This is a genomic window from Actibacterium atlanticum (genome assembly GCF_000671395.1).
Classification (GTDB): Bacteria; Pseudomonadota; Alphaproteobacteria; order Rhodobacterales; family Rhodobacteraceae; genus Actibacterium_D; species Actibacterium_D atlanticum.
The window spans coordinates 1-56,349 of record NZ_AQQY01000005.1 but is presented as its reverse complement, the minus strand read 5'-3'; the positions used below and the strand labels follow the sequence as shown (position 1 = coordinate 56,349).

At 58.3% G+C, this 56,349-nt stretch carries 53 protein-coding genes, 1 tRNA gene and 1 riboswitch (1 of these 55 only partly in view); of the genes, 28 read left to right on the top strand and 26 right to left on the bottom strand.

Annotation, left to right across the window (positions count from 1 at the left end):
- Both ATO10_RS08850 and ATO10_RS08845 read left to right on the top strand, forming a co-directional pair.
- A protein-coding gene (locus ATO10_RS08850; RefSeq protein ID WP_035250630.1) for a DnaJ family domain-containing protein crosses the window boundary here: on the top strand, positions 1 to 249 show its 3' portion. It extends 78 nt beyond the left edge of the window; the window shows 249 of its 327 coding nt (coding positions 79–327); its start codon lies beyond the left edge, outside the window; it ends in the stop codon at positions 247 to 249.
- A 101-nt stretch (positions 250 to 350) separates the two neighbouring features.
- Positions 351 to 1,046, top strand: a complete 696-nt coding sequence (locus ATO10_RS08845; RefSeq protein ID WP_035250628.1) for a hypothetical protein — start codon at positions 351 to 353, stop codon at positions 1,044 to 1,046.
- Between the two features lie 8 nt (positions 1,047 to 1,054).
- Here the strand turns inward: ATO10_RS08845 and ATO10_RS08840 are convergent, their stop codons facing one another.
- From ATO10_RS08840 to ATO10_RS08830, 3 genes are all read right to left on the bottom strand, one after another.
- Positions 1,055 to 1,375: an antibiotic biosynthesis monooxygenase family protein gene (locus ATO10_RS08840; protein WP_035250624.1), complete on the bottom strand. Its 321-nt coding sequence runs from the start codon at positions 1,373 to 1,375 to the stop codon at positions 1,055 to 1,057.
- A 42-nt stretch (positions 1,376 to 1,417) separates the two neighbouring features.
- A complete protein-coding gene (locus tag ATO10_RS08835) occupies positions 1,418 to 1,825 on the bottom strand; it encodes a universal stress protein (RefSeq protein ID WP_035250622.1) in 408 nt (135 codons plus the stop codon).
- Positions 1,826 to 1,893: 68 nt separating this feature from the next.
- Entirely contained in the window at positions 1,894 to 2,496 is a 603-nt protein-coding gene (locus ATO10_RS08830) for a rhodanese-like domain-containing protein (RefSeq protein WP_035250621.1), read from the bottom strand.
- A 37-nt stretch (positions 2,497 to 2,533) separates the two neighbouring features.
- Between ATO10_RS08830 and ATO10_RS08825 the strand changes: the two genes are divergently transcribed.
- Positions 2,534 to 3,031 carry a HugZ family pyridoxamine 5'-phosphate oxidase gene (locus tag ATO10_RS08825; protein ID WP_035251019.1) on the top strand — a complete coding sequence of 166 codons (498 nt, stop codon included), beginning with the start codon at positions 2,534 to 2,536 and terminating at the stop codon, positions 3,029 to 3,031.
- On the opposite strand, the gene ATO10_RS08820 is transcribed toward ATO10_RS08825, so the two are convergent.
- From ATO10_RS08820 to ATO10_RS08810, 3 genes are all read right to left on the bottom strand, one after another.
- Entirely contained in the window at positions 3,028 to 5,322 is a 2,295-nt protein-coding gene (locus tag ATO10_RS08820) for a glycosyl hydrolase family 28-related protein (RefSeq protein ID WP_035250618.1), read from the bottom strand. The two genes, ATO10_RS08825 and ATO10_RS08820, sit on opposite strands and share 4 nt — an antisense overlap.
- Positions 5,323 to 5,473: 151 nt before the next feature.
- Positions 5,474 to 5,875, bottom strand: coding sequence for a DUF4864 domain-containing protein (locus ATO10_RS08815; RefSeq protein WP_035250616.1), 402 nt, complete (start codon positions 5,873 to 5,875; stop codon positions 5,474 to 5,476).
- Between the two features lie 42 nt (positions 5,876 to 5,917).
- Positions 5,918 to 7,564 carry a lysine--tRNA ligase gene (locus ATO10_RS08810; RefSeq protein ID WP_035250613.1) on the bottom strand — a complete coding sequence of 549 codons (1,647 nt, stop codon included), beginning with the start codon at positions 7,562 to 7,564 and terminating at the stop codon, positions 5,918 to 5,920.
- Between the two features lie 117 nt (positions 7,565 to 7,681).
- Here ATO10_RS08810 and ATO10_RS08805 point away from each other — a divergent pair, with 117 nt between their 5' ends.
- Entirely contained in the window at positions 7,682 to 8,104 is a 423-nt protein-coding gene (locus ATO10_RS08805) for a tellurite resistance TerB family protein (protein ID WP_035250610.1), read from the top strand.
- A 159-nt stretch (positions 8,105 to 8,263) separates the two neighbouring features.
- Complete coding sequence (locus ATO10_RS08800; protein WP_155886732.1) at positions 8,264 to 8,944, top strand: hypothetical protein; 681 nt, start codon at positions 8,264 to 8,266, stop codon at positions 8,942 to 8,944.
- On the opposite strand, the gene dacB is transcribed toward ATO10_RS08800, so the two are convergent.
- Both dacB and ATO10_RS08790 read right to left on the bottom strand, forming a co-directional pair.
- The gene (gene dacB / locus ATO10_RS08795) at positions 8,932 to 10,344 is read right to left on the bottom strand and encodes a D-alanyl-D-alanine carboxypeptidase/D-alanyl-D-alanine endopeptidase (protein WP_337588303.1); all 1,413 of its coding nucleotides are present in this window, start codon (positions 10,342 to 10,344) and stop codon (positions 8,932 to 8,934) included. The two genes, ATO10_RS08800 and dacB, sit on opposite strands and share 13 nt — an antisense overlap.
- A gap of 160 nt (positions 10,345 to 10,504) precedes the next feature.
- Positions 10,505 to 11,107: a nicotinate-nucleotide adenylyltransferase gene (locus ATO10_RS08790; protein ID WP_035250601.1), complete on the bottom strand. Its 603-nt coding sequence runs from the start codon at positions 11,105 to 11,107 to the stop codon at positions 10,505 to 10,507.
- Between the two features lie 168 nt (positions 11,108 to 11,275).
- Here ATO10_RS08790 and ATO10_RS08785 point away from each other — a divergent pair, with 168 nt between their 5' ends.
- From ATO10_RS08785 to ATO10_RS08770, 4 genes are all read left to right on the top strand, one after another.
- The gene (locus ATO10_RS08785; protein ID WP_035250598.1) at positions 11,276 to 11,797 is read left to right on the top strand and encodes a DUF2059 domain-containing protein; all 522 of its coding nucleotides are present in this window, start codon (positions 11,276 to 11,278) and stop codon (positions 11,795 to 11,797) included.
- Between the two features lie 170 nt (positions 11,798 to 11,967).
- Entirely contained in the window at positions 11,968 to 13,635 is a 1,668-nt protein-coding gene (gene ettA, locus ATO10_RS08780; protein WP_035250595.1) for an energy-dependent translational throttle protein EttA, read from the top strand.
- A gap of 87 nt (positions 13,636 to 13,722) precedes the next feature.
- On the top strand, positions 13,723 to 14,148 hold the full coding sequence (locus ATO10_RS08775; RefSeq protein ID WP_202898652.1) for a hypothetical protein: 426 nt from the start codon (positions 13,723 to 13,725) through the stop codon (positions 14,146 to 14,148).
- Between the two features lie 548 nt (positions 14,149 to 14,696).
- Positions 14,697 to 14,903, top strand: a complete 207-nt coding sequence (locus ATO10_RS08770; protein WP_035250590.1) for a cold-shock protein — start codon at positions 14,697 to 14,699, stop codon at positions 14,901 to 14,903.
- 44 nt (positions 14,904 to 14,947) lie between these two features.
- Here ATO10_RS08770 and trxC read toward each other — a convergent pair whose 3' ends face one another.
- The 4 genes from trxC to gcvT form a co-directional block, all read right to left on the bottom strand.
- Positions 14,948 to 15,394 carry a thioredoxin TrxC gene (gene trxC, locus ATO10_RS08765; RefSeq protein ID WP_035250588.1) on the bottom strand — a complete coding sequence of 149 codons (447 nt, stop codon included), beginning with the start codon at positions 15,392 to 15,394 and terminating at the stop codon, positions 14,948 to 14,950.
- 73 nt (positions 15,395 to 15,467) lie between these two features.
- A complete protein-coding gene (gene gcvP / locus ATO10_RS08760) occupies positions 15,468 to 18,317 on the bottom strand; it encodes an aminomethyl-transferring glycine dehydrogenase (RefSeq protein WP_035250586.1) in 2,850 nt (949 codons plus the stop codon).
- An 11-nt stretch (positions 18,318 to 18,328) separates the two neighbouring features.
- Positions 18,329 to 18,688: a glycine cleavage system protein GcvH gene (gene gcvH, locus ATO10_RS08755; protein ID WP_035251018.1), complete on the bottom strand. Its 360-nt coding sequence runs from the start codon at positions 18,686 to 18,688 to the stop codon at positions 18,329 to 18,331.
- A gap of 12 nt (positions 18,689 to 18,700) precedes the next feature.
- Positions 18,701 to 19,822 carry a glycine cleavage system aminomethyltransferase GcvT gene (gene gcvT, locus ATO10_RS08750; RefSeq protein ID WP_035250572.1) on the bottom strand — a complete coding sequence of 374 codons (1,122 nt, stop codon included), beginning with the start codon at positions 19,820 to 19,822 and terminating at the stop codon, positions 18,701 to 18,703.
- Between the two features lie 134 nt (positions 19,823 to 19,956).
- A riboswitch (glycine riboswitch) is annotated at positions 19,957 to 20,046 on the bottom strand.
- Positions 20,047 to 20,116: 70 nt separating this feature from the next.
- Between gcvT and ATO10_RS08745 the strand changes: the two genes are divergently transcribed.
- On the top strand, positions 20,117 to 20,686 hold the full coding sequence (locus tag ATO10_RS08745; RefSeq protein ID WP_051598050.1) for a gamma-glutamylcyclotransferase family protein: 570 nt from the start codon (positions 20,117 to 20,119) through the stop codon (positions 20,684 to 20,686).
- Here the strand turns inward: ATO10_RS08745 and xylB are convergent.
- The 4 genes from xylB to gltX all read right to left on the bottom strand — a co-directional run bounded on the left by xylB (position 20,670) and on the right by gltX (position 26,568).
- On the bottom strand, positions 20,670 to 22,121 hold the full coding sequence (xylB, locus tag ATO10_RS08740; RefSeq protein WP_035250558.1) for a xylulokinase: 1,452 nt from the start codon (positions 22,119 to 22,121) through the stop codon (positions 20,670 to 20,672). The genes ATO10_RS08745 and xylB overlap by 17 nt on opposite strands.
- Entirely contained in the window at positions 22,118 to 23,626 is a 1,509-nt protein-coding gene (locus ATO10_RS16390; protein WP_162174089.1) for a class I adenylate-forming enzyme family protein, read from the bottom strand. Before ATO10_RS16390 ends, xylB begins: the two co-directional genes overlap by 4 nt.
- Positions 23,627 to 23,750: 124 nt before the next feature.
- Positions 23,751 to 25,136, bottom strand: coding sequence for an MATE family efflux transporter (locus ATO10_RS08730; RefSeq protein WP_035250556.1), 1,386 nt, complete (start codon positions 25,134 to 25,136; stop codon positions 23,751 to 23,753).
- Positions 25,137 to 25,248: 112 nt separating this feature from the next.
- Positions 25,249 to 26,568 carry a glutamate--tRNA ligase gene (gene gltX, locus ATO10_RS08725; RefSeq protein ID WP_035250554.1) on the bottom strand — a complete coding sequence of 440 codons (1,320 nt, stop codon included), beginning with the start codon at positions 26,566 to 26,568 and terminating at the stop codon, positions 25,249 to 25,251.
- A 159-nt stretch (positions 26,569 to 26,727) separates the two neighbouring features.
- On the opposite strand from gltX, the gene ATO10_RS08720 reads away from it, so the two are divergent.
- The gene (locus tag ATO10_RS08720; protein ID WP_035250552.1) at positions 26,728 to 27,651 is read left to right on the top strand and encodes an MBL fold metallo-hydrolase; all 924 of its coding nucleotides are present in this window, start codon (positions 26,728 to 26,730) and stop codon (positions 27,649 to 27,651) included.
- Between the two features lie 54 nt (positions 27,652 to 27,705).
- Entirely contained in the window at positions 27,706 to 28,656 is a 951-nt protein-coding gene (locus ATO10_RS08715) for a 1-phosphofructokinase family hexose kinase (protein ID WP_035250549.1), read from the top strand.
- On the opposite strand, the gene ATO10_RS08710 is transcribed toward ATO10_RS08715, so the two are convergent.
- Entirely contained in the window at positions 28,653 to 29,081 is a 429-nt protein-coding gene (locus ATO10_RS08710) for a DUF1801 domain-containing protein (RefSeq protein WP_035250546.1), read from the bottom strand. The two genes, ATO10_RS08715 and ATO10_RS08710, sit on opposite strands and share 4 nt — an antisense overlap.
- A 148-nt stretch (positions 29,082 to 29,229) precedes the next feature.
- On the opposite strand from ATO10_RS08710, the gene ATO10_RS08705 reads away from it, so the two are divergent.
- Positions 29,230 to 30,717: a diguanylate cyclase gene (locus tag ATO10_RS08705; protein WP_035250544.1), complete on the top strand. Its 1,488-nt coding sequence runs from the start codon at positions 29,230 to 29,232 to the stop codon at positions 30,715 to 30,717.
- On the opposite strand, the gene ATO10_RS08700 is transcribed toward ATO10_RS08705, so the two are convergent.
- A complete protein-coding gene (locus ATO10_RS08700; RefSeq protein ID WP_035250541.1) occupies positions 30,714 to 32,372 on the bottom strand; it encodes an NAD+ synthase in 1,659 nt (552 codons plus the stop codon). The genes ATO10_RS08705 and ATO10_RS08700 overlap by 4 nt on opposite strands.
- A gap of 167 nt (positions 32,373 to 32,539) precedes the next feature.
- On the opposite strand from ATO10_RS08700, the gene ATO10_RS08695 reads away from it, so the two are divergent.
- Entirely contained in the window at positions 32,540 to 33,964 is a 1,425-nt protein-coding gene (locus ATO10_RS08695; protein ID WP_035251012.1) for an MORN repeat-containing protein, read from the top strand.
- A gap of 3 nt (positions 33,965 to 33,967) precedes the next feature.
- Here the strand turns inward: ATO10_RS08695 and ATO10_RS08690 are convergent, their stop codons facing one another.
- On the bottom strand, positions 33,968 to 34,720 hold the full coding sequence (locus tag ATO10_RS08690) for an SDR family NAD(P)-dependent oxidoreductase (RefSeq protein WP_337588302.1): 753 nt from the start codon (positions 34,718 to 34,720) through the stop codon (positions 33,968 to 33,970).
- Between the two features lie 176 nt (positions 34,721 to 34,896).
- On the opposite strand from ATO10_RS08690, the gene ATO10_RS08685 reads away from it, so the two are divergent.
- The 7 genes from ATO10_RS08685 (at position 34,897) to ATO10_RS08655 (ending at position 43,326) form a co-directional block, all read left to right on the top strand.
- Positions 34,897 to 36,441, top strand: a complete 1,545-nt coding sequence (locus ATO10_RS08685; protein ID WP_035250538.1) for a 2-isopropylmalate synthase — start codon at positions 34,897 to 34,899, stop codon at positions 36,439 to 36,441.
- Positions 36,442 to 36,785: 344 nt separating this feature from the next.
- Positions 36,786 to 37,823 carry a rod shape-determining protein gene (locus tag ATO10_RS08680; RefSeq protein WP_035250536.1) on the top strand — a complete coding sequence of 346 codons (1,038 nt, stop codon included), beginning with the start codon at positions 36,786 to 36,788 and terminating at the stop codon, positions 37,821 to 37,823.
- A 35-nt stretch (positions 37,824 to 37,858) separates the two neighbouring features.
- Positions 37,859 to 38,776, top strand: coding sequence for a rod shape-determining protein MreC (gene mreC / locus ATO10_RS08675; RefSeq protein WP_051598048.1), 918 nt, complete (start codon positions 37,859 to 37,861; stop codon positions 38,774 to 38,776).
- Positions 38,773 to 39,312, top strand: a complete 540-nt coding sequence (locus ATO10_RS08670; RefSeq protein WP_035250535.1) for a hypothetical protein — start codon at positions 38,773 to 38,775, stop codon at positions 39,310 to 39,312. The genes mreC and ATO10_RS08670 overlap by 4 nt, the downstream gene beginning before the upstream one ends.
- Positions 39,309 to 41,255 (top strand): penicillin-binding protein 2, encoded by a 1,947-nt coding sequence (gene mrdA, locus ATO10_RS08665; RefSeq protein ID WP_035250534.1) that lies wholly within the window; start codon positions 39,309 to 39,311, stop codon positions 41,253 to 41,255. The genes ATO10_RS08670 and mrdA overlap by 4 nt, the downstream gene beginning before the upstream one ends.
- Positions 41,252 to 42,397, top strand: a complete 1,146-nt coding sequence (rodA, locus tag ATO10_RS08660) for a rod shape-determining protein RodA (RefSeq protein ID WP_035250531.1) — start codon at positions 41,252 to 41,254, stop codon at positions 42,395 to 42,397. Before mrdA ends, rodA begins: the two co-directional genes overlap by 4 nt.
- Complete coding sequence (locus ATO10_RS08655; RefSeq protein ID WP_035250528.1) at positions 42,394 to 43,326, top strand: 2-hydroxyacid dehydrogenase; 933 nt, start codon at positions 42,394 to 42,396, stop codon at positions 43,324 to 43,326. Before rodA ends, ATO10_RS08655 begins: the two co-directional genes overlap by 4 nt.
- Before the next feature lie 3 nt (positions 43,327 to 43,329).
- Here ATO10_RS08655 and ATO10_RS08650 read toward each other — a convergent pair whose 3' ends face one another.
- Together ATO10_RS08650 and ATO10_RS08645 are read right to left on the bottom strand one after the other, a co-directional pair.
- A complete protein-coding gene (locus ATO10_RS08650) occupies positions 43,330 to 44,130 on the bottom strand; it encodes an SseB family protein (RefSeq protein ID WP_035250526.1) in 801 nt (266 codons plus the stop codon).
- Positions 44,123 to 44,728, bottom strand: coding sequence for a uracil-DNA glycosylase family protein (locus ATO10_RS08645; RefSeq protein WP_035250523.1), 606 nt, complete (start codon positions 44,726 to 44,728; stop codon positions 44,123 to 44,125). The genes ATO10_RS08650 and ATO10_RS08645 overlap by 8 nt, the downstream gene beginning before the upstream one ends.
- 76 nt (positions 44,729 to 44,804) lie before the next feature.
- On the opposite strand from ATO10_RS08645, the gene ATO10_RS08640 reads away from it, so the two are divergent.
- From ATO10_RS08640 to ATO10_RS08615, 6 genes are all read left to right on the top strand, one after another.
- The gene (locus tag ATO10_RS08640; RefSeq protein ID WP_035250520.1) at positions 44,805 to 45,143 is read left to right on the top strand and encodes an ArsR/SmtB family transcription factor; all 339 of its coding nucleotides are present in this window, start codon (positions 44,805 to 44,807) and stop codon (positions 45,141 to 45,143) included.
- On the top strand, positions 45,136 to 46,182 hold the full coding sequence (locus tag ATO10_RS08635) for a permease (RefSeq protein ID WP_035251006.1): 1,047 nt from the start codon (positions 45,136 to 45,138) through the stop codon (positions 46,180 to 46,182). Before ATO10_RS08640 ends, ATO10_RS08635 begins: the two co-directional genes overlap by 8 nt.
- A gap of 70 nt (positions 46,183 to 46,252) precedes the next feature.
- On the top strand, positions 46,253 to 47,539 hold the full coding sequence (locus tag ATO10_RS08630; protein WP_035250518.1) for a Na+/H+ antiporter NhaA: 1,287 nt from the start codon (positions 46,253 to 46,255) through the stop codon (positions 47,537 to 47,539).
- Between the two features lie 189 nt (positions 47,540 to 47,728).
- Complete coding sequence (locus ATO10_RS08625; RefSeq protein WP_035250516.1) at positions 47,729 to 48,388, top strand: ABC transporter ATP-binding protein; 660 nt, start codon at positions 47,729 to 47,731, stop codon at positions 48,386 to 48,388.
- Positions 48,366 to 49,985 (top strand): KpsE/RkpR family capsule polysaccharide export protein, encoded by a 1,620-nt coding sequence (locus tag ATO10_RS08620; RefSeq protein WP_035250513.1) that lies wholly within the window; start codon positions 48,366 to 48,368, stop codon positions 49,983 to 49,985. The genes ATO10_RS08625 and ATO10_RS08620 overlap by 23 nt, the downstream gene beginning before the upstream one ends.
- An 83-nt stretch (positions 49,986 to 50,068) precedes the next feature.
- Positions 50,069 to 50,143, top strand: a tRNA-Gln gene (locus ATO10_RS08615).
- Between the two features lie 120 nt (positions 50,144 to 50,263).
- On the opposite strand, the gene ATO10_RS08610 is transcribed toward ATO10_RS08615, so the two are convergent.
- The 3 genes from ATO10_RS08610 to ATO10_RS08600 form a co-directional block, all read right to left on the bottom strand.
- A complete protein-coding gene (locus ATO10_RS08610; protein WP_035250510.1) occupies positions 50,264 to 51,892 on the bottom strand; it encodes an AMP-binding protein in 1,629 nt (542 codons plus the stop codon).
- 118 nt (positions 51,893 to 52,010) lie between these two features.
- Complete coding sequence (locus ATO10_RS08605) at positions 52,011 to 52,724, bottom strand: response regulator transcription factor (RefSeq protein WP_035250506.1); 714 nt, start codon at positions 52,722 to 52,724, stop codon at positions 52,011 to 52,013.
- A complete protein-coding gene (locus ATO10_RS08600; RefSeq protein ID WP_051598047.1) occupies positions 52,721 to 54,688 on the bottom strand; it encodes a PAS-domain containing protein in 1,968 nt (655 codons plus the stop codon). The genes ATO10_RS08605 and ATO10_RS08600 overlap by 4 nt, the downstream gene beginning before the upstream one ends.
- Positions 54,689 to 54,860: 172 nt before the next feature.
- Here ATO10_RS08600 and ATO10_RS08595 point away from each other — a divergent pair, with 172 nt between their 5' ends.
- Entirely contained in the window at positions 54,861 to 55,748 is an 888-nt protein-coding gene (locus ATO10_RS08595; protein WP_035250504.1) for a 3-hydroxybutyryl-CoA dehydrogenase, read from the top strand.
- Between the two features lie 55 nt (positions 55,749 to 55,803).
- Here the strand turns inward: ATO10_RS08595 and ATO10_RS08590 are convergent, their stop codons facing one another.
- Both ATO10_RS08590 and ATO10_RS16720 read right to left on the bottom strand, forming a co-directional pair.
- Positions 55,804 to 56,256: a MaoC family dehydratase gene (locus ATO10_RS08590; RefSeq protein ID WP_035250501.1), complete on the bottom strand. Its 453-nt coding sequence runs from the start codon at positions 56,254 to 56,256 to the stop codon at positions 55,804 to 55,806.
- Between the two features lie 15 nt (positions 56,257 to 56,271).
- A partial coding sequence (locus ATO10_RS16720) for a 4Fe-4S dicluster domain-containing protein (RefSeq protein WP_155886743.1) occupies positions 56,272 to 56,349 on the bottom strand: 78 nt, incomplete at its 5' end.

The window sequence follows — 56,349 nt, the reverse complement described above, 5'->3', positions numbered from 1 at the left end:
GGGAAGCCTTTGCCCGCTGCAGGGCATGGCGATTTCGCCGAAGAGGCCGGGTTTCGGATTATGGCCGAGGCGGGGGCGCTCCCCAAAGAGGTGGAGCTGCGCAAGGCGTTGAAAGCGCAGGCGCAAAAGCTGCAATCCTTGACCGACCCGAAAAAGCGCAAAGCCGCGATGGCCGAATTCGCCGAACTTCAGCAACTGCTGAATGTTCAGGAAGAAGCGCGACGTAAATATTATTCAAGCCGCGACTGATCACAGACTGACACAAAAACTGCGGATTTTCCCGACGAGTTAACAAAGCTTAACCGCCCATTAACCAACCCTGCGGATGCTGGCCCTAACAAGGGGTGCCAATGCGGTGGCTGTATCTGATAGCGATGATCTGGCTTTGGCCCGCCACGGCGCTGGCGGGGGCCTGGCCGCGCGGGGAGGGCAACATTTTTGTCTATACCTCCATCGTCGCCGACCCGGTTCAGGCCGTCAGCTATCTGGAGCTAGGTCTACCGCCCCCTTTTGAATGGTCGATCTATGCTGAATACGGTCTGAACGACCGCTGGACGTTGGGCTTTGACGGCCTGCAAATTGCCGAGCAATACAACGGTTCCAGCACCGCAATCGTGTTTGCCACCCGCAGTATTGGCACGTTTGAACGCCAGAAATTCGCCGGGTCCGTCGGGCTGGGCTGGCACCGCGAAACCGACACCGGGGCGCAAAGCTATACCGCCCGCTTGGGTGCGCATTGGGGCTTGGGTTTTGAACGTGCATGGATGGCCGCAGACATATGGGGCATCGCCGCGCTGAGCGATGGCGCGCAATCCGGGTGGAAGGCCGATTTCACCTATGGTCGCCGCTTTGGCAAGCGCTTCAGTGTGACGGGGCAGGTCCAGACCGGCCAGTCAGGCAGCGCGGACCCATATGTCAAACTCGTTCCCAAAGCAGGGATGTCCTTTGGCGAAAACGGTCGCCTGTTGCTTGAGCTGGGTTACGTGCATGGCGTCGCAAATGACTCCAGCCGCAAAGCACTGCTGGGTTTTTCGCATAATTTCTGATCCGCGGGTCAGTCGTAGACTTCCATCACCTCGTACATCACGGGTGTGAAGCTCTTGCACAGATCGTTGATCTTGCGGTTGCGGGCCCGCATTTCATCACTGCGCAACATTGCCTGAAAATCCTCGCGGCTCTCCCATTGCGAGTAATTGGCGATACGGGTCTGCGCGTCATTTACATGCAGACCCGCCCCCAGAAAACCCGGCTGTTTCGAAACGAAGGCGTCATAGGCGCTGCGCAATTCGTCAAGCAGATCGTGGCAGGTTCCCGGGGTCACCTCGAAAGTGGTGATCACGGTTTGACAGGTGGCATTCTTGGCAATTGTCGGCATCTTTTCCTCCCTTGTGCCGGCTTGGCTCGAACGTGTCTGCCCTCACCTTACCACATGAACGGCGCAGGGGGCGTGGCGCACCACGCGCGCGGCAGTCGACCCCAGAAAGTAGTCCTGCAAACCCGGGCGATGCGACGCAATCACGATGCAGTCCACGTCGTGTTCTTGCGCATAATCCATGATGGTACGCCCAGCATGGCCGGTCACGATCTCGGCGCGCACATTCCCAACGCCCCCCAGTTCGGCGTTAAGCTCTGTCTGCGCAGATTCCCGTAAGCGTTCTGGCTGATCTTCGGGCAGGTACTGCGCCACATAGGGCGACAGTGCCTCGACCACATGCAGCGCAATCACCTCTGCGCCGTCGTCTTTCAGCAACTGAGCAATGTTCAACGCCTTGGCCGTATGCGGTCCGTGATCCAAAGCGATGGGTACGAGTATCTTCTTGTACATGGCAACTCCTCCTATCCTTAGGACCAACTTGCCATAGCAGAACGGTCGTCGCTTTGACGCAGGTCAGATTACTCCCACCCGCCCGGAAGAACCGTGTTCAACCCTAAAACCTGCCACGCTTGCATGCCGCCGCGGTAGTAGAAGATCCGTTCTACAGGATAGCCTGCCGATACCATATGGCGGATGGCCGTCGGGCTTTGGCCACACCAAGGACCATTGCAAAACAAGGCCACCTTGCTGGCATTGCTGCAATCCCATCCATCAAAGTCGGCCTCGCAGCCCAAAACGTCCAGCTGATCCAAGACCACCGAATAGGGCAGATTGATTGCCCCGGGTATCGTGCCATTCTGAAACCAATCCGAGGTCCGGCTGTCCAGTACGATGACCTCGGGGTCTTGCAACATGTCCAGCAGTTCAAGTTCGGCGATCGTTGCAACCCCCGCAACAGGCGTCATCGGCTGGATACAAAAAGGCGGGCACGGCCGAGAGGTGCGCGCCCATTCCCCGGACACATGATGCTCGGTGTCCTGTTCACGCTGAATTGTGACAGGCCCGTGTTCGGTCTGGACCTCGACATTCGGGAGCTCCTTGGCGATATTCACACCAAGCTCTTGAGTCTGGCCCGGCAGCGCAAAGGCGGCCCAGACCATGACAATGGCGATATATTTCATGTTCTCCTCCTGCCTTCAGGAAAAACCGCGAAACCCGATGACGCAAGAAAAATCCCCGATCCGCCCCACCAATGACGAAGCCCGCGCGCTGGCTCAAAGCCTGATGCATAGGGCGTCCTTTGGGGCACTTGCAGTCAAAGACCCGGCCACCGGCACGCCCTATGTGGCGCGTGTCGCCGTCGGCCAGTGCCCCGATGGCAAGATGCTGACACTTGTCTCAGACCTGTCCCATCACACCCGCGCGCTGCGCGCGTCGCCAGACTGCTCCCTGCTGATTGGAGAGCCCGAAGAAAAGGGTGACCCGCTGACATATCCGCGGATCACCCTGATGGCCAAAGCCCATTTCATCGACCGCGACGCCCCCGAACGAAAGGTGCTACGCGATCACTATCTTCTGACCCATCCCAAGGCGAAGCTCTATGTCGACTTCGGCGACTTCAACTTCGTCCGGTTCGAGGTCGCAGGTGCCCATCTGAACGGCGGGTTTGGCAAAGCATTTGTCCTAACCCCCGACGATCTGCGCCTGCTGTCTTAACGCTGGTTGTCCATTCGTACAGTCAGTTGAACTCGGCCCTGACTGGCTTCGGACCAATGCAGGTGGACCTCGTTACTTTCTGTGCCTTTTTCGACTTGCGCATATGGCATATCCCAGACCGTGCCGCCGCTGCTATTCTGGATACGGTTTTCCGTCGTAAGCCCAACCACGTTGCGCGCCCAAGACCCAAACGGCATCCACTCAGCAAAGGAGCACACCCATGTGCTGGAGGGCGAGTTTTCGTTGAACTCCAGCGTGATGGGGCTGGCGGTGTACTGGCCAATCCCGTTGAACGTATTGCTGTCAAACTGGATATTCCGGGCGCGGCCCCAATCCAGCTCGGCATAGGTTGTATCCATCTTTTCAACACGCTCGATGGTACTGTCGATGACTTTGAACGAGTTCCCCGTAACCGTCAGACCGTGAATATAGTGGTTCGGCCCGACCGGGCGCACGATGAGAAACCGGAAGGAACTGGCAACATCGGTAGCAAAGAAAATGTTGCCAACGATCTTCAGTGCGCCAAATGAAAGCTCGGCGTTGTGCTCCGGGTCCGAGTCATGCTCGTTGGTCCAGTCAATTGAACAGTTGTCGATGTAGTTGCCGACAATCGTTGTCTTGCAGTTCGGCTTGGTCAGAACCAGCCCCGCCAATCGGATGCCGTCAGATTCGTCATCCCCCTGGAAGAAGTGATTGCCCGAAATGATATGCCCGGTACCCCCCATGATCCCGAACTGCCCGGGGCGCGCAGCGCGGTTGTCGCGCACCTTCACATCATTTGCATTGACGTTAAAGCAGATCGAAATACGATCCTGCGCCGGGATGGTTTGCTCACCGGACAGAAACTGGCAGCGGTCGATCAGCATCCCCTGACAGCCTCGCCCATGCGAAGTGATCCCGCGATGTTTGGGTTCGGTAAAGAAACAATCCCGCACGTGGAAAATCAGGCCCGACGGGGGCAGCAGGATACAGCTTGCCTCCTTACGACCATGCAGCTCCACATTGTCCAGCACGAACCGGCCCAAATAGTCAAAACCGCTAAAGTCCAAAAGGTATTTGAACCGCGTGAAAGTATAGGTTTGGGTGCCCACCGCATCGAACAACGGCGCGCTCAGGGTGATCGTACCCGCGCCCACGTTCTTTTCTTTAACGTAAACTTCGCGCCCCACGCCAAGCCCTTCAACCAGCGACCCAACGGCGATGTTGGCGACATTGGTCACATTGGTCAGCGTCGTGTTCTGCGAGGTTGAATAGGTCGCCTGAGACGTCACCACATCGGGGTCCCAATTGTTGGAACTTTCCGCCAGGATCAAGCCGTTGCGGATCAAACGGCGCGTGTTGAAGTTGTCAACGCCGGCCATGGCATGCACATCAATCGGCTCATTGATCTCAATGCGACGTCCTTTCATGTCCAGGCTTTCGTGGCTGGAAGAGTTGAACAACACCGCCACCGCGCGGCGGAACCCCTCTAATTCGTCACCAAAGGCATCGATATAGGTCGGAAGGTCATAGTTCTGCTGCAACGTCAGACGGTTGCCCCCCGGCATCGAAACCGTCCCCACGAACCGTACCGCGGCCTCAAGCGTAACGTTGCTGTTCAGCCGATAGCTGCCCTCGGGCACCAGCAAGGAAACACCGGCAGCTACAGCCGCCGCATCTGCTGCTTCAAACGCCGCGCTGTCATCCGTGGTGCCATCGCCAACGGCACCAAAGTCGACCACATCTATCCAGTCGATCATATCCCGCAGGAAGAACGAGGTCACATCCTCGATGATCAGGTCGTCAACCCGCACAACGCCGCCATTGGCGCCCGTCATGTCCAGGCCGATATGTGCGTAAACGGGTTCGGTGCCCCAAGGCATATCCACGCCCCCGCGTGCCCCAGACCCGATGATCGCGGTCACCTCGACCACTTCGCCATATGCGGTCAGCGTGGTTGAAGGACCGGTATCAACCAGCCCGGTGACCTCGTTTTCGCTACCGTCCCCCGCCCAAGCGGCTATGCGAACGTCGGGCAAGTTGCCGCTGATCGCTTTGACACGCGCGGTGACCTGCAAATAGCAGCCGGGCAAAATCGGTGTTTGCCCCATATAACGCAGTTTTTGTGTACTGTCGGTCTTGGCCAGTTCCAGACAGCCGCCGAAATCCTGATCCGCAGTAACCAATGCGGCGTTGCCCGCCCCATCATAGGTGGCGGAACCGGGCGTGCCGTCCTCGCTCGACCACACATCCAAACCCGCCGTGAACGCCGGCGGCATCAGCACCAGACCATCCGTGATTGCCTTGTTCATCCTAACCCCTTTCGATGCGCAGACCGCGCCCGTCGCCACGCACCGCCAAGGCGCGCAGCCGTCCAATCGTCTGTCTCTCGCGTAAGAAATCTTCGGCGATCCTATGTCGCCGACACCGGAGGAAGAATTACAGGGCTGGGGTTAACGGGGCTTAAGCCCCCCGTTCGGTGTCCGTAAGCAACTGGACTCCATTGATGCGCCAGCCCTGCGGAAGGCGCACCAGATCATAGGCCAGCAGATGCAACCGTCCCTGCGGGTCGGTAATCATCACCCGCTGGCGCAGCCCCCCGGGAATTGGGGTAACCTCCAGAAATTGCAGATCCTGTGCGAACCACACCATCGGGTACCCGTTGCGCACCATCTCGCCAAAGTTGGTGGGGTTGCCAAACAGCCCCTGGATCATCGGCGAAGCAAAAACGAAAGCCGCCTCGGCATCTTGCGATGCAAAGGCGGCTATCTGGTCGGTGATGATCTGTTGCGGCGCGCTGAGGTCAGCCTCCTGAGCGACAGTGGGGCCAGCCATTATAAGCGCGGGTAGTAACAGGTATCTCATCGCATCCTCCCTGCCTCAAAGTTAGGGCGGACAGGCGATGCGTCAAACGGTCAATTCTCCGGCCAGCCCCTGTTCGATCAGCTTGATGGTTTCATCCACACCGTAAAGCGCCGCGAAACTGCCAAAACGCGGACCTTGGCTGGCGCCCAACAGTACCTCGTACAGCGCCTTGAACCACTCGCGCAGGTTGCCAAAGCCGTGGTTTTTGCCGACGGCAAACACGATGGACTGCAGAAACTCATCACTGCCGAAATCAACTTCGGGCAGCGGGTCGTCATTGCCCATCTCGGCATTCTTCTTGGCGATCTGCGCCAACGCCACCTCGGCCGAGCCAAAAGCCGCCGCCAGATCTTGCATTGCCGCGCGTTCCTGATCGGTGGGCGCGCGATACTGTTTGTTGGGCTTCACAAAGTCATTGTAATAGCGCACGGCAAACCCGGCGGCCTGATCCAGGTTTGGATGCGTCGCCGCGTCGGCCTCAGGCGCATAGCGCTTGATGAAGCCCCACATGGCGTCCTTGTCCTCGGCATGGGCTACCGACGCAAGGTTCAGCAACATCGCAAACGGCACCACCATATCCGATGCCGGCACATCACCGCCGTGGATATGGAACACAGGGTTGTTGACCTTTGCCTTGGCATCCTGCGTCGGATAGGCGCGCAGTTGCTGGTGGTATTCATCCACCGCCTTGGGGATCACATCAAAATGCATCCGCTTGGCGGTGCGGGGCTTTTGATACATGAAATATGAAAGGCTCTCGGCGCTGGCATAGGTCAGCCACTCGTCGATCGAAATGCCGTTGCCAGAGGATTTTGAGATCTTCTGCCCCTTGTCATCCAGAAACAGCTCGAACGTATAATTCAACGGGCGCGGACCACCCAGCAGCTCGCAAATACGGCCATAGATCGCGGCGTTGGTCGAGTGGTCCTTGCCGAACATCTCAAAGTCCACGCCCAGCGCCGCCCAGCGCGCACCAAAATCCGGCTTCCACTGGAACTTCACATTGCCGCCGGTCACCGGCAGAGTCCACTCGCGCCCGTCTTCGTCGTCAAAGGTAACAGTGCCGTCCTTGGCATTGACCTCTTTCATCGGCACATACAGAACCCGTCCGGTTTCGGGATGGATCGGCAGGAAGATCGAATAGGTCTGCGCCCGTTCCTCGCGCAGCGACTTCAGCATCACAGCCATGATCGCGTCGTAGTTTTCAACCGCGCGCAGCAGCACCTCATCGAACTGACCCGATTTGTAAAACTCGGTCGCCGAGTAGAATTCGTACTCAAACCCGAAGGTATCCAGGAACCGGCGCAGCATCGCGTTGTTATGCGCGCCAAAACTGTCATGCGTTCCAAACGGGTCGGGCACGCTGGTCAGCGGCTTTTGCAGATGCTCGGCCAAAGCTTCCTGATTGGGCACATTGCCCGGCACCTTGCGCATCCCGTCCAGATCGTCTGAGAAACAGATCAACCGTGTGGGGATATCGCTGATCACCTCAAAGGCGCGACGCACCATCGTTGTCCGGGCGACCTCACCAAAAGTGCCGATATGCGGCAGACCCGACGGCCCATAGCCGGTTTCAAACAGCACATAGCCCTTTTCCGGCGGGTTCTTCTCATAGCGTTTCGCCAGCTTTCGCGCCTCTTCAAAGGGCCAGGCTTTAGAGCTAAGAGCGGCTTCGCGCAGATCAGACATGTGTGTTCACCAGAATCCATCGGTCAGGCCCTATGCCCAACCGGCACCGCTACCTATTGTGCCCATGCCCGCAGGTCAATATTCTGCATCAGTAACCCGTTTCCAGAAAGGCCGAACATGAGCGAAATCCCCACGTCCCTGACCCCGCAGGACGCCCTAGTGGCCATCATGATCGCCGTCTCGGCCTCGGATGAAAATATCCGAACCTCGGAATTGGTCTCGATCCAACGCATCGTGAACCACCTGCCGGTCTTCGGGGACTATGACGATGACCGCATCAGCACCGTGGCCTCCACTGTTTTTGATCTGTTCGAAGAGGTCGACGGGTTGGACGCACTGTTTGGTCTGGTGCGCGACGCCCTGCCCGAAAAGCTTTATGAAACGGCCTATGCGCTGGCCTGCGATGTGGCCGCCGCCGATGGTCAGCTGGAAGAAAGCGAGCTGCGCCTTCTGGAAGAAATTCGCTACGAACTCAACATCGACCGCCTGCACGGCGCAGCGATCGAACGCGGCGCCCGCGCGCGGCATATGACTCTATAAGGATAAAGTATGAGCGGCCCCAGATTTCAGCGGGCCGCCACTACGCTATAGATCGCAACTTCAAATTCAAAATTTACTGCTAATTTTCATTTGAAAGCCCAAACCATGTACTCGACTGGATTGCGTCTTTATCTATCGCACTTTCCGATGCTTTTAATCTTGAGCATCGCCATCATATGCCTTCAGCTGCTGCTCGGCCGCGGGAGTATCATCTTCGAAATTGCCTCGTCCTGGTTACACGGAATTGCGCTCTATTTCTTCCACGCTACAATGATATTTGGTGACACCGGCCCTCGCTTTCGAGTGGTCCAGTATGTCACCAAACCTTCCCGTCGTTTCTGGTCGGCCTTTGCGATTTACGCCGCGATCATCTACCTTGGCACAACACTTATCACTTATTCGGTAAGCCAGCTACTGGTCGAGTATTTTACTCTGGCATGGGAGTTAGCCGCACTTTTGGGCATTGCTCTATCTATGCTTGGCTTGTGGTTGTTTCTTGCCGCATTTGGGACAGTCATACCAGCAGCAGTAGCACGTCAGAGTCTTGGTAGGGCAGAAATTGTGAGAAGAGCAAAGCTCAGTTTTTTTTCCACTCTATGGAGGTTACTTGTAGGCCCAACGTTGGTTGGAACTTGCATCGTTTGGCTTTCGATACGCTACCATCTTACAATGGATATAGAGGTTAACCCAACGCCTATCGCCGTATTAGGGCGCTTGACGATGATCACAGCTTTCTTCTACCCGACAGCAATGGTTGCCGTTATTCTTTCCAGAGCGCTTTCGAAAGCTGAAAATACAATTGTGCTCCAATACCCTCCCACTCGGGATCACAACTCGTAAACCGTCGCCCAGCGGTCGACTAACTGCGCCTGCAAGCCGCGGGATCGGCGGGCCCAGCTGCGCCCACCCTCAGGACGCTCGCGTTCACTGCGGCTTAGTTGGGCGCGTTTGCTCGTGTCCGCGGTGAAAATTGCAAAGGTCAATTCGCGCCCCTTGGGTGTGGTGACATACCCGGCCAGTGAACTGACAAAATTCAACGTGCCGGTCTTGGCTTTGATCTTGATCGGACTGCCTTTAACCACCTTGCCCTTGGCATCGCGCATCGGAACGTCTTTCATCAACCCCTTCAGCGCGCCATCAGGTGCGGCGGCCAGCAATGCACGGTTCATCTCATTGGCTGAAATGCGCGACCCATCCCCAAGGCCCGAATGATCGACGAACTTGGCGTGGCGCGGGCCCAGCGTCGCCTTCAACCAATCCTCCATCTGCCCGGCCGAGGCCGACAAGGACGCGCCCGTTCCCCCGCGTCGGCGCGAGGCGCTCATGCCGACAACTTCGGCAGTCAGGTTGGTCGAATACTTCAGCATTCCGCGCAAGATGTCTGACAGCGGTGCGCTTTGATGGCGCGCAAGCTCCGTGCCGGACTGAGCGGTTTTGGCCCGCTGTGCACGTGGCAATGAAATACCCTGCGCCCGCGCCAAGGTCTGAAACACCTCGGCGGCGTATTCGCCCGGGCGTCGTACGGGCAACCATCGGCTGCCGCCTTTGCCCAAGGCCCCGCTTGCCACGGTCCATTGATCCGCGCCCTTGGCATCCGCATAGGTGTAGATCGGCACTTGGCGGTTCACGACCTTCATCCGCGCGACCTGCACCTGCGGGCGATAGCGTTTGGCGCGCGCATCCATGGTGACGGCCCAACCGGAACTGGCCGGTTTCCATTCAAAATGGACCCGGTTGAAATTCAGGTTCAGCCCTGAAATAGCGGGATTATACCCCACGTGTTCCGGCTGACCCGGATCAATGGATTTCAGATGCGGCAAAGCACGGTCGTCATAGATGAATTTCCCGCTCACGCCGCGCACACCAGCCGCGCGCAGTCGTGCTGCCAGATCGGCAAGTTGATCCGTGTCCAGAGCCGGATCGCCAGAGCCCTGCAACACAAGGTCTCCCTGAACAATGCCTGCCTGCACCGGGCCGGTCGCCAATACCCGCGTCACAAAACGATAGCCACTGCCCAGAGTCTTCAACCCATACATTGCGGTGATCGCTTTGGTGGTGCTGGCAGGCGGCAGCTTAAGCACCGGGTTATGCGCCTCTAATACCGCGCCGGTTTTTGCATCGGCCACGACAAATCCAACCTTGCCGCTTAATCCTGTTCGGGCAATCAGCGTGTCGATGCCGGGGGCGGCGCGTTTGGCCAACCCCTCCGGGCGCGGCGCAGGAAAGGGTGAACGTGCCAAAGGCTCGGCCCAGCCTGCACCAGCCAAGCCTGACAATAGACCACTTACAAAAAACCGTCTTGAAACCATGTTGGCACCGCTTTGAAATCCCCATCAGTCAAACAAATCGGCGCGGTCCGGGCAAGGCCACATCGCGAAGTGTGAACAGGGTTTTTGGGATCTAACGATGCCAATCGCCGCGTGCACGTATCTCTGTTGAGGATATGTCAACCATTGGCACATTTATGAAGCACCAAGCCGGGGTGGTGCTTTTCCCCAACCTTTGGCTATGACGCCCCTGTATCCGGAACCGATGGTAGCGCTCTGCGGCTTTCGACGTGCGGGCCGACAACCGTGTGCCCGGACGGGCAATGACGCCCATGGCGACGTTCTCGGCGATCCACTCCCACTGCCCCCAGCGATGAAAATCAGCCAGATTGTCAGCCCCCATCAACCAAACGAATTTCACGCCCGGATAGAGCTCCTGAAGATTTTGCAAAGTCTGCGCCGTATAGCGCGTGCCAATCCGCGCTTCGATATCAGTGACCTCAACCCGAGGATGGTTCATCACGGCACGCGCCTGCGTCAATCGCCGATCCATCGGCGCTGGCCCCTCGGCCTTAAGCGGGTTGCCGGGCGATACCAGCCACCAGACCTTGTCCAACCCGAACCGTTTCAGCGCCTCACGCGTGATATGCGCATGCCCCGAATGGGCCGGATCAAACGACCCACCCAACAAACCAATCACCTGACCTGCCCGCGCATATGGCAATTCACATTTCATAGCGCCTGAATCGCCTTCACCCCGGGCACTGTCAATTAGATTTGCGCCTGACACTCCCCAAGCTTGCCAAAACGATCGGGAAATAGCGCGAAAGTCGGGTTGATTTCCGACCTGTCGCCATGACTTGATGGCCCAGACCTCGCACACCAACATCAAACTGGAATACACATGAAACGCCTTTGCACCTTTGCCCTGCTTGTCGCCACGGCCCTTCCTGCCACTGCGACCCCTCAGGACGATGCCCGATATATCGTCGAGCAAACGGTGACCGAACAGCTTTTTGAAGCCGCGATTTTGGCGCAGCAGACATATATCAGCGCCGCCATTTCCCACCAACTCGCCCAACAAGGGATCGAAGTCAGCGACATGCCCGCCTTCATGGGTATCATCGTTGACGAGATGCTCGCCTCATTCACCGCCGGGATGAAAGCAGAAATGGAGACTTTCTACGTTGAGAATTTCACCGACAAAGAACTAGCCGATCTGGCCAAGTTCTATGCAACCCCAACAGGTCAGGCCTTGATGGCCAAACAACCTGAATTGATCAGCCATAGCACCGCCGCCGGGGCGCAAGTTGGCCGCGATGTGCAACAAGGGCTGTTGCCAGCGGTTGCCGCACGAGTAAACGCTGACGGAATCGAAATCGGCGAACCCGGGATGACAGAACGATTTCTGGAGCTGTTTCAGTAAGCCTTCCATTGTTGGCCCCCCCGTTTCCCAGCCTGCGGTTTGGAATATGCCCCTGTTTCCTGATCCGGGTTTACAGCTGATCGTCGCTATCTAAACCCGCCTTGCAATTGCGCTTGCCTGCGCTCTTGGCTAGACCAGACCAAACACGAAATTCAGCGCGGGTGATCACCATGGCTTCCTACCAATATGTCTATCACATGGATGGCGTCTCCAAGACCTATCCGGGCGGCAAGAAATGCTTCGAGAACATCCGCCTGTCTTTCCTGCCCGGCGTCAAAATCGGTGTGGTCGGCGTCAACGGCGCGGGTAAGTCGACCCTGCTGCGCATCATGGCGGGCATCGACAAGGACTTCGCCGGCGAGGCTTGGGCCGCCAAAGGCGCCAAAGTTGGTTATCTGCCGCAAGAACCTCAGCTGGATGAAACCCTGTCAGTGCGTGAAAACGTCATGCTCGGCGTGGCCGAGAAAAAGGCCAAGGTCGACCGGTTCAATGAAATCGCCATGCAGATCGCCGAGGACTACTCAGACGAGCTCATGGAAGAGATGACCGTCCTGCAAGACGCTATCGACGCCGACAACCTTTGGGACCTCGACAGCCAGATCGACGTCGCGATGGAGGCCCTGCGCTGCCCCCCCGATGACGCGCCCGTCGAAACCCTGTCAGGTGGTGAAAAGCGCCGCGTTGCGCTGTGCAAACTGCTGCTCGAAGCGCCCGACATGTTGCTCTTGGACGAACCGACCAACCACCTTGACGCCGAAACCATCGCCTGGCTGCAAAAGCACCTGATTGATTACAAAGGCACCATCCTGTGCGTCACCCATGACCGCTACTTCCTGGATGACATCACCGGCTGGATCCTGGAACTGGACCGCGGCCGCGGCATCCCCTACGAGGGTAACTATTCCAGCTGGCTGGAACAAAAAGCCAAACGGCTGGAGCAAGAACAACGCGAAGACAAAGCCAAGCAAAAAGTGCTGGAACGCGAGCTGGAATGGATCCGCGCCGGTGCTAAAGCCCGTCAGGCCAAATCCAAAGCCCGGATCAACGCCTACGAGGAAATGGCGGGGCAATCCGAGCGCGAAAAACTGTCGCGCGCCCAGATCATCATCCCCAATGGCCCGCGCCTTGGCTCGAAGGTTATTGAGATCGAGGGACTCAAGAAAGGCTACGGCGACCGCCTGCTGATCGAAGACCTGTCCTTTGCCCTGCCGCCGGGCGGCATCGTCGGCGTCATCGGCCCCAACGGCGCCGGTAAATCGACCCTCTTCCGCATGCTCACCGGTCAGGAACAGCCCGATGAGGGCACCATCACCATGGGCGACACGGTGCAGCTGTCCTACGTTGACCAATCCCGCGACGCGCTAGATGGTGACAAGACGGTGTGGGAGGAAATCTCAGACGGGCTCGACATCACCGTTCTGGGCGACGCCGAGGTAAACTCGCGTGCCTATTGTTCGTCCTTCAACTTCAAAGGCGGCGATCAGCAAAAGAAAGTCGGCCTGCTGTCAGGCGGTGAACGCAACCGCGTGCACATGGCGAAACTGCTGAAATCCGGCGGCAATGTGCTGCTGCTTGACGAACCGACCAACGATTTGGACGTCGAAACCCTGCAAGCGCTGGAAGCCGCTTTGGAAGACTTCGCCGGCTGCGCCGTCATCATCTCGCACGACCGCTTCTTCCTCGACCGCCTGTGTACCCACATCCTGGCATTCGAGGGCGAAGCCCACGTCGAATGGTTCGAAGGCAACTTCGAGGCCTATGAAGAAGACAAAATCCGCCGCCTTGGCCCGGACAGCGTAGAGCCGAAACGGGTGAAGTATAAGAAGTTTACACGCTGACACGTAGGGTGGGTTCTCTGCGCCTATTATCTTACTCAATCGAACCGGAGACGCGGTATGCGAACAGATTGGAGTAGGCTGAACCACATGCAGATCGGGCGCTTTGCCGAATACTGGACCAAACTCAAGCTGGTTTCAGAGGGTTTGGATACTTTCACATCGGAAGTCGATGATCGCGGTATTGACTTCGTCATTCGTCAGGAACCAAACCACTACTGGGATGTTCAGGTCAAATCGAGCCGCAATCTCAACTACGTATTCATCCGAAAAGACAAAACCACCCTGGCAGAAAACAAGTTACTCGCACTTGTTCTCTTTGAGGATGGAGAGGAACCCGAAAGCTTCCTCATCCCCCTTTCGCGCTGGATAACCCCAAGCGGTATATTTGTGTCCAGAGATTACGTAGCCGCAAAAAGCCAGCCAGAGTATGGCCTGCAACTGTCTCGGAAAGGTTTGTGCGAACTTGAGCCTTACAGATTTGATGCGATGATCGCCACGTTGTTCCATCCATAGCAAGTGTCGGATGGGCGCCCTGCACCCCTCACCTTAGTGGCGCATCCAGTGATAGGTGGAAACCATCCGCCCTATGCTTGCCCCCCGACTTTCGTCCAGCACCTTTGGTCGTATTCCCGCAGTCACGCCGTCTTGTTACGCTTTTGACATAACCTCACATGCGCGCGCGCAGGCTGAAACATCGCAAGACACCGGCCCGCTCCGCCCCCATGTCAAAAGGGAAAGGAGACCGACATGGATGAAAAGAAAGCACCTCAAGCACCGGCCAAGGATGCGCCGCCGCCCGCCCATCGTTTCACCGATTGGGCCGCGATCTGACCTCTTTTGTACAACGCGCCACCGCGTAATGTACCAATTGCACAAAGTTTACCGCGCCTTAACCCCGCGCCGAATTCTCTTGCAATAACGTCCAAAACAGGTCACGACGTAGGTGCTAAGTTATCTCTATCGACTTCTGTCTACCCCTACCGGCCGTCAGTCTTTCGATCTAGCACTGACGACGCCGACCTGCCGCAATACCGTGGGCAGTATTACTAGGAGACAGACGGATGGCTACTGGCACCGTAAAATGGTTCAACGAAACAAAGGGTTACGGCTTTATCGCACCCGATGGCGGCAGCAAAGACGTGTTCGTACACATCTCGGCCGTACAACGCTCGGGCCTGCAGGGTCTGGCCGACAACCAGAAGGTTAACTTCGACATCGAAGCTGGCCGTGATGGCCGCGAAAGCGCAATCAATATCACTCTGGCCTAAACCGGCCTCATACGCACGACAAGGGCGCCTCAGGGCGCCCTTTTTCATGCGATCAGCTTCGCTTTTTTACGAACAAAATCAACAATTTGCCCGGATGGCCGCGCGCCATCCAACCGTGCCAACTCACGCCCCTTCTGAAACAGGATCAACGCCGGGATACCGCGAATTCCGTAGCGTTGCGACACTTTCTGATGCTCCTGCGTATCAATCTTCGCCAACCGCGCCTGCGCCCCAAGTGCCTGCGCGGCCTGCATAAATTGCGGTGCCATCGCCCGGCACGGCCCACACCACGGCGCCCAGAAATCTACCAACAACGGCAAGTCGTCGTTCTTAGCCGCCTTCTGCAAAACCGCCGGATCCAACGCCTTCACCTTGGTGTCATTCAGACGCGCACCACAGGTCCCACATTTAGGTCCTGCACCAACCTTAGCCACTGGAACGCGGTTCACAGAACCGCATTCTAAACAGGTCAGCTTCAAATTCTCAGCCATCTTAGCCCCTTACCGAACCCGCCTCTTGCTTTGGCCAAATATCCCGGGGTGTGGGGCAGCGCCCCACGAAACCCTATTCAGCCGCCTCGGCCAATTCTTCAACCGGCGGACAAGTGCACACCAAGTTGCGATCCCCAAAGGCATTGTCGACCCGCCCAACCGGGGGCCAGTACTTGTCGACCCGAAAGGCACCGGGCGGGAAACATCCCTGCTCGCGGCTGTAGGGTCGATCCCATTCGGCCACCAGATCGTTCACCGTATGGGGCGCATGCTTCAGCGGATTGTTCGCCTGATCCATCTCACCGCGTTCGATTTCGGCAATCTCACTCCGGATCGACAGCATCGCATCCACGAACCGATCCAGCTCGGCCTTGGTCTCAGACTCGGTCGGCTCTACCATCAAGGTGCCCGCCACCGGCCAGCTCATGGTCGGGGCGTGGAACCCACTGTCCATCAAACGTTTTGCAATGTCATCCACATTCACCCCGGCACTGTCGGCAAAGGGGCGCGTGTCCAGAATACATTCATGCGCCACCCGTCCTGAAGAGCCTTTGAACAACACATCATAAGACCCCTCCAACCGTTTCGCGATGTAGTTGGCGCTCAGGATCGCCAGCTTGGTGGCCTGCGTCAGACCCGCGCCCGACATCGCCAGACAATAGGCCCACGAAATCACCAGGATCGAGGCCGAACCAAAGGGTGCAGCCGACACTGGCCCTTCAGCCCCGCCGATATCGGGATGGCCAGGCAGGAACGGTTCCAGATGTGCCTTCACCCCGATCGGCCCCATGCCGGGTCCGCCACCGCCATGGGGAATGGCGAAAGTTTTGTGCAGGTTCAGGTGGCTAACATCGGCACCGATTTCACCGGGCTTCACCAAGCCAACCAGCGCATTCAGGTTCGCCCCATCCAGATAGACCTGCCCACCGAACTCGTGGGTGATCGCACAGACGTCCCGCACGGTTTCTTCGAACACGCCGTGGGTCGACGGATAGGTGATCATACAGGCCGCCAGATTGTCGCCCGCCTTTTCCGCCTTTGCGCGGAAATCCTCTAGATCAATGTCACCATTCTCGGCTGATTTCACCGCCACAACCTTCATGCCGCACATCTGCGCGCTGGCCGGGTTGGTGCCATGGGCCGATACCGGGATCAGACAGATATTCCGATGCGCCTCCCCGCGTGAGCGGTGATAGGCCATGATCGTCAACAAACCGGCATATTCCCCCTGCGCGCCAGAATTTGGCTGCATCGACATCGCGTCATAGCCGGTGGCCTGACACAGGATATCCGCCAACCCATCAAGCATTTCCTTATAGCCCAGCGCCTGATCTTGCGGCGCAAACGGGTGCATATGGGCGAATTCAGGCCAGCTCAGCGGGATCATCTCGACCGCCGCGTTCAGCTTCATGGTGCACGACCCAAGCGGGATCATCGCCCGATCCAGCGCCAGATCACGATCCGCCAGACGGCGCATGTAGCGCATCATCTCGGTCTCGGCCCGGTTCATCTGAAAGATGGGATGGGCCAGATATTCGGATTCGCGGATCAGCGCATCGGGGATGGCATAGCGCGGCGAGCGGTCATCCTCGATACCCTCAATCCCGAACGCGGCCCAGACGTGTTTAATCGAGGTCCAACGCGTGGTTTCATCCAGCGAGATGCCGATCTTGGTCTTGCCGACCTTGCGCAGGTTGATCTCTTGCGCGCGGGCGTTTTGCAGGATCACCCCCTGCATCGGGCCGACCTCAACCGTGATCGTGTCAAAGAACGCCTCGGGCTGGACATCAAAGCCATGATCACGCAGCACCTCGGCCAGACGCACGGTTTTGGCATGGATGCGCTGTGCGATGGCTTTCAGCCCCTTAGGCCCATGAAACACCGCATAAAAGCCCGCCATCACAGCCAACAGGGCCTGCGCGGTACAGACGTTCGAGGTAGCTTTCTCACGCCGGATATGCTGCTCGCGGGTTTGCAGCGACAGGCGGTACGCCTTGTTGCCGCGCGCATCCACGGACACGCCGACAATCCGCCCCGGCATGGCGCGTTTGCACGCATCCGTGGATGCCATATAGGCCGCGTGCGGGCCGCCATAGCCCATGGGCACGCCAAACCGCTGCGTGGAGCCCACGGCGATGTCCGCGCCCATCGCGCCCGGCTCTTTCAGCAAGGTCAGCGCCATCGGGTCTGCCACCACAATGCCCAGCGCCTTGGCCTCATGCAACGCGCTGATTTCAGGGCTGAAATCGCGGGCTGCGCCATGGGTGCCGGGGTACTGGAAGATCGCACCAAAGACATCTTCGGGGTTCAGGTCGTCAGGGGATCCGACGATGATCTCAATCCCCAAAGGTGCGGCGCGGGTCTGCATCACCGCGATGTTTTGCGGATGGCAGTTTTCGTCGACGAAGAACGCCTTGGCTTTGGACTTCGCGACGCGCAACGCCATGGTCATGGCTTCGGCGCAGGCGGTGGATTCATCCAGCAACGACGCGTTCGCGATGGGCAGGCCGGTCAGATCACTGACCATGGTCTGGAAATTCAGCAACGCCTCAAGTCGGCCTTGGCTGATCTCTGGCTGATAGGGCGTATAGGCCGTGTACCAGGCCGGGTTTTCCAGAATGTTGCGCTGAATGGCGGGCGGGGTGACGGTGCCGTGATAGCCTTGCCCAATCATCGTGGTGAAGACCTTGTTGCGGCCTGCGACCTTGCGCAGATGCCAGATCAGCTCTCGTTCAGATTTGGGTTTGCCAAAGTCCAGCGGCGCGGCCTGACGGATGCTTTGCGGCACGGTCTGGTTGATCAAGTCATCCAGATCCTTCACCCCCACAGTTTCAAACATCTCGGCCATTTCTTCGGGTGAAGGCCCGATATGGCGACGGTTGGCGAAATCATAGGGATCATAGTCGGTGGGGGTGAAAGGCATTGCGCGCGTCCTTAGTCGATAAAGTCTTTGTAAGCGGCTTCATCCATAAAGCCGTCCAGTTCGGACATGTCGGCCGGTTTCATCTTGAAAAACCAGGCTTCGCCCTGCGGGTCTTCGCCCACAAGGGCGGGGTTTTCGACCAGCGCCTCGTTGATTTCAACGATCTCGCCATCAATGGGCGCCATAATGTCAGACGCGGCTTTGACCGACTCAATCACCACGATTTCTTCGTCTTTGGTGACTTCTGTGCCCGGCTCGGGCAGCTCCACGAACACCACATCGCCCAGCTGTTCGGCAGCATAAGCAGTGATGCCAACGGTCACAGTGTCCCCTTCGGGCAGAAGCCATTCGTGCTCTTCGGTAAATTTCATCATGATTGTCCCTTAGCGTTTGTAGGTCGCGGTTCGAAACGGCATGGCCGTGATGGTGGCGGGCAAGCGCTTGCCGCGCACCTCGCCGTAGATCGTGGTGCCCTCAGCCGACATGTCAACGGGAACATAACCCATCGACATAGGCCCTTCGATCGAAGGGCCAAAAGCGCCCGAAGTGACAGCACCAATTGGCGCGCCCCCTTCGGCGGCGGCGTACAGAAGCGTGCCTTCACGCATCGGCGCCCGGCCTTCGGGGCGCAGGCCAACGCGCAGGCGGGTTGGGCCATCGGCCAGTTCTGCCAGAATGCGGTCTGCGCCCGGGAAGCCGCCTTCGCGTGCGCCATCAGCTTTACGCGCTTTCTGAATGCCCCAGGTCAGCGCACCTTCAACAGGGGTGGTCGTGGTGTCGATGTCATTGCCATACAGGCACAGGCCGGCCTCAAGGCGCAGACTGTCGCGCGCGCCAAGACCGATGGGGGCAACCGTGTCATCCGCCAGCAAGGCGCGGGCGAAACCTTCGGCTTGGGCCGCCTCTACAGAAATCTCGAAACCGTCTTCACCGGTATAACCCGAACGTGAAATCCACAGCTCGCCATAGTCGGAATAGAGCGTTTGCACATCCATGAATTTCATCGTCACCACACCGGGCGCGATCTTGGCCAATGCCGCCTCGGCGGCGGGGCCTTGCAAAGCCAGCAGGGCGCGGTCGGTAATTTCTTCGATATGACAGTGGGTCAGGTTTGCCCGCAGGTGGGCGATATCCGCCTCTTTGCAGGCAGCGTTGACCACCAGAAACAGATGATCACCCCGGTTCGCAACCATCAGGTCATCCAGGATACCACCCTGATCATTGGTGAAAAACGCATAACGCTGTCGGCCAGATTTCAACTCGACCAGCCCTTGGGGCACCAACGTTTCCAGAGCCAAGGCAACATCCGGCAGTTCTCCGTCGCGCAGGATCACTTGCCCCATATGACTGACATCGAACAGACCTGCTTGCGCCCGGCAATGCAGGTGCTCTTTCATCACCCCGGCCTTGTATTGAACCGGCATGGAATATCCCGCGAAGGGCACCATTTTAGCGCCCAGCTCAACGTGCAAATCATACAAAGATGTACGTTTCAAATCCGACATTGCCCCTGCTTTCTGCCGGATGTCCGGCACCGATCAAACAGCCCCCATGGCCGCTTTTCGATGCCCCCTCTGTCCTTGCGCCTGAGATCGTTATCCCTTCGGCGGGCGCTTTCACGCCACTCTCCAGAGTGTTCTTTGCCGCGCCGGTCCTGGGGCCTGAGAGTTTACCGGGGCGGTTGCTCCTTCGGCACCGGCACTGGGCCAGATTCTCCCAACGCGGTGCCCGTAACCTAAATCAGCCCCCCGTCTCGGGCAAGCCCTTGAATTTGGTCCCAAGGCAGGCAAATTAATCGGATGGATGATCCACATTTCTTTGGCTATGGCTCTTTGGTGAACCGGGCCACCCATGACTACCCGCGTGCCACAACCGCGCAGGTGCAGGGATGGCGTCGTGTCTGGACCCACACCAAACTTCGCAAACTGGCTTTCCTTAGCGTCCATCCCGCGCCGGGCGCACAGATTGACGGCCTGATCGCGGCAGTTCCCGGCCATGACTGGGATGCGCTGGACACGCGAGAGCGCGCCTATGACCGGCATCTGGTCGCAGATCACAGCACCAGTTTGGATCAGGTTCATATCTATGCGGTCACCCCCGACCACATTGACGCGCCCGACGCGCGACACCCTATTTTATTGAGCTACATTGACGTCGTTGTCCAAGGCTTCCTGCGTGAATTTGGTGTCGAGGGCGCAGTGCGGTTCTTTGAAACCACCGACGGATGGGACACCCCGATTTTGGATGATCGTACAGCGCCGCTCTATCCGCGCCACCAACGGCTGACCCCCGAAGAAACCGCCTTTGTTGATACGCAATTGAGGCACCATGCACCGCCCCCGACGCGCCCCGCTATTGCACAGATTTGATCGCCGGATAGGTCGCACGATACTTCTCATAGGCCGTATCAAATGCGGCAGTCAGGCTTCTCTCAGGAGCAAAGATCTGACCAATCTTCGGTGGGGTCATCAGCGCCAGCGGATCACCCCCGCTTGCGGCACTTTGCCCTAATCGCGCAGCCCCCAATGCGGCGCCAAACTCGCCCCCTTCGGGTTTGGCCAGCGGGATATCCAGCACCGTTGCAATCAGCGCCAGCCAGTAGTGCGAAGCCGCCCCGCCGCCTATCGCAAACAGCGTCTCAAACCCGGCACCCGCGGCTTTCAGGCTTTGCAACGCATCCCGCAAGCTGAATGCCACGCCTTCAAGGACGGCCTGTGTCAGCTCTTCCGGGCCGGTGGCCATAGATAGCCCCGTCAGGCTGGCGCGGATATGAGCATCATTATGCGGTGTTCGTTCGCCTGAAAGGTAGGGCAGAAAACATGGCTGGCCGGGCGGGCGTAACACATCGCCCAGTGCGCCCGTCATCTGAGCCGGGGATTGCCCTGTGATCCGCGATAACCAGTTCACACTATCGGTCGCAGATAAGGTCACCCCCGCCTGCACCCACCGCCCCGGCACCGCATGGCAAAATGTATGCAACCCTGCGTCAGGGCGCGGATGACAGCCTTCGCGCGCGCCCAGCAAAACGCCCGACGTTCCCAACGACACGAACCCCTGCCCTTCGGCTATCGCGCCGATACCACAGGCCGCGGCCGCATTGTCGCCAGCACCCGCGGCCACCACGACTTTGCCCGACAGTCCCCAACGCTGCGCCAATGCCTCACGCAATTGCCCCACCGGCTCGGTTCCTTCGGCCAGATCTGGCATCTGATCGCGCCGCATCCCGCCCATCGTCAGCAATTCATCTGACCAGTCGCGCGCCTGCACATCCAACCATGACGTGCCGCTTGCGTCAGACATATCCGCGACATAGTGGCCCGTCAGATAGAAGTTCACGTAAGCCGCAGGCAGCAATACTTTGGCGGTACGATCAAAAAGCTCGGGTTCGTGTGTGCGGACCCATTCCAGCTTGGGCGCTGTAAAACCCGGAAAGACGATATTGCCCGACGTTTCCCGCATGCCTTCCAGCCCATCCAGCCGCGCCGCCTGCGCACTGGAACGTGTGTCATTCCAGAGAATACAGGGGCGGAGCACCTTGCCCTGAGCATCCAGCAAAACCGCGCCATGCATGTGGCCTGAAACGCCAATTCCCCGCACATCTGCAAAGTCGGGTGTCTTACGGGCCAGATCATCCAACGCAGCGTCAATGGCGGCGATCCAATCGGCCGGATCTTGCTCTGACCATCCAGGATGCGGATGGCGCGCTGCATAGTGTTTCTCGGCAGAGGCCAAAGGCGCGCCATCTTCATCCACCAGTAAGGCCCGCAAGCCAGAGGTGCCAAAATCAATTCCCAGATAGCTCATGGCTCAAGATTAGATGCCAGTCGCTCTTGCGCCAAGGCGCGCAACGCGGTGCGGTCAATCTTGCCTGCAGCGGACTTTGGAATTTCGACCCCGTCCAGAACCTGTCGCGGCAGTTTGTAGCCGGCCAACTGTGACATCAGATGCGCGCGGATCGCATCGCAATCGGGTTGCTGGTTGTTGTGCAAGTTGATGAAAGCCACCAAGACTTCATCGCCGCGCAGGGTTGGTACGGCAGTCAGTGCTGCCTCTGTGATCCCGGGATAGTTCATAAGCGCGCCTTCTACCTCGGCGGGGGAAACCTGAAATCCACGCACTTTCAGAATGTCTTTGGTACGACCCCGCAAGAACAGATGACCATCCATGTCCACTTCGGCCAGATCGCCGGTACGCAGCCAGCCCGGTTCAGGGAAACTGTCGGCATTGGCCCGCTGTGCGTTCACGTAACCCGCCATTACCTGCGGTCCGCTTAGCCACAGCTCCCCGACCTGATTAGCGCCCAGATCACCACCGGTTTGCGGGTCAACGATGCGGGCACGCGCCCCCGCCATCAGCAACCCGCAAGAGCCTTTTCGGGCCTGCGCGCGCGGGGCAATGTGGGAGAAAGAGCTTAACTCGGTCATACCGAAGCCTTCGCAAACGGTGCACGCCAAGCGCGCCTCCAGCGCGTCTTGAACCGTATCACCCAAAGGTGCCGCCGCCGACAGAATGTAGTCTATCGAGGACAGATCCGCCTGCACTGCCGCAGGATGGGCCAACAGAAGACTTGCGGCGGGCGGCACGATGAACAGCTGCGACATGCGATAGTTGTCGATCAGGTCCACCGCCAAAGGCACGTCAAACCGCGGTAAGGTCACGACATGCCCGCCCGAGATCAGATAGGCATTCATCACCGTCGCCAGACCGTAAATATGAAAAAACGGCAAAAAGCCCAGCGTTGCTTCACCCGGCTTCACCTCAATCATCTGCATGGTGGCGGCCAGATTACAGACGATGTTGGCATGGGTCAGGGGCACCCCCTTTGGCACACCTGTGGTGCCCGACGAAAAGGGCATCAAGGCCAAACCCTCAGGCTCTGGCTCGTGCAGCTGTGGAATCGGCGCACCCAGCCAAGGCGCCAGTGGCTCGGCCGCGTCCGGTACCATAGCAAAGACGCTCAGATCGCCACCGGGAAGCTTGTCGACCATATCTGACTGCGTAAAAACCGCCGTCGCGTCCGAGGCTTTGATCTGTCTGGCAATCTCGGGCGCGGTGTAGGCCGGGTTGACCGGTGTCACCACGCAGCCGATCCCCAGTAAGGCGTGAAATACCACACACCACTGGGGCGAATTCGGCAGGATAAGCGCGACGACCTGTCCTCTGCCCAGACCTGCGGCTTTCAACCCGCCCGCCAGCGCATGAATTTGATCACGCAGTGCCGCACCCGTCAGGCTGTATCCCGTGATCCCATCGCTGATCACAATCTGATCCTGTCGCTCTTGCAGGCTGTGCAAGAGTTTCGATGTCACGCTGCCCCTCACTGGCTCAGGCAAGCGGTAATTGCTTACGATCGGCTCCATGCTTTTCCCGTTCATCCCTGCCCCTACGTTAAGAGATTTGGAGACGCGAACAAGACTCTTGTGATACTTGGGTCTATCGGCGGAACCGGGCCATGGCCAAGAGCCGCGCTTGACGCGCAAACGCCGACGGGTGCGCGGCCGCACGATCACAACGCAGCAAACGGGCGGCAAGACCATAGGCCGCCACTGCAAAGACCAGCCCGCCGACAGCCTGACCAATCAACACACCAGCCGCGCCATACCAAGCCGCCCCGACTATAACGAAGGGGATCGTGCCAATGGTGTGGCGGCCCCAGTTGATCAGGGTCGAATTAAACGGCTGACCCAAATTGTTGAACGCCGCGTTCGACACAAAGATCACGCCGTTGAAAAAGAACGCCAAAGCCAAGGGGCCACAAAACAGGTAAACCAGCTCTCGGGCTTGCCCGGTCGCGTCAAACAAGTCGGCTATGGGCGCGCGCAGGGCAAACAGCAACGCCGTTACTGACAATGTGACAATCCCCGTAAACAACAACGCGTCAAAATAGGACCGGCGCACGCGCTCATAGGCCTGCGCGCCATAGTTTTGGCCGATCACCGGGCCAACCGCGCCAGACAGGGCAAAGATCACACCGAAGGCAACCGGCGTAAGGCGCCCGACAATGGCCATGCCGGCCACCGCGTTTTCGCCGTACTCGGCCATGGCGCGGGTGACATAGGCCTGCCCCACCGGAGTCGCCAGCTGCGTCAGGATCGCGGGGACTGCGATCTTGGCAATGATGGGTAAATCTTGCGCAAACTGCGTTTTGGAGGGTATCGCGAACCCGCCGTGGTGGCGGATCAGCGGCATCAGAGAAGCCGCCGCGATGGTGATCCGTGCCGCGACACTGGCCAGCGCCGCGCCTGTCAGGTCCAACCCAAACCCGAAAATCAAAATCGGGTCCAGAACCGCATTCACCACGCCCCCCAGCACCGTCGCCATCATCGAGCGCCGTGCATCCCCGTGAGCGCGCAGCACCGCGCCTCCGATCATCCCGGCGATCAAAATCGGCAGGCTGGGCACAATGATCTGCAGATAGTGAACAGCAAGATCCAATGTCGCGCCCTGCGCGCCCAGCATCGCGGTGAGCGGGCGGATATAAATCCAAACGACCAGCGTAAAGACAGCACCGATACAGACGCCGTAAAATAAAGCCGTCGTCGCGCGCTGACGCGCCATATTGGCGTCCTCGGCCCCAAGCGCCCGCGCCACCAACGCCCCTGCCGATATTGCCGTGCCAATTCCAAAGGACGAGGTGAAAAACAAAATCGCGCCTGCGTATCCCACGGCGGCGGCCAGCTCGGCCTGCCCCAACATGGAAATGAATAGCATGTCGACCAGATCAACCAGAAAGATCGCCATCAACCCGACCGAAGCAGTCAACGACATCACGGTGATGTGGCGCAGAAGATTGCCGTGCAAGAATTTTGCGTCAGACATGAGGGCTCCTTTGCCCGCATCATGACGCTTTGCGCGGCTTCCCACAATTCAAAGCCCGCGCACATATGGCTGTGCGCGGGCTTTGAAGGACGAATAGGTCAGATTGACCGGATTAACCGGGTTTCTTTTGCAACAGCGGCAGCACGTCGGACATGTCCGGGCCGCGTTCGCGGCCTGTGACGGCCTTGCGCAGTGGCATGAACAGGCCTTTGCCTTTGCGACCGGTGGCTTCTTTCACCGCTTTGGTCCAGTTGCCCCAACTGTCGGCGCTATAGGGCGGCTCGGGCAACATGTCGAAAGCCTGCGCGATAAACTCGGCGTCCTCATCTGCGACAAGCGGTTCGGCACCGTTCTGGAACAGGTCCCACCACGGCGCCATATCGGCTTTGACGGTGATGTTTTCGCGCACCACGTTCCAGAAGGCCTCGGCCTTGTCGGCAGGCACACCCAGCGCGGCCACGTCAGCGGCCACGACATCCAGCGGCAATTCGTTCAGGATACGCGCCGTCAGCGGGAACAGGTCCTGCACGTCGAACTTGGTCGGAGCAGAGCCGAAATGGGCGATGTCGAACCCGTCGACCAGTTCATCCATGCTGGAACGCAGCTCGACCGGTTGGCTGGACCCCAACCGCGCCATCAGGCTCAGCAGCGCCATGGGCTCCACGCCCTGTTCGCGCAGATCGCGCAGGGCCAGCGTGCCCAGACGTTTGGAAAGGGCCTCGCCCTGCGGGCCGGTCAGCAGCGAATGGTGCGCGAATGACGGCACAGTGCCGCCCAGCGCGCGGATCATCTGAATCTGCGTCGCAGTGTTGGTGACGTGATCGGAGCCGCGCACGACGTTGGTCACACCCATCTCGGTGTCATCGACAACCGAGGCCAGCGTGTACAGGAACTGCCCATCACCCCGGATCAGCACCGGGTCCGACACCGAAGCGGCATCGATCGAGATGTCGCCCAGAATGCCATCGGTCCAGTCAATCCGTTCGTGGTCCAGCTTGAAGCGCCAGTGGCCCTGCCCGCGCTCTTCGCGCAGCTTTGCCTTTTCGTCATCCGACAGGTTCAGCGCGGCGCGGTCATAGACCGGCGGCTTACCCATGTTCAGCTGTTTCTTGCGTTTCAGGTCCAGTTCGGTGGGGGTTTCGAAACACTCATAAAACCGGCCCATCTCGCGCAGCTGATCGGCGGCAGCCTCGTAGCGTTCAATACGGGCGGACTGGTGTTCGATCCGGTCCCATTCAATGCCAAGCCACTCCAGATCCTGCTGAATCGCGTCGACATATTCCTGCTTGGAACGTTCCGGGTCGGTGTCATCAATGCGCAGGATGAACTGGCCGCCCGCCTTGCGGGTGATCAGATAGTTGAACAGCGCGGTGCGCAGGTTGCCCACATGGATATAGCCGGTGGGCGACGGTGCGAAGCGGGTGACGGTCATGCGAGGACTCCGAAAAAATCAGCCCTGCGTTTTTCACAATGGGGGGGCTTTGTCCACACCCGCAGACGCGCACGCATTCGTGACACCCCGGCATTTTGCCAAATTCGATGTGCGCGCTACCCTTCATACATTCTTTACTTGCTGCGAAAGGAGTCGCACATGACCGCCTCTTTCCCTCTCTCTCGTCGTCAGGCCCTTTTGGGGGCGGCGGCTTTGCCCCTGACCGCCGGGGCCGTGCGCGCGGCGGCCCCGATGCAAAGTATGACAGTTGCCAAGGCGAACAGGTTCAAGCTTGGATCGTTCGAAGTAACCGCTTTGCTGGCTGGCACCCGGACAGTTGAAAACCCACAAAACATCTTTGGCATGAATGTGGATGCGGCGGAGTTTGGCGCGGTGTCAGACTCTCATTTGATCCCTACTGACAAGGCGCAGTTCTTTTTCACCCCCACCGTGGTGAACACCGGTTCACAACTTATCCTGTTTGACACCGGTCTGAATGCCGGCGGGATAAGCGATGCTTTGGCGGTGGCGGGCTATACCCCCGATCAGGTGGACGTGGTGGTCCTGACGCACATGCATGGCGACCATATCGGTGGTCTGACGGGCGATGCTGGCGCGACCTTCACCAATGCCGCTTATGTGACCGGCGCGGCCGAGTATGACTTCTGGGCCGGGGCCGAAAACGAACGCTTCGATCAGAAAGTGAAACCTCTGGCCGAAAAGATGACCTTTCTGGACGATGGGGGTGCGGTGGCCTCGGGCATCACCGCGGTGGCCGCACAGGGGCACACGCCGGGCCACATGACCTATATGCTGGAAAGCGATGGCCAGCAGCTGATGCTGATTGCAGATGCCGCCAACCACTATGTCTGGTCGCTGGGTTACCCCGATTGGGAGGTCAAGTTTGACCGCGATAAGGCCGCCGCTGCTGCGACCCGGCGCAAGCTGTTTGGCATGCTGGCCGCCGACAAAGTGCCTTTCATCGGTTATCATATGCCATGGCCCGCAATGGGATATGCCACCGCGCGTGGCGATGGCTTCGAATATGTGCCGGCAAGCTATCAGATGATGCTGAACGGCTAGACCCCTTGGCTTGGGGGTGGCAAGCTGCGGCAAAACCATCCCCAAGGCGCTTTTATGCAAGACATCCTGACCGTCACGCTGAATCCTGCCGTTGATCTGTCGACTTCGGCAGATAGCGTCAATGCTGATCACAAACTGAGATGCGACCGCCCGGTCACCGATCCGGGCGGTGGCGGGATCAACGTCTCGCGCGCTGTGCGTCAGCTTGGCGGGCAAAGCCGCGCGCTGATTGCGATTTGCGGGCCAAACGGCAAAAAGCTGCGGCATCTTCTTATGGACGAAGGCATCGCTGTATTGCCCGTACGCGCGCCCGGTGAAACGCGGCTCAGCCTTGCCGTAACCGACCGCGAAACCGGGCAGCAATATCGCTTTGTCATGCCCGGCCCGGACTGGGATGAAGACCACGTCCAGAACGTCTTGAAAACCGCATCGGGAGCCGTTCCCGATGAAGGCTATGTGGTTTTGTCGGGCTCTATGCCGCCGGGTGTTTCAGATACCTTTCCGGCACAGCTGTGCACCGCGCTTCAGGACGGCGACACCAAGGTCATCGCCGATACTTCTGGCGCGGCGCTCACGGCTTTGGCGGCAGGCAACGGACCGGCACCTTACGTGCTGCGCATGGATCAGGCCGAAGCTGAAGAACTGGCCGGGCGCGCCCTGCCCTCGCGCCATGATAGCGTCGGATTTGCTGCTGAACTGGTGGCACGGGGGGCTGCGCAGGTTGTTGTGGTGGCGCGCGGTGCTGATGGCTCGGTTCTGGCCAGCGCTGATCAACGTCTGCACGCCATGGCCGCAGATGTACCCGTGGTGTCCAAGGTCGGTGCGGGCGACAGTTTTGTCGGTGGCTTTACCCTGGCACTGGCCCGGGGATGCGATTTGGGCACGGCCTTGCAGCGGGGCGCGGCCTCGGCCTCGGCCGCCGTGATGACCGCCGCAACCGAGCTGTGCCGCCGAGAAGATGCCGAAGCATTGATTGCGCAATGTCCGCTTAGCGATTTGGCTTAGCTGGGCGTCACTGGCCAGCGTTGATCAAGGTCTTTCAAACCCGCGCGGATCAATTCGGCAAGAACCTCTTGGTCAATATCTGCAAGTTTATTGAAATAGAGGCAGGACTTGCCCGTCTTATGCTTGCCCAAACGGCCCAAAATACCGTCAAAATTTGCATATCCCGGCATGATATAGACGGAAAAGTTCGCCTTACGCGGCGAAAAACCTGTGGCCAGAAAATCGCCTTCGCGCCCACTGGCATAGCGATAGTGATACCGGCCATAGCCAATGATGCTTGGTCCCCACATGACCGGGGAATACCCAGTAACCCGTTGAAAAAGCGCATCTAACTCAATCGATTCCGCTTGCTTTCGCTCAGGCACGACGCCTGAAAGAAAAGCTGAAACGGTTTGGTCTGTGGATTGGGTTTTGTTTTGCGCCATGGGAAGATGATGGCACGAAGAACGTCCCCAACAAAACATACATTTGAAACTAACTATTAGCCGTTGATGACGCCCTTGTTCACCTTTTGAAAACCCCTGCCCCAAATGATCGCTGCGGGGGCTCAAGCCATCTATCGAGGGGTGCTTTATGCCAGACGGCTCTAACGTGAATCAGCTGGAACAAAAAGACAGCAAAAACCGATTGCGCAGCACGCGAGAGGTTTTGAACACCATGGAACAAGGAGTCCTTGTATGGACCGATGACGGGGTCTGCGAAATGCACACAGACCGCGTCCTTAAAGTTCTGGAGATTGACAGCAACGCGCTTTACCCGGGGATTACGCGCGAAGAATTCCTGCAAATGTCTGTGGATCGGGGCGAAATCACATCGCAGACCAAAGACGATGCGCAGTCGAAGTTCAGCATGAAAGCGACCTTTGCATTTGACCGAGTTTTGCCATCAGGCCGGGTGGTCTCTACCAATGTGCGCCCGCTGGAGTCAGGTGGATTCGTGGTAACATTTACCGATGTTTCCGAAGCCCGCCGCGCCGCGCAGGAACTTGAAGACGCAAAAAAGGCCTCGCAACAGGCAGAGTTGAAGGCACTGCGCACCCTTGCCGCCGAGCAGATCTGGAAAAACGAAGCCAAGCTGCTGGCCGAGCTGGATGAATGGCTACAGGTCTGCAAATCCCTGAAGGAACTCTATGAAATCGTTGGCGCGTTCATGCCGCGCATCCTGCCTGCCACCAAAGGCGAGCTGTACATCTACTCCAATTCGCGGGACGTGCTGGATGGTGCCTGTGAATGGGGTGGCAACAACATGCACGAACATATCGCGCCGGATTCATGTTGGGCGCTGCGGCGCGGGCGCCATTACCACCACACGCCAAGTGTGCTGGGTTTTTGTTGTGATCATGTGAAGGAGCACACCGCCGACACCAAGAACCTGGACTATCTGTGCATCCCCATCGTCGCCCATGGTGACACTGTCGGGCTGCTGCATGTCGGCTTTCCAGAGGATGCGCTTGAAGAAGAGACCGAAGCCAGCCTGCGGTTCACCAACCAATGCGCCGAACACATCAGCCTTGCTGTAGCCAACGTGAAACTGCGCGACGAACTGCATGATCAGTCCACGCGCGACCCGCTGACCGGGCTGTACAACAGGCGCTTCTTTATGGAGGCGTTTCGCAATGAGCTGAACATGTCACAACGCAAGGATGATGCCCTTTCGATCCTGTCCTTCGATGCCGACAAGTTCAAAACCTTCAATGACAACCACGGCCATGACGCCGGCGATATGGTGTTGCGCGCCATCGGCGAGAAAATGGGAGAGATCATGCGCAGCGATGATGTGTGCTGCCGCTTTGGCGGGGAAGAGTTCGTCGTCTTGCTACCCAAGACCAAGCTTGATGATGCCTTGACCGCGGCCGAGAAACTGCGCTCTGCCATCGAAGACACCAAGATCCGCTATGGCTCCGGCAACCTGCCCCGCGTGACAGTGTCCATTGGCGTGTCCAGCTTTCCCGAACACGGGAACATGCCTCAGGACTTGCTGAACGCCGCAGACGAAGCGCTGTATGCCGCCAAGGATGCCGGGCGAAATTGTATCCGCTCGGCTTGCGCAGTTGAGGATTAAGACGGGTCGCGCCAGCGGCTGACGATCGGATAGCGGCGGTCCAGCCAGAATGATCGCTTGGTCAACCGCGTTCCGGGCGCAGACTGGAAGCGCTTGTACTCGCTGATGTAGATCAGGTGTTCGACCTTCTTGACCATGTCGCGATCAAACCCGTCGGCGACCAGATCGGCGACGGATTTTTCATCATCCACCAACCCAGTCAGAATCGCGTCCAGCACGTCATAGGGCGGCAAGCTGTCTTCGTCTTTCTGGTCTTCGCGCAGCTCGGCCGAGGGCGGCTTGTCGATCACGCGGGGCGGGATCACTTCACCCGCAGGGCCCATCATCCAGTCGCGATGATTGGCGTTGCGCCAGCGGCAGGTTTCAAACACGCGGGTTTTGTACATGTCTTTGATCGGGTTATAGCCCCCGTTCATGTCACCATAAATCGTGGCGTAACCCACCGCGACCTCGGACTTGTTGCCGGTCGTCAGCAGCATCTCGCCAAACTTGTTGCTAAGCGCCATCAACAGTAGCCCGCGCAGACGGGATTGGATGTTTTCCTCGGTCACATCGGCATCCCGGCCTTCGAACAACGGTGCCAGAGTATCGGTGATCGCAGCACGCCCCTGTGCGATCGGCACATAGTCATAATGACAGCCCAGCGCCTTGGCGACAGCCTCGGCGTCATCCAGAGATTCTTGCGAGGTATACTCGGACGGCAGCATCACACAGCGCACGTTTTCGGCGCCCAGCGCGTCACAGGCAATCGTCGCCACAATCGCAGAATCAATCCCGCCCGACAGGCCCAGAACGACCTTCTTGAACCCGGTCTTGCCCATGTAGTCGCGTAGGGCAGTGACCATGGTGCGGTAATCTTGCTCCCACTCGTCAGGCATGTGCGCCAGTTCACCGGCTTCGGCCTGCCAACCATCCGTGGTGCGGGTGAAGTTGATGTGCTGGATGCATTCTTCGAACACCGGCAGTTGCAGGGCCAGTTGCCCATGCGGGTTCAACACGAATGTGCCGCCATCAAACACCTGATCATCCTGCCCGCCGACCATGTTCAGATAAACCAGCGGCAGGCCGGTTTCGACCACACGGGCGACCATGTGGTTGCGGCGCGTGTCCATTTTGTTGCGATAATACGGCGAACCATTGGGTACGACCAGAATTTCGGCTCCGGTTTCGGCAAGGGTTTCAGCCACGTCAGGGTGCCAGGAATCCTCGCACACCGGGCTGCCGATACGCACCCCGTTGATGTTGTATGGGCCACTGACATCGCCCGAGTCGAACAGGCGGACCTCGTCAAACACGGTTTCATTGGGCAGATGGTGTTTTAGCACCCGGTGCACGACCTTGCCGCCTTGCAAGATGTAGTAAGCATTGTGCAGCGCGATACCTTCATAGCAAGGACCACCGATGCCCATAGCCGGGCCATCCGCACAATCCGCAGCCAGTGCCTCGATCACGCGCACAGCTTCGGCCACGAAAACCGGCTTCATGATCAAATCCTGCGTCTGGTATCCGGTCACGAACATTTCGGGCAGCGCGATCATATCGGCACCGGCTTCGCGTGCTTGCACCCAAGCCGCACGCGCTTTGTCTGCGTTTGCTTGCAGAGCACCAACAGTCGGGTTCAGCTGCGCCAATGTCAGGCGGAATGTATCAGGCATCGGATCTCTCCTTGTCGAGAAACCTATTACCACGGCCACCGGCAAGTGAAAGCCGATAGATTGGGAAAAGCGTTGTCAGGGGGTGGGTGCTGAATTAACCTCTGGCCGAACAGGAAACGCCGGGAACGGCTGAATTATGGGGGCAAGCCGTGCGCAACGCAGGCAATATGCTGAAGTTAGCAATTCTGGGCGGTACCCTGGCCATGGGCACCCCGGCCGTTGCGCAAGATGGCCCGCCGGTTCAGACCAAACAGTACGATGATGGCGGCATCTATGAGGGCACGTTCAAAGACGGAGTCCAGCACGGACGCGGCACGTATCGCCTGCCTAACGGCTATGAATATACTGGCCAGTGGGACATGGGCGAGATCAGCGGCACCGGTGTCGCACGCTTTCCCAACGGGTCGGTCTATGAGGGCAGCTTTGCCAAAGGCAACCCCGAGGGTTTTGGCAAGATGATCTTCGCCGATGGGGGCAGCTACGAAGGCGATTGGCTGGCCGGTAAGATCACCGGCAACGGCCGCGCGGCTTATGCCAATGGGGTCACCTATGATGGCGGATTTGAAAACGCCATGCACCACGGTCAGGGCGTGATGACCAACCCCAATGGCTATGTTTATGATGGCACCTGGGAACAGGGCGTGAAAGCCGGCAAAGGCAAAATCACCTATCCGGATGGTGGGGTTTACGAAGGCGATATGGCCAATGGCCAACGTTCCGGTCAGGGCGTTCTGACCATGCCAGACGGGTTGATCTATGAAGGCGCCTGGAAAGATGGTCAGATCAATGGGCTGGGTAAACTGACACAATCAAACGGTGACGTATACCAGGGTCTGTTGGTCGCCGGAGAACGTCACGGCACCGGAAAGGTGACCTATGCAAACGGCGATGTTTATGAAGGCGGTTTCGCCAGTGATAAACGCCAGGGCAAGGGCACCTTCACCGGGACCGACGGGTACATTTATGTAGGCGACTGGCTGGCCGGGCGCATAGATGGACAGGGCAAAGTCACCTATCCCGATGGCTCGGTCTATGAAGGGTCGTTTCGCGACGACCTCGCCGATGGACAGGGTAAGATCACCTATCCAGACGGCGCCACCTATGAGGGCGGCTGGATCGCCGGGGTCATCGAAGGCAAAGGCGTGGCGACCTATACCAATGGTGTGGTCTATGACGGCGAGTTCAAAAACGCGCAAAATCACGGAATGGGCACGATGACGCTGGCCTCGGACGGGTATGAATATACTGGTCAATGGCAAGACGGGGTGCGCCATGGCATGGGCAAGACGACCTATGGCGATGGCACCGTCTATGAAGGGACCTTCGCCAACGGACAGCGCGACGGCCAAGGCACGATCACACAGCCAAGCGGCTTTAGCTACTCAGGTGCTTGGAAGAATGGCAAGATCGAGGGCAAAGGCATCGCCACCTACCCCAATGGCAACGTGTATGAAGGCATGTTTGTTGCCGATAAGCGGCAGGGTGAAGGCACGATGCGCTATATCAGCGGCGAGGAAGAAAGCGGCACGTGGCGCAACGGCGTTTTGACCACTGACGAGGAAACCTCTGAACCCGCTGCGCCCGCTGAGTAAAGTCTACCACGGCACGGGTTTTCCAGCCCAATCAAAGAACTGCCCGGTGTTTCCCGGGGTCAGGCCCTCAATCACATTAATCAGATTTCGGGCCGCTTGAGCGGGTTTCACCGTGCTGTGGCGGGCGGTGTAATCTTTGGTGAATTCTGTCTGGACTGTGCCGGGATGCAGCGCGACGCAGATCGCCTTGGGGTGCGTTCTGGCGATTTCAACAGAACTTGTGCGCAACGCCTGATTCAGCGCGGCCTTTGCCATCCGATAGGAATACCACCCGCCCAGCCGATTGTCGGTAATGGATCCCACCCGCGCCGACAAAACTGCCAATACCGCTCTGCGGTCGCGTGGCAGTAAACGCTGTGCATGGCGCATCACCAATGCAGGGCCGATGGCGTTGACGACGAATTGATCCGCCATGGCCTCGGCGCTGAGGGCTCGGAGAGATTTCTCGGGTGGGTGCCCTGCCCCGTGCAACTGCCCAGTGGCTATGAAAACCAGATCATAGGTGCCCTGCAATCGCTCCAACTGCGACGCGACCGCCTGCGGGTCGGTGACATCAAACCCATCCGCTTTGCGCGACAGCCCGTCCACGCTCCAGCCCTGCCGCGCGAGCTGCGCTGCAACAGCGCCGCCTATCCCGCCCGAGGCCCCAAGTATCAAAGCTTTCTGCATCATTTGCCTAGAACTGGAGCGCGGCAGCGGAATGTCCAGCCCATCCCAAATTCCGCTTTTCTTTTCGGATCGGGTGCGTATGATCACGCCCCATGACACGGATCGCACATATTCACATGCTTGCTCCCGCCGCCCTGCGCGGTGCGGATATCCGTGCTCTGCTTCTTCTTAGCCTGCCCTGAGCGCGCCTCGGCGCGGCCGCTCAGTGAGGGAAAAGCGCCGGATCAGCGACAAAGCTAAGTAAGACACGAAAGATCAGACAGATGACCTCTAAGGCAGACCAGGACCGCGTCCTGATTTTTGACACCACCCTGCGTGACGGCGAGCAAAGCCCCGGCGCAACCATGAGCCACGATGAGAAGCTGGAAATTGCCGAGATGCTGGACGACATGGGTGTCGACATCATCGAAGCCGGGTTTCCGATTGCATCAGAAGGCGACTTCGAAGCCGTTTCCCAGATCGCCGAGCGTTCCAAAAACGCCGTGATCTGTGGACTCTCGCGCGCCAATTTTAAAGACATTGATCGCTGTGCCGAGGCAGTGCGCAAATCTGCCCGTCCGCGCATCCACACCTTTATCGGCACCTCGCCGCTGCACCGCGCCATTCCAAACCTGAACAAGGACGAAATGGCCGACCTGATCCATGACACTGTCAGCCATGCCCGCAATCTGGTGGACAACGTGCAGTGGTCACCGATGGACGCCACACGGACCGAATTTGATTACCTGTGCCGGGTGATTGAGATCGCCATCAAAGCAGGCGCCACCACGATCAACATCCCCGACACGGTGGGCTACACCGCTCCACGTGAAAGCGCCGACCTGATTGCACGGCTGATCGAAGCCGTACCGGGCGCGGATGAAGTCATCTTTGCCACCCATTGCCACAACGATCTGGGCATGGCGACGGCGAACGCTCTGGCCGCAGTGGATGCGGGCGCGCGCCAGATTGAATGCACAATCAACGGTCTGGGCGAGCGCGCGGGCAACACCGCGCTGGAAGAAGTTGTGATGGCAATGAAGGTCCGCAACGACCTGATGCCCTTTCAAACCGGCATCGACACCACCAAAATCATGGCGATCTCTCGTCGGGTGGCAACGGTGTCGGGCTTTCAGGTTCAGTACAATAAAGCCATCGTTGGTAAGAACGCCTTCGCGCATGAAAGCGGTATCCATCAGGACGGCATGCTGAAGAACGCCGAAACGTTCGAAATCATGCGCCCCGAAGACATCGGTCTGTCTGAAAGCTCCTTGCCGCTGGGCAAGCACTCAGGCCGCGCTGCGCTGCGCGCCAAGCTTGAGGACATGGGCTATGAACTGGGCGATAACCAGCTGAAAGACGTATTCGTACGCTTCAAAGCGCTGGCTGACCGCAAGAAAGAAGTCTTTGACGAAGATATTGCCGCCCTGATGCGCGACAGTTCCTCGGAAGATGTCCACGACCACTTGCAGGTCAAGTTCCTGCGCGTGATCTGCGGCACCGAAGCCCCGCAATCGGCGGACCTGACACTGACGATCGATGGTGTTGATCACCAGTGCACCGCGCAAGGCGATGGCCCGGTGGACGCGACTTTCAACGCGGTCAAAGAACTCTTCCCTCATGGGGCGCGCCTGCAGCTTTATCAGGTGCATGCCGTAACACAGGGCACCGATGCGCAAGCCACCGTTTCGGTGCGGATGGAGGAAGACGGCAAGATCGTCACGGGTCAGTCGTCGGATACCGACACGGTCGTTGCGTCGGCCAAAGCCTATGTCAATGCGCTGAACCGTTTGCTGGTCCGGCGCGAAAAGACCAAGCCCGAAGCCTGATTTCAGGGTCGATTTTGTACCGGAAAGAGCGCCTGATCAGGCGTTCTTTTCACATTCGCCGCATAGGCGTGGGCGAATCGACCTGACCGGCCCTCGCCTATCAGGGCCATGCCAGCCGGTGGATCCGCCGATTTTCGGCCAAATGGCGATGTTCCAAACGTGCAAAATTCTATCGAAGCTTGAACAGGCAGGCCGCTTTAATTGATTGAATCCTGCAAGTGGCGATTTCACGCCAATTGCACGGCTTTGCGCCCTTTACCCTTGCACCTTCGGCAACCTATAACCTGTCATCGTTTCTCGCGCGCTGGCGCGGGCTTGGCTGTGGTTTAACAAGGCAAAATTACATGGCAAATTTTGGCGGGTTGTTTTCGTCTGATATGGCGATTGACCTGGGCACTGCGAACACGCTGGTTTACGTCAAGGGCAAGGGCGTTGTCCTAAACGAACCTTCGGTGGTGGCATTTCACGTGCGCGACGGGCGCAAACAGGTTCTGGCCGTGGGTGAAGACGCCAAGCTGATGCTGGGCCGCACACCGGGCAGCATCGAGGCGATCCGCCCGATGCGTGAAGGTGTCATTGCTGATTTCGACGTGGCCGAAGAGATGATCAAATACTTCATCCGGAAGGTCCACAAACGCACCACCTTTACCAAGCCCAAAATCATCGTCTGCGTGCCCCATGGTGCGACCCCCGTTGAAAAGCGCGCCATTCGCCAGTCGGTGTTGGGCGCGGGCGCGCGCCGTGCCGGTTTGATCGCAGAGCCCATTGCCGCCGCTATTGGTGCGGGCATGCCGATCACGGACCCGACCGGCTCGATGGTGGTCGACATTGGTGGCGGGACCACCGAGGTTGCGGTGCTTTCGCTGGGTGATATCGTTTATGCGCGATCAGTGCGCGTGGGCGGGGACCGGATGGATGACGCCGTGATTTCTTACCTGCGTCGCCAACAGAACCTTTTGATCGGTGAGGCAACCGCCGAACGTATCAAAACCTCGATTGGCACCTCGCGCATGCCAGATGACGGGCGCGGCGCGGCGATGCAAATTCGTGGCCGCGATCTGCTGAACGGTGTCCCCAAAGAGATTGAAATCAACCAGGCTCAGGTAGCCGAAGCCTTGGCCGAACCCGTACAGCAAATCTGCGAAGCGGTAATGATCGCGCTTGAGGCCACCCCGCCGGATCTGGCGGCGGACATCGTAGACCGGGGCGTCATGCTGACCGGCGGTGGCGCGCTGCTGGGCGAGCTGGATCTGGCCCTGCGTGAACAGACAGGGCTGAGCATTTCCGTCGCTGACGAGTCGCTAAATTGTGTTGCAATGGGCACCGGCAAGGCGCTTGAGTATGAAAAACAGCTGCGGCATGTCATAGATTACGACAGCTAATGAAATCAGCGCCCCGCGCCTGAAGAGAGGCCGCCGTGGCAAAAGACCGGCAAAACCAGTTCAATTACTCCCGCCCGATACGTCGTATCTTGGTGGGTGTTCTGGTTGTGTGCTTGTTGGCGATATTCCTTGTCTGGCGTGTCGACAGCCCGCGGATGGAACGATTCCGCGCAAACCTGGTAGACACCGTGGTCCCCAGCTTTGACTGGGTGCTGCTGCCGGTCACAGCGGTGGCCGGGATGGTTGAGGACTTCCAGTCCTATACCCGTATCTATCAGCAAAATCAGGAACTGCGCCGCGCTTTACAGCAGATGAAAGCCTGGAAAGAAGCCGCGCTACAACTGGAACAGGAAAACGCCAAGCTTCTGGACCTGAACAAAGTGCGGTTGGACCCGAAGTTGACGTTTATCACCGGGGTGGTGCTCGCAGATTCCGGCTCGCCCTATCGGCAATCGGTATTGCTGAATGTCGGGCGGCGCGACGGAATTATTGATGGCTGGGCCACCACCGATGGGCTGGGATTGGTCGGGCGCATTTCAGGCGTGGGTGAAAACAGCGCGCGGGTGATCTTGCTGACCGATTCAAACTCGCGCATCCCGGTAACGGTTCAGCCCTCTGGCCAACGTGCGATGCTGGCCGGCGACAACACCATCGCGCCCTTGCTGGATTTTGTTGAAAACCCCGAAGCGTTGCGCCCGGGGGACCGGGTCGTATCTTCGGGCGATGGCAAGGTTTTCCCGGCTGGGCTGCTGGTCGGGCAAGTTGCGCAAGGGGCTGACGGGCGCCTGCGCGTCCGGCTTTCTGCTGACTATGAGCAGCTGGAATTCCTGCGGGTCTTACGCAGCCATGAACGCGAGGTCATCTCGGATACCGGCGGATTGATCGCCGCGCCTCAGCTTCCGGTCGAAACCACAGAAGATCAGCAGTTCAGCGATGCGGAGGCGACGCAATGATCGGGGAGCAGACCCGCCAGCGCCTTCTGTATCAGGCGCTCTTTTCGGTGATGACCATCGGGTTTCTGTTTCTGCACATATTGCCGCTGAACGCGCTGCCAGCGATGTTCCCGGGGCCTGACATGGTGCTGTGTTTCGCATTGGTGTGGGTGTTGCGCCGGCCCGATTACTTGCCGCCTGTCTTGTTGGTCACCCTGATGTTGCTGTGTGACTTTGTCCTGCAGCGCCCTCCGGGGCTGTGGGCGATGATCGTGTTGATCGCAGCCGAGTTTCAGCGCAGCCGTTTTCAGGGAGAAGGCGATATCCCCTTTCTGGCCGAATGGGCCATCAGCGCGGCGATCATGACAGCGGCGACACTGGTAAATGACCTGACGCTTTATGTGGTGGGCGTGGCGCATTCCAGCGTTGCGTTTAGCGTGGTGCAAATCTTCATGAACATCGCCTTTTACCCTGTGGCGATGGGGATCTCGGTCTTTGGCGCGGGATTGCGCCGCCCTGCCCCCAGCGACTTTGAAGCCCGCGGAGGACACGCATGAAGCCATCCCCACGCGATACGGCGGAAAGCAAACGCAAGATCACCCGGCGCGGGCTGATCCTTGGCGGCGCGCAGCTGGTGTTCATGGGCGGGCTGACCTTTCGCATGCGCTATATGCAGGTGGAACAGGCCGATCAGTTCCGCCTTTTGGCGGAAGAAAACCGTATCAACATCCGCCTGATCCCACCGACCCGCGGGTTGATCTATGATCGCAATGGGTTGGTGTTGGCGCGAAACGAACAGAACTATCGTATCGTCATGGTTCGCGAGGATGTTGACGACGTAGACGAGGCGCTGGCGCGCATATCACGCATCATTCCAATGAGCCCCGAAGACCTTGCGCGCACCCGCAAAGAACTGAAACGCCGCAGTCCGTTTGTGCCCGTCACCGTGGCAGATCGTGTTACTTGGGATCAGGTCGCCGAAGTGGCGGTGAACGCCCCGGCCCTGCCCGGTGTCAGCCCCGAACGCGGATTGTCGCGAGAATATCCGATGGGCGCGGATTTTGCCCATGTGATTGGCTATGTCGGGCCCGTCTCGGATTACGATCTGTCGCGTCTTGAAGACCCGGATCCAGTGCTGCAAATCCCCCGGTTTCAGATAGGCAAAACCGGTGTTGAGGCAAAGATGGAGGGCGATCTGCGTGGGAGCGCAGGCACCCGACGGATCGAAGTCAACGCCGTGGGCCGGGTTATCCGAGAACTCAGCCGGGCCGAAGGTGAACAGGGCGCCGACATGCAGTTGACCGTAGATGCGGGGTTGCAAAACTTCATGCAGGCGCGGCTGGCGAATGAAAGTGCTGCGGCCGTGGTTATCGGTCTTGATAAGGGCGATATCCTTGGCATTGCCTCGGCCCCCACATTTGATCCCAACAAATTCGTGCGTGGGATTTCCGTGGCCGACTATCGCGCGTTGACGGAAAACACCTATCGCCCGCTGGCCAGTAAAACGGTTCAGGGCACCTACCCGCCCGGCTCGACCTTCAAAATGGTCACGGCACTGGCCGCGCTGGAGGCCGGGGTGATTGATCCCGATGAAACCGTTTACTGCCCGGGCCACCTTGAAGTCGGGAACCGGCGGTTCCATTGCTGGCGGCGCGGAGGACATGGTCAGGTCGATCTGAACAAGAGCCTCGAGCAGTCCTGCGATGTCTATTACTACGACGTTGCCCAGCGCGTCGGGATCGAGAAGATTTCAGAAATGGCACGCAAGCTGGGGTTGGGAACGCGCCATGACCTGCCGCTGTCAGCGGTGGCACAAGGGCTGGCCCCCACCAAGGCCTGGAAACGGGAAAAACGCGGCGCTGAATGGGTTGTGGGCGATACGCTGAACGCCTCTATCGGGCAAGGTTTTGTGTTGGCTTCGCCCTTGCAACTGGCGGTGATGACAGCACGGATTGCCACCGGTCGGGCGGTGACGCCGCGTATTCTGAAGTCCATTGAAGGAATCGAGCAGCCCTCGGGCGCTGGTGTGGATCTGGACATTTCCCCAGCTGCATTGTCCCATATCCGGCGCGGTATGTTCGATGTGTCCAACGCGCGACGCGGCACCGCCTATCGCACAAGGGTGGTGGATGACGCGTTGAAGCTGGCGGGGAAAACCGGCACCAGTCAGGTTCGCAACATCACCAAGGAAGAACGCGCCCGCGGTGTGTTTCGCAACGAAGACCTGCCGTGGGAACGCCGCGATCACGCGCTTTACGTGTGCTATGCGCCCGCCGACGATCCGCAGATCGCGGTGGCCGTGGTTGTGGAACATGGCGGCGGCGGATCCACGGCAGCGGCCCCGGTGGCGCGCGACATCGCCTTGCGGGCGCTCCATGATGACCTGCCCCCGCTTGAGGCCTACCCGGCCAATCAACGCCGCGAAGTAGAAGAACGTTTCGACGCGATGGATTTGATGCCGCCCCTGCCCAAACCCTCGCCGGGGCGCAGCCGCGCATGAGCTATCTTGAGCACAATATCAAGACGATCCCCAGCGGCTGGCGCAAGGTGCTGTTCGTGAACTGGGCTTTGGTCCTGTTGCTTACAGCGGTCGCCGGAGTTGGCTTCATGATGCTTTATTCGGTCGCAGGCGGGTCGATGACCCCGTGGGCCGAACCGCAAATGAAACGTTTCGCACTGGGTCTGGCCGCGATGTTCATTGTCGCCTTTATCCCGATCTGGTTTTGGCGCAACGTGGCAGCCGTGGCCTATCTGGCTTCGTTGATCCTGCTAATCCTCGTCGAGTTCATCGGAACAGTCGGTATGGGGGCGCAGCGTTGGATCGACCTTGGCTTTATCATGTTGCAACCCTCCGAGCTGACCAAGATCGCCTTGGTGATGCTGCTGGCGGGCTATTATGACGTGCTGCCGGTGAAGAAGGTCTCGCACCCTTTGTTCGTGGCCATTCCGGTTGTGCTGATCCTGTTGCCGACCTTTCTGGTCCTGAAACAACCAGATCTGGGCACCTCGCTTTTGTTGGTGATGGGGGGCGCGGTAGTGATGTTTGCAGCTGGCGTTCACTGGGCCTATTTCGCGGCGGTGACCGCAATGGGCGCGGGGCTTGTGGGCGGAGTCTTTGCGTCACGCGGCACAACCTGGCAGTTCCTGCAGGACTATCAATACCGGCGGATCGACACCTTTCTGGACCCGGCATCTGATCCGCTTGGTGCAGGGTATCATATTACCCAATCCAAGATCGCGCTTGGCTCGGGCGGGTGGACAGGACGCGGCTTTATGCAGGGCACCCAAAGCCGTCTGAACTTTCTGCCGGAAAAACACACCGACTTTATCTTTACGACCCTTGCCGAAGAATTCGGGTTTATCGGTGGGTTTTCATTGCTGGGGCTCTACGCCTTGATCTTGCTCTTTTGCCTGAGCGCCGCGTTCAAAACCAAAGACCGGTTTTCGTCGTTGCTGATCATCGGTATTGCGGCCACCTTCTTCTTTTTCTTCGCGTTGAACATGTCGATGGTGATGGGATTGGCACCGGTGGTTGGGGTGCCCTTGCCGCTGGTGTCATACGGTGGATCGGCGATGCTGGTGCTCATGGCCGCCTTTGGTCTTGTCCAAAGTGCCCACATCCACCGACCGAGGGGCCGATGAGTATCCGTCTTCTCTTTGCGGCCACGGCTGCGCGCTGGCCGGTCTACCAACCGCTGCTTGAGTCCGCTTTTGCGCGCCATGGGTTGATCGTTGAATGGGTGACAGAGGGCGCCGCAGCGCAGGTAGACTATATCATCTATGCGCCCGACAGCGCGTTGACCGACTTCACCCCGTTTATAAACTGCAAGGCCGTGCTAAGCCTTTGGGCCGGCGTTGAACGGATCATCGACAACCCGACTCTGACCCAACCTTTGTGTCGCATGGTCGATACGGGCATGACCGAAGGCATGGTTGAATGGGTCGTGGGCCACGTGATGCGTCATCACATCGGCGTAGATCGCTATGTGCCCGGGCTGAACGGCGATTGGGATCGTGTCATTCCACCTCTGGCCCGCGAACGTAAAATCGCGGTGCTGGGTTTGGGGCAGCTCGGAACGGCTTGCGCGCAGGCTTTGGCCGCACTTAACTTTCGGGTCGAAGGCTGGAGCCGCAACCCCAAATCTCGCGAAGGAATGGTCTGCCATCATGGGGATGCTGGCCTTCAGCTGGCCCTAAGCGAGGCAGATATGGCGGTGTTGCTGCTTCCCCAAACGCCCCAGACAGACAGCATTCTGAATGCGCAACGACTGGCTTTGATGAAACGTGGCGGTGTGGTGTTGAACCCGGGGCGCGGCCCGCTGGTTGACGATGACGCGCTGCTGGCCGCGTTGGATGACGGGCAAATCGGCCACGCCACGCTGGACGTATTTCGGATAGAGCCGCTGCCCCCCGAGCACCCATTTTGGCACCATCCCAAGATAACCATTACGCCGCATGTGGCGTCGGAAACACGGCCCATCACGGCCGCGCAAGTCATCGCCCGCAACATCGCGCATGGCGAGGCAGGCGAACCTTTCGAGTTTCTGGCAAACCCAGCTCAGGGATATTGACCGCTATCGCAGTTTGGGCGGCTTTTGCGGATCCATGCCCGGCGCTTTAGGGGCAACAGCCTGTGGTTTGGCCGGTTCAGGGATGTCAAAGCGCAACCCGACACGGGCCAGACTTGCAGCGATGGGGTCAGAGGCAGCAAAGAACGCAACGTCCATCGCGCCTGCTTCGATACCGCTAAAGGTCAGAGCCTCACTGGCGGCTTGGGCCAAGGCCCCTTCTGCGCCGTCTGCAGCGTCGATAAAGGCCAGCATATGGCCGTGCTGGCCGTCCTCGTATTCGACGCCCACCAAATAGACCAAAGGCGCCAGCCCGGCGGCGCTGACCAGTTTGGTGTCTAGTGCGCTCAACAAGGCTTCGGGCACGCCTTGGGGCGCGGATACCTCGACCGGTTTGGCTTCGACTTCATTGGGGGCTTGGGCCAATGTGTTGGCCAGCCAGCTGATCGCCTCGGCAGGCATCAGGATCGACGAAGGGGCAACCGAAAGGTTCACCCCTAGACCGATCTCTTGGTCCTTCAGCATGGTTGCGATCAATCGTCCTGACAAAGCAACGTAAGGCGCGGGTTCGCCGACGAAATCCGCCAGTCGCTCTTCGCGGTCAAAGACCAGAACATAAGACCCGCCTTCGACGCTGAAAACGCGCGGCGTCACGTTGTCGCCGGCGACTTCTTCGGCCAAAAGCAAAAACAGTTCGCTATCGGCCAGACGTTCGAAAAAGCGCAAACGGGCGGCATCATCAGCCGGGGCGGCCTCCATCGCGGCGTGGGCCGTATCCAGCGGCGTCATGTCGGGCGTATCAGTCATTCAAAATCTCCTGCACGTGGAGACGCAGGGCTGGCAGGACCTCTTGCATGAACCACGGATTCTTCTTTAGCCAAGCCGTATTGCGCCACGACGGGTGCGGCAAGGGGAAGACGCGCGGCGCATGATCGCGCCAAGCGGCCACGGTGGCCGTCACCCCGGCCTTTGCCGTCGCTCCCAGAAAGTATTTCTGCGCATAGCCCCCCACCAGCAGCGTCAGTTTTGGCTGCCCCAGAACCGTGCGGATTTGGTCATGCCAAGTGTTGCGGCAAATGGGTGGCGGCGGCAGGTCCGAGCCTTTGGCATCATACCCCGGAAAGCAAAACGCCATGGGCAGCACCGACAACAGATCGCGATCATAGAACTGATCAGCGCTGACCCCCATCCAATCGCGCAGCCGGTCGCCCGAGGCATCAAAGAACGGCTTCCCTTCTTTATAGACCCGGTTCCCCGGTGCCTGCCCCGCAATCAGGATCGGGGCGCCATCGTGCAGCCAAGTTACCGGTCGCGGCCTGTGCGCGGTTGCCGTGGCTGCAAAACGCTCGGCACAAAGCTGGCATTTGCCGATCTCGGCAGTTAGCGCATCAAGGGTCTGGCTCATCGGGCCAATCTAGGTGCGACAGCGGGCGCTGCCAATCATGCTTGACTTATTTTTATATTTCTAGAATTATCGAAATATGAAACACGACTCATGCACCGATCTGTCTTTGGTTCAGGCCGCGTCCAGCTTTGCCGCTTTGGGATCTGAACATCGTTTGTCCGTTCTGCGTTGCCTTGTGCGCGCCGGGCCGAAAGGTTTGCGGATCGGAGAGCTTGGGGCGCGCAGTGGGATCACCGGTTCGACCTTGACCCACCACATGAAAATTCTGGCGCAGGCCGGTCTGGTGACTCAGGAACGGCAGGGCCGTTCGATCATCTGCGCGGCCGCCGCCTATGACGAGATGCAATCGCTGTCAGACTTCCTGCTAAAGGAATGTTGCGCCGACGCCCCGGATGAAAGCCACGATCATGACTGACACCACTCACGGACTACCCCGCCTGTCACAGCTTTGGTCGCGGCTCGACAAGGCCATTCTGGCCATCCTGTTAATCCCGGTTTTATTGCTGATCTTTGATCCGGACCAGACAGTTCCGACATTGAAATTTGCAGGCGGCGCAATTGCACATACCGGGATCTTCATCATCTTCGCCGTGTTGGCTGTGGGCTATTTGAAGGCCACCGGGGCCGAAAACATGTTGGCCAAAGCTTTCGAGGGGCCGCAGCTGAGGATGATCGTGCTGGCCTCCATGGCGGGGGGGCTGTCGCCGTTTTGCTCGTGCGAGGTTATTCCCTTCATCGCAGCGCTTCTGGCCGTCGGGGCGCCTTTGTCGGCGGTGATGGCCTTTTGGCTTTCGTCCCCATTGATGGATCCAGCGATGTTCGCCATCACTGCGGGCACGCTAGGCACAGGGTTTGCCGTGGCCAAAACCGTGTCTGCCGTGGGCATGGGCCTGATGGGCGGGACCATCACCATGATGCTGGCGCGCAGCGCCCTGTTTGAAAATCCGCTCAAGCAACAAACCAAGACATCTTGCTGCAGTTCCAGCTGCGGCTCTGACGACCCGTTTTCGGGCCAAACCGTCTGGAAATTCTGGCCCCACGCTGATCGCCGCGAGGTATTCCGCGACACCGTGATTGAAAACGCCTTCTTCCTTGGGAAATGGCTGCTGCTGGCTTACATGCTCGAAGCCCTGATGTTGCATTATGTTCCGGCCGAGTTGATCGCGACCGTTGTCGGCGGTGAAGGCCTCCGTCCGATTGTTCTGGGCGCGTTGGTTGGGGCGCCCGCCTATTTGAACGGCTATGCCGCAGTGCCGCTGGTCGATAGCCTGCTGCAGCAGGGCATGAACAACGGCGCAGCCATGTCCTTTGTTCTGGCGGGCGGGGTCAGCTGTATACCAGCCGCAGTTGCGGTTTGGGCACTGGTCAAACCCCGCGTTTTCGCGGCCTATCTTGGCATTGCCTTTATCGGGTCTGTGTTAGCTGGTTTGGCGTGGAACCTTGTCGCAGGGTAACTAGCTCTTGTTGCGCGCTATCAGCTCATGTTTTAACTGAGTCCTGAACAGGCCTCAGGGGGAAACGCACATGTATCGCGTGTGGAACTTCGTTACGAACTATTCGCTATTGTTGATCTTCGGGGCGGTGATCGCGCTGATCTGGGCGAATACCAATCCGCATTCCTATCACGAGTTCGTCGACTTCGTGATCGCGGACCATTTCTTTATCGGTCACGCCCATGTCGATGAGCATGGACACGTGCACCGCACGCTTACGCTGCACTACCTTGTGAACGACGTTCTGATGGCCTTTTTCTTTGCCATCGCCGCCAAAGAAGTCTGGGAGGCCGTGATCCTCAAGAACGGCTCGTTGCGTGGCAAAAAGGCGGCGACCCCGCTGATCGCCACGGCGGGCGGGATGATTGGCCCGATCGCGGTTTATCTGGGTCTGGCCGCGTTTCTTGGCTCGGACACCTTTGATGCTGTTTCGCGTGGCTGGGCCATTCCCACCGCGACAGACATCGCGTTCTCGTATCTGGTGGGGCGTCTGGTCTTTGGGGCGGGCCACCCTGCGGTACGCTTCCTGCTGCTGCTGGCCATCGCAGATGACGCGGCAGGCCTGATCATTCTGGCGGTTTTCTATCCGGATCCGAACCTGCCGTTGGCCCCCGGTTGGCTGGGCCTGTCCTTTGGTGCTTCGCTCACGGCCTACGTGGTGTTCAACTGGCTTCCGCGGCGTATGGATCGGGGCAATCAAGCGCGCCCGAAATCTACCTGGGTGCGCAAGAACCTGTCGTTCTGGCCCTATCTGATCGCTGGCGCCATCGGCTGGTATGGCTTCCAAGAGGCAGGCATTCACCCTGCTCTTGGCCTGCTGCCTATCGTGCCCGCCCTGCCCCACGCTGACCGGGCTTTCGGTATCTTCGCCGAAGCCGAGTCCCACCTGAAGGATCTGCTCAACCACTGTGAGCACCTTCTGGCCCACCCGGTTGAGGTCATTCTGTTCTTCTTTGGCCTGCTCAACGCAGGGGTGGAATTTTCGTCGATCGGATCGCCGACATGGCTGGTTCTGGCCGGTCTGTTGATCGGCAAGCCACTTGGAATCTACATATTCGGTGCGATTGGGGCCCATGCCATGGGCTTTGGCCTTCCTGCGGGCATGCGCACGATTGACCTGATCGTGATCGGCTTTGTCGCGGCAATTGGCTTTACCGTGTCGCTTTTCGTAGCAACGGTGGCCTTTGACAGCTCGACCATGCTGGGGGACATTCGTGTACAGGATGCTGCCAAGATGGGGGCGCTACTGAGCTTTGCTGCGGCGATTGTCTCGGTCATTGCGGGCAAGCTGCTGAGGGTGGAAAAACAGACCCTGTGAGTGGGTTTTACGCTTAGGTGCCGCCCGGTTTGGGCGGCACCAGACATATTTCCGCCACATTCAGGCGGATTTAAGGTTTTATTACCCCTTGCATCGGACATAATACCGCCCAATTACCGGGGTATTGTCCATGTTACGGCAACTGCGCATCTATAATAATTCCGCGCGGGCCACGAGTGGGGCAGCGAGATGATCGAGTTCATCAATGTCAGTAAGTCCTTTTGGACAGGAAAGCAGCGCAAGGTGATCCTTGACCGCGTGTCTTTTCGCGTCGAAGTGGGCAAGTCACTGGGCATTCTTGCCCCCAACGGCACCGGGAAAACCACGGTCATCAACATGATGGCCGGGCTGGAAAAACCGGACGAAGGCAAAATCATTCGCACCAGCCGGATTTCTTTCCCTCTGGGCTTTATGGGCGGTGTCGTGAACCGGCACACCGGCAAGGAAAATGCTCGCTATATCGCGCGCCTTTACGGGCTGGATCCCGACTATGTCGAAGCTTTCACCCGCTGGATGTGCGGAATTGAGGAGTATTTCGACATGCCTGTTGGCACCTATAGCCAAGGCATGCGTGCACGATTGAATTTCTCGTTGATGCTGGCGATGGATTTCGACATCTATCTGATTGACGAAGGCATGCCGACCACCACCGACGTCGCGTTCAACCGCAAAGCCGGGCAGGTTTTGCGTGAACGTTTGCAAAAGGCTACCGTGGTAATCGTATCGCATCAGGCATCTACGCTTGAAAAGTTCGCAAAATCGGCCGCCGTTTTGGTTGACGGCCAATTTCACATGTTTGAAACGCTGGAAGAGGCGAAAAGGCTCTATGACTACGAAACCCAGAGCTAAAAAGTTCCGTATCCGCCGCAGCGGACCCTTGGGCAATGGCCGCCCTGCCACGGCTGCCGCCGACCAATCGGCGCACCCGGTTGAAGACGGCTTTGACCCGAAGCCCGCCCATGCTGCGACGCCGGATGCGGATCAGGCGCGCGCGCAGATGGCGGCGCAAAATCAGCCCGCGATGGACATCACCGAAATCCGCAAAGAAGGCCTGACCGGTCGGCAGCTGCGCATGGCACGCCGCATTGCACAAAAGCACGGTTTGGCACCAACTTCTGACTTTGACGCGGTGCGCCTGTTGCGCAAAAACGGGATAGATCCGTTCCAGCGGGCCAATATGCTAGAGCTTGTCACGGATACCAGTGGACAACCGAAAGTGTCCCAGCAACCGCAGCTACCGCAAACAGTTCCCTCTCCCGGACAGAACCTGCCAACCACCGAGCTGCGCCAACCGGATTCCCCCGTGAACCAGGTGCTCGAAATTCAGCGCGACATCGCTCGTCGTCGCCGCCGTAAGCTGGTGTTGATGATCTCGCGTCTTGTGATGTTTGTTTTGCTGCCGACAATCATCGCTGGATATTACTTCTTCGCGATCGCCACGCCGATGTACGCGACAAAGTCCGAATTCACCATTCAACAGGCTGAAAGTCAGGGCAGCAGTGGCCTGGGTGGATTGTTCTCGGGGACCGGTATCGCGACCAGCCAGGATTCGACGCAAGTTCAGGGCTATCTTCAATCGCGCGACGCGATGTTGCGCCTAGATCAGGACTTAGGGTTCATCCCGCATTTCAGCCAACCTCATATCGACGCCATTCAGCGGCTGGAAGATGGGGCATCGCGCGAAGATGCCTATAAAATCTATAAGAACAACGTCAAAATCAGCTATGACCCGACCGAGGGTGTCTTGAAAATGGAAGTTGTCGCGGCTGACCCCGGGACATCTGCTGCCTTCTCCGAAGCGCTGATCTCTTATGCAGAAGCACGGGTCGACAGTCTGACACAACGCTTGCGCGAAGATCAGATGTCCGGTGCGCGATCTAGCTATGAAGATGCAGAGCGCAAAGTCGAAGATGCACAAAATCGCGTTCTTGAGTTGCAGGAACAACTGGGTGTTCTGGACCCTGTGACAGAAACCAGCGCCCTGATGGGGCAAATCAACAGCTTTGAAATTCAGCTGCGTGAGAAACGTCTGCAGTTGCAACAGCTCATGGACAACGCCCGCCCCAATCAGGCCCGCGTTGATGGCGTAAAGGGCGATATCAGCCGCCTAGAGGCACTGGTCTCGGAATTGCGATCCTCCATGACAGAGAGCACATCTGGCACCGACTCGCTTGCGCGGGTCTCGGCCGAGCTGCGCATTGCCGAGGCTGATTTGGCCAACCGCCAGCTCTTGCTGCAACAAGCCCTGCAACAGCTAGAGACAGCGCGAATCGAAGCCAATCGTCAGGTGCGTTACCTGTCGGTCAGCGTAAAACCTGTGGCCCCGGATGAACCCACCTATCCGCGCGCCTTTGAAAATACGATGCTGACGCTACTGATTCTCAGCGGGATCTACCTGATGATCTCGATGACAGCCTCGATCCTGAGGGAGCAAATCTCGGCCTGATCAATCGGGCGCGCTTTGGGCAACTTTTTTGCTATTAAGGGCTTGAAGCGCGCCCCAGTCTGGCGTAATCAACGCGCCACTGTTGGGGTGTAGCCAAGTGGTAAGGCAGCTGTTTTTGGTACAGTGTATCGTAGGTTCGAATCCTACCACCCCAGCCAATGATCCTCCCCCACTGAAGCCTCTTTGAAACGCCTGTCAGTCCTGCAATCTAAGATGGGCGCTGTCGAGGCTCTAGATAGTTCAAGCTGGTGCTTCGTGCCCTTGGAGTAAAACTTTATTCAGAGCTTTTTGGCGCGCGCGCGCAAACGGTATTTCAGGACTTTGCCAGTGGCCGTTTTTGGTATGTCACCAAATACAACCCGAATTGGGATTTCAACCTCAGAGCGTTGTTCTTTGTAAAACCCTTCGATGCTCTTGGCGGGGGTTCGGGACCCGGGTTTCAGCGTGACAAAACCACAGGGGATTTCGCCCCATTCCGGGTCGGGGCATGACACCACTGCGGCTTCAAGAACGTCGGGATGGCGATAAAGCACGCCCTCTATCTCGATAGATGACAAATATTGCCCCTTAACGCTGATGACATCGGTCTCGCGGTCTTTGATCTCGACATAGCCGTCAGGATGGCGCACCCCAAGATCACCGGTAGCAAACCAGCCATTCTGAAAGCTTGCCCGGTTTGCAGCTTCGTTGTTCAGATAGCCAAGCATGACATTGTTGCCTTGTAGCATAACCTGACCAATGCTGCGCCCATCTGAGGGTGTCGGTGTAACGCCATCAGTTTTGACAATGCCAACGCGGCGCGTCGCTATGTTGCCCACCCCTTGGCGCGCCTTAAGTCCGGCCCGCTCGTTCTTGGGCAGCCTATCCCAATCGGTGTGCCACAAGTTGATCATTGCCGGGCCATAGACCTCGGTCAGGCCATAGACATGGGTAACAGAGATGTTCAGCTGCTCGACCTGGCGAATAATTTCAGCCGGGGGAGGCGCACCTGCAACCATGGCGTGGACCGGTTCTTCAAGGCGCGTGGGCCTGTGTGCACAGTTCAATAAAGCCACAAGCAAGGCAGGTGAGCCGCAAAAGTGTGTTACGCCTTTTGCCTGAAGCGCCTCACAGATCGTTTGCTCATCGTTTTGTCGCAAACATATGTTCACCCCAAAATTTGCAGCGATTGTCCATGGAAAGCACCAGCCGTTGCAGTGAAACATCGGAAGCGTCCAAAGATAGACACTGTGGCGCGGCATCTGCCAGTCCACCAGATGGGCCATCGCATTAAGATAGGCTCCGCGATGGCTGTAGACGCACCCCTTAGGATTACCTGTGGTGCCCGAAGTGTAGTTGATTGAGATCGGGGTAAGCTCATCGCCTATGTATTCGGGCTGTATCCCGCCTTCGCCAGCGCTCAGCACATCGTCATAGGTCATCGAGCCCATGGGGGAGGCCGCCTCGTAGTACGGATCCTCGATATCTACCACCAGCGCAATTTCCCGCGGGCACAGTGCCAGTGCTTGTTGAACAACTGGCGTGAATTGTGGATCGACAATCAAAGCACGCGTTTGGCTGTGATCCAGGATATAGGCCATGGTTTCGGGATCGAGTGTGTTGTTGATCGTATTCAACACCGCCCCACACATCGGCACGCCAAAGTGGCATTCATAGAGCTCGGGGATATTGGGTGCGACAACCGACACCACGTCGCCTGGCTGCACCCCAAGCGCGGTCAATCCTCGCGCCAATGCGGTTGCGCGCGCCTCTGTCTCGCGCCAGTTGCGCTGCAAATCATTGTAAATCACCGCTGGCGCATCGGGGAATACCTGCGCGGCCCGCGTCAGGAATGCAATTGGTGTCAGTGCCGCGAAGTTTGCGACGCCAGAGGACGGCAGTTCAACGCGATCTTTTGGGTCGGTCATCTTTGCATCCCGATCCGAAAAACCATGTCTGAACCCTCCAATTCGACGTGTGATTTGCGCGATGCTAACCGACATGGGTCGATTTCACATCCGTTTTTTTCACGTCATGAGAGGAATGTTAAACCCACTCGACTTTGGCAGAAAAGACATAGCCAGCACCGTAAACCGTTCGCACAAGCCTGGGATCTTTGGGATCATCACCAAGTCTTTTGCGCAACCTTGAGATGCGGGCATCGACGCTTCGGTCCAGGGGTTCTTCGTCGCTGGAATGGATATGGTCCATCAACTGACCGCGGCTCAGAACGCGCCCTGCCGATTTCAACAGGACTTCCAACAAACGTGTTTCGGCGGCGCCAAGATCCACGGCCGCGCCCGAAGCATGGATCAGGGTGCAGCTTTGCAGATCAGCGGTCCAGTCATCGAACTGCGCGACACGCTGAGGCCCGGCTGCGGCTTGGTCGCCTGACAGCCGGATGCGCCGCAGAACAGCCCGCACACGAGCGACCAGTTCGCGTGGTTCAAACGGTTTGGTGATATAGTCGTCGGCCCCCACCTCGAGCCCAATAATCCGGTCCGTCACTGCGCTTTTGCCCGTGACAACAATGGCCGGCACGCCGCTTTTGTGCAGATTTTCAGTGATTACACTAAGGCCATCGCCATCCGGGAGTGTCAAATCAACCAGGCAAAGATCGGGTGCCTTGCGTTTGAATTGATTCAGGAAGCTACCCTTGCGTTGGAACACTTCAACCAAAAACCCCTCGGCCTTGAGCGTGCGTTGAACGACGTTGGAGATATCTACGTCATCCTCAAGGATATAGACCAATGGCTTCAAGACGCATCCCCGGCACGCTTGGCCAAACCCGACGAGACACCTGAAAGCGCATCTGCCAATTCAGCATTTGAGAAAGGTTTGCGCAGCAGCTGCGCGGTGTTCTCGCGGAAAGTCATCTGCGCGATTTCTTCTTGGTTCCCGCTCATAAGAACGACCCGCATGTTGGGGTGGGTACAGCGCACCTCATTGGCAAGATCGATCCCGTTCAGCTTGCCGGGCATGATCACGTCCGTCAGCACGGCTGAGATGTCTTCAACAAGCTCTAAAAGATCCAGTGCGGTGCTGGCGCTGTCGGCTTCCAAGGTGGCAAAACCGATATCCGTCAGCTGGCGCATCACCACACGCCGCACATCGCGATCATCCTCGACCAGCAGAACAAGGGGGCGGTTTTTGCGCGCCTTAAGTTTGCGATAGGGCTCGTGACCAAATGCTTGGTGCTCCACCTTGTCCTGCGTCGTTGGCAGCATCATTGTAAACACACTGCCTTGGCCAAGTTCGCTATCTACCCAGATCGTTCCGTTGGACTGTCGCACAAAGCTGTAAACCATCGCCAAACCCAGCCCCGAGCCGCCTACGTCGGCCTTGGTGGTGTGAAAGGGTTCAAATACTTGCTCGGTTTGCGACACCGACATTCCCACACCTGTATCGGCCAGCGTGATTTTCACGTACTCGCCCTGGGTCAGACGGTAGAGGGTCGCCTCATCATCTGAAAGCTCATACAGGTTTGTCGACAAGGTGATGGTGCCTGAACCAGAGATCGCATCGCGTGCGTTCACGACAAGATTCAGGATAGCGGTTTCCAGTTCGGACGCGTCAACACTGACGCAAGCCTCTGGCGCGTTCAACTGGACATTCAGGTCAATGTTTTCAGGGATCGAACTGCGCAACAAGTCAACCAGGTCAGACAGGCTTTCGTCCGCCGCTGCTGTCTGAGGGTTGATCGGTTTTTGTCGTGCCAGATTGATCAGGCGCGCTGTCAGGCTAGACCCGCGTCGAGCCGCGGATATTGCCGGAACCAGATACTCATCCAGCAGCTCCGGGTCCTGAATGCGATCAGTCAAAGGAACAAGATTGCCAAGGATGATGGTGAGAAGATTGTTGAAATCATGAGAAATCCCGCTCGACATCCGGCCAAGTGCGTCCATCTTCTGCGAGCTTAGCAGAGCCGTGGTCGCCGCCTTGTTTCGGGTAACATCGACGCTCAGGATGTAGAAACTGGACTCGTCTCCTTTTTCGCCGCGTTCGGGCCGCAAGTACGTCCGTACATCGCGGATTCGGTCCTTCGGCATCCGGACCTTCATTTCAAAGTCCACGATTTTGCCACGCCGGGCACGCTCAAAAAATTTCTTCGACTCGGCAAAGGTCTGCGGGTGCAGAACCTGTTCGCAGTTCAATCCGGCGATACTGTCAGGTGTGTGCCCATAGGCGCGGGCAAAGCGACGGTTTGCGAACAGAAAGTTCATTCTACCGTCGACATGCGCAATGCCGGCTGGCACCTCGTCGGCGATCAACTGAAGGCGCGCTTCGCTGTTTGCCAACTCACGCGTGCGCGCCAACGCTTCGCGCTCAAGCTCCTGCTCACGCTTCTTTTGGAGCGTGATGTCGGTATAAATCGAGACGAAACCGCCATTCGGCATCGGTGATCCGCTGACCTCGATCACGGTGCCATCAGGACGCTCGCGATGCAGGCGGTGCTTTTCAAACCGTTTTGCCAGCTCGACGCGTTCGGCCACCAAGGTTTCGACGTCCCCATCCCCATATTCGCCGATGGTTGCGTTATGCCGGATGAACGATTCGAAGGTCGCCCCTTCAAAGGCAAGGTGATGCGGGAACTCCAACAGCTCCAGAAAGCGGTCGTTCCAAAATACAAGCCTGAGGTCTTGGTCAAATATCGAGACACCCTGATTGATCAGCTCAAACACGTCCCAGGCTTTGACGACATCTTTTTTGAGTTTCAGTGACACGATTGGCTCTCAACCCATGTTTGGCATCCTTTTTAACATAAGTTTCCGTCGGGGTTTCAACAATTGAGGCGTCGTCACAATTCAGTACATTTCGCACAAAATCCAATCGCGTCCATCTGCCACTTCTTGACCGAGCACACCTCTTTACCTGCTCGAATTTGGAAGGTTCAGAATGATTAATCACCACGATATCAACTCCGTTGCTGTGATTGGCGCAGGTCAGATGGGAGCAGGCATCGCTCAGGTTTTCGCCCAATCGGGATTGCAAGTGCTGCTAAGCGATGTATCCGATGCAGCAGCGCGCCGCGGCGTTGAAAACATTCAAAACGGGCTGGAACGGCTTGTCGCCAAGGGTAAAATCTCATCTGATCGGGCCCGGTCTATTGTCACACGTATCTCCCCGCAGACAGAGTTGGCCTCACTTGGGAAGGCGCAGCTGATCATTGAAGCCGCAACCGAGAACGAAGCGACCAAAGTAAAGATTTTCCGAGCTTTGACGCCGCACCTGGGGCCGGACACCATCGTGGCAAGCAACACCTCGTCTATTTCGATCACCCGACTGGCGACATCAACCGATCGACCTGAAAGATTTCTGGGGGTGCATTTCATGAACCCCGTTCCGGTCATGAAACTGGTTGAGCTGATCCGTGGCATTGCAACGGACGATGCAGTCTTCAACACCGTCAAAAACCTGATGGGACAGATCGGCAAAACCGCCACTGTTGCCGAGGACTACCCGGCTTTCATCGTCAATCGAATTCTGATCCCGATGATCAATGAAGCCGTTTACACGCTCTATGAAGGGGTCGGTTCCATCGCGTCCATTGATGCGTCCATGAAGCTTGGGGCCAATCATCCTATGGGTCCGTTTGAATTGGCGGATTTCATTGGGCTGGACACCTGTCTTGCCATTATGAATGTGCTCAACAACGGCCTGCATGATCCAAAGTACCGCCCTTGTCCGCTGCTGCAAAAGTATGTGGATGCTGGATGGCTTGGCCGCAAAGTAGGGCGCGGGTTTTATGACTATCGCCAGACCCCACCAATGCCCAGCCGATAGGAGAAAGGTCGACTTACAGTTCTGTCCCTAACCTCAGTACGTGGGGTGCGCGTTTCTAGGGGCGTGCCGCTGTTGCGCGACGGGCTCTCGATGTCGTGCGGATCAGCGCTTCGCCCTCGACAACATTGCGCCCCTCAACCGAACAGATCGTTTCAAGCAGCACCCGGCTTTTCTCGGTGTTGACGTCGGTGATCCGTACAACCGCCTGAACTGTATCGCCGGGGCGCACGGGCCCCACGAAATTCATACGCTGCGACATGTAGATCGAGCCGGGTCCCGGAAGACGATTGGCGATCGCTGCCGAAATGGTGCTTGCGGTCAGAAACCCGTGGGCGATACGCCCTTTGAAGGGCGTCGTTTGGGCGAATTCCTCGTTAATATGTATCGCGTTGTTATCGCCCGATGCTCCGGCAAACAGGATGATATCCGCCTCGGTGATTGTCTTGGAGAAGCTGGCCTCCATTCCCACATGAAGGTCCTCGATGTCATAGCCATTCATCTCGTTCATCTTGTTGTCCCCCGGTTACATATTTGGGTAATTCGGCCCCTCGCCGCCCTGCGGGGTGACCCAGTTGATGTTCTGGCTGGGGTCTTTGATGTC

Bases quoted from the DNA above. Each gene is read 5' to 3' on its own strand.
- ATO10_RS08595 (WP_035250504.1), top strand. From the start codon at position 54,861: ATGATTAATCACCACGATATCAACTCCGTTGCTGTGATTGGCGCAGGT.
- mrdA (WP_035250534.1), top strand. From the start codon at position 39,309: ATGAAGCCATCCCCACGCGATACGGCGGAAAGCAAACGCAAGATCACC.
- ATO10_RS08770 (WP_035250590.1), top strand. From the start codon at position 14,697: ATGGCTACTGGCACCGTAAAATGGTTCAACGAAACAAAGGGTTACGGC.
- ATO10_RS08625 (WP_035250516.1), top strand. From the start codon at position 47,729: ATGATCGAGTTCATCAATGTCAGTAAGTCCTTTTGGACAGGAAAGCAG.
- ATO10_RS08805 (WP_035250610.1), top strand. From the start codon at position 7,682: ATGAGCGAAATCCCCACGTCCCTGACCCCGCAGGACGCCCTAGTGGCC.
- ATO10_RS08710 (WP_035250546.1), bottom strand. From the start codon at position 29,081: ATGGCGCAAAACAAAACCCAATCCACAGACCAAACCGTTTCAGCTTTT.
- ATO10_RS08775 (WP_202898652.1), top strand. From the start codon at position 13,723: ATGCAGATCGGGCGCTTTGCCGAATACTGGACCAAACTCAAGCTGGTT.
- ettA (WP_035250595.1), top strand. From the start codon at position 11,968: ATGGCTTCCTACCAATATGTCTATCACATGGATGGCGTCTCCAAGACC.
- trxC (WP_035250588.1), bottom strand. From the start codon at position 15,394: ATGGCTGAGAATTTGAAGCTGACCTGTTTAGAATGCGGTTCTGTGAAC.
- ATO10_RS08715 (WP_035250549.1), top strand. From the start codon at position 27,706: ATGCAAGACATCCTGACCGTCACGCTGAATCCTGCCGTTGATCTGTCG.
- gcvT (WP_035250572.1), bottom strand. From the start codon at position 19,822: ATGTCGGATTTGAAACGTACATCTTTGTATGATTTGCACGTTGAGCTG.
- ATO10_RS08635 (WP_035251006.1), top strand. From the start codon at position 45,136: ATGACTGACACCACTCACGGACTACCCCGCCTGTCACAGCTTTGGTCG.
- ATO10_RS08640 (WP_035250520.1), top strand. From the start codon at position 44,805: ATGAAACACGACTCATGCACCGATCTGTCTTTGGTTCAGGCCGCGTCC.
- ATO10_RS08845 (WP_035250628.1), top strand. From the start codon at position 351: ATGCGGTGGCTGTATCTGATAGCGATGATCTGGCTTTGGCCCGCCACG.
- ATO10_RS08655 (WP_035250528.1), top strand. From the start codon at position 42,394: ATGAGTATCCGTCTTCTCTTTGCGGCCACGGCTGCGCGCTGGCCGGTC.
- ATO10_RS08830 (WP_035250621.1), bottom strand. From the start codon at position 2,496: ATGAAATATATCGCCATTGTCATGGTCTGGGCCGCCTTTGCGCTGCCG.
- ATO10_RS08815 (WP_035250616.1), bottom strand. From the start codon at position 5,875: ATGAGATACCTGTTACTACCCGCGCTTATAATGGCTGGCCCCACTGTC.
- ATO10_RS08680 (WP_035250536.1), top strand. From the start codon at position 36,786: ATGGCAAATTTTGGCGGGTTGTTTTCGTCTGATATGGCGATTGACCTG.
- ATO10_RS08820 (WP_035250618.1), bottom strand. From the start codon at position 5,322: ATGAACAAGGCAATCACGGATGGTCTGGTGCTGATGCCGCCGGCGTTC.
- gcvP (WP_035250586.1), bottom strand. From the start codon at position 18,317: ATGCCTTTCACCCCCACCGACTATGATCCCTATGATTTCGCCAACCGT.
- ATO10_RS08695 (WP_035251012.1), top strand. From the start codon at position 32,540: ATGCTGAAGTTAGCAATTCTGGGCGGTACCCTGGCCATGGGCACCCCG.
- ATO10_RS08745 (WP_051598050.1), top strand. From the start codon at position 20,117: ATGGATGATCCACATTTCTTTGGCTATGGCTCTTTGGTGAACCGGGCC.
- ATO10_RS08790 (WP_035250601.1), bottom strand. From the start codon at position 11,107: ATGAAATGTGAATTGCCATATGCGCGGGCAGGTCAGGTGATTGGTTTG.
- ATO10_RS08825 (WP_035251019.1), top strand. From the start codon at position 2,534: ATGACGCAAGAAAAATCCCCGATCCGCCCCACCAATGACGAAGCCCGC.
- ATO10_RS08610 (WP_035250510.1), bottom strand. From the start codon at position 51,892: ATGACCGACCCAAAAGATCGCGTTGAACTGCCGTCCTCTGGCGTCGCA.
- ATO10_RS08720 (WP_035250552.1), top strand. From the start codon at position 26,728: ATGACCGCCTCTTTCCCTCTCTCTCGTCGTCAGGCCCTTTTGGGGGCG.
- ATO10_RS08810 (WP_035250613.1), bottom strand. From the start codon at position 7,564: ATGTCTGATCTGCGCGAAGCCGCTCTTAGCTCTAAAGCCTGGCCCTTT.
- ATO10_RS08670 (WP_035250535.1), top strand. From the start codon at position 38,773: ATGATCGGGGAGCAGACCCGCCAGCGCCTTCTGTATCAGGCGCTCTTT.
- gltX (WP_035250554.1), bottom strand. From the start codon at position 26,568: ATGACCGTCACCCGCTTCGCACCGTCGCCCACCGGCTATATCCATGTG.
- rodA (WP_035250531.1), top strand. From the start codon at position 41,252: ATGAGCTATCTTGAGCACAATATCAAGACGATCCCCAGCGGCTGGCGC.
- ATO10_RS08835 (WP_035250622.1), bottom strand. From the start codon at position 1,825: ATGTACAAGAAGATACTCGTACCCATCGCTTTGGATCACGGACCGCAT.
- ATO10_RS08700 (WP_035250541.1), bottom strand. From the start codon at position 32,372: ATGCCTGATACATTCCGCCTGACATTGGCGCAGCTGAACCCGACTGTT.
- ATO10_RS08840 (WP_035250624.1), bottom strand. From the start codon at position 1,375: ATGCCGACAATTGCCAAGAATGCCACCTGTCAAACCGTGATCACCACT.
- ATO10_RS08705 (WP_035250544.1), top strand. From the start codon at position 29,230: ATGCCAGACGGCTCTAACGTGAATCAGCTGGAACAAAAAGACAGCAAA.
- xylB (WP_035250558.1), bottom strand. From the start codon at position 22,121: ATGAGCTATCTGGGAATTGATTTTGGCACCTCTGGCTTGCGGGCCTTA.
- ATO10_RS08650 (WP_035250526.1), bottom strand. From the start codon at position 44,130: ATGACTGATACGCCCGACATGACGCCGCTGGATACGGCCCACGCCGCG.
- ATO10_RS08620 (WP_035250513.1), top strand. From the start codon at position 48,366: ATGACTACGAAACCCAGAGCTAAAAAGTTCCGTATCCGCCGCAGCGGA.
- ATO10_RS08785 (WP_035250598.1), top strand. From the start codon at position 11,276: ATGAAACGCCTTTGCACCTTTGCCCTGCTTGTCGCCACGGCCCTTCCT.
- gcvH (WP_035251018.1), bottom strand. From the start codon at position 18,688: ATGAAATTTACCGAAGAGCACGAATGGCTTCTGCCCGAAGGGGACACT.
- ATO10_RS08730 (WP_035250556.1), bottom strand. From the start codon at position 25,136: ATGTCTGACGCAAAATTCTTGCACGGCAATCTTCTGCGCCACATCACC.
- ATO10_RS08630 (WP_035250518.1), top strand. From the start codon at position 46,253: ATGTATCGCGTGTGGAACTTCGTTACGAACTATTCGCTATTGTTGATC.
- ATO10_RS08685 (WP_035250538.1), top strand. From the start codon at position 34,897: ATGACCTCTAAGGCAGACCAGGACCGCGTCCTGATTTTTGACACCACC.
- ATO10_RS08645 (WP_035250523.1), bottom strand. From the start codon at position 44,728: ATGAGCCAGACCCTTGATGCGCTAACTGCCGAGATCGGCAAATGCCAG.
- ATO10_RS08590 (WP_035250501.1), bottom strand. From the start codon at position 56,256: ATGAACGAGATGAATGGCTATGACATCGAGGACCTTCATGTGGGAATG.